Consider the following 54668-nt stretch of genomic DNA (forward strand, 5'->3'; position numbering starts at 1 on the left):
AGCTGATCCTCCCGGGCAAGCAGGGCGGCGGCTGGTTCATCACGCTGATCCTCGGAGTCGTCGGCGCGCTTCTCGGCGGCTGGCTCGGCGGGCTGATCTTCAACGTCAACCTCAACGAGTTCTTCTCGCTGTCGACCTGGCTGCTCGCCATCGGCGGATCGATCATCGTCCTGCTGATCTACGGCGCACTGTTCGGGCGTAAGCGCTCGAAGAGCTGAGCCATCGGGCGGGTGCGTACGATGGCTCCCCGTGACGAGCCCTGATCTGCGCACCCTCCCGAAAGCGGAACTGCACCTGCACATCGAGGGGACGCTCGAGCCCGAGCTCGCGTTCACCCTCGCCGAGCGGAACGGAGTGCCCCTCCCGTTCGCGGATGTCGCAGATCTGCAGCGCCGATTCGACTTCGAGGATCTGCAGTCGTTCCTCGACCTCTACTACGCGTGCATGGCGGTGCTGCACACGGAGCAGGATTTCACCGATCTCGCCGTCGCCTACTTCGAGCGCGCCGCTCGTGACGGCGTCCGTCACGTCGAGATGTTCTTCGACCCGCAGGTCCACACCGCCAACGGCGTGCCGGTCGACGTCGTCATCGACGGGCTGCGCGCCGGTTTCGCCGTTGCCGCCGACCGCTTCGGCATCACGGGTGGGCTCATCGTCTGCATCGTGCGGGACCACCCGGTCGCATCCGCCGAGGCCCTCCTCGACGAGATCTCCCCGCGCGCACACGAACTCCTCGGCATCGGCCTCGACTCGGCGGAGGTCGGCTACCCGCCGTCGCTGTTCGCCGGCGTGTTCCGCCGCGCCGCCGAGCTGGGGCTGCACCGCGTCGCCCATGCCGGCGAAGAGGCACCCGCGGCCTACGTCTGGGAGGCGCTGCGGCTGCTCGAGGTCGAGCGGGTGGACCACGGCATCCGCTCGATCGACGACCCCGACCTGCTTGCCCACCTCGCGGAGCACCGGGTGCCGCTCACCGTCTGCCCACTGTCGAACGTGCGACTCCGCGCCGTGCCCGAGCTCGCCGCCCACCCGCTGCGCGAGCTCGTCGACGCGGGCGTCGTCGTGACGATCAACTCCGACGACCCGTCGTACTTCGGCGGCTACATCGGCGACAACTACGCCGCCGTCGCCTCCCTCGGCTTCGACACGGCAGAGCTCGCGCAGTTCGCCGAGAACTCGATCGAGGCGTCCTTCGCGGATGCCGCGCGCAAGGCCGATCTCATCGCGCAGGTGCGGGAGTGGGCGGCATCCGCCTGAGTCACGCCGACGAGGTCAGCGCGCCCGCCGGATGCGGATGGGTCCCTTCGCGGTTGACGGGTCGACGACCTGGCCCCGCTGGGTGATCTCCACCTCGCCTGCAGCGACGAGCCGTCGCGCTGCGCGCCGGGCCGGCTCCATCAGGTCGCGCCACTCCTCGCCGCCGACTGCGCGAGCCGCTTCGGACGGGCAGATCGTCGCGGATGCAGCCCTCGCGTCGAGCAAGTCGCGGATCGACTGCGTGAGCTCCTCGTCGACGGGACGGATGCCGCGCTTCCGGCACGCGTCGGAGCAGTACCGCACGGCATCCCAGTTCTTCTCCCACTTCTTGCGCCACTGGATCTCGCGCCCGCACGAGGCGCACGTCTTCGGGGCAGGAGCGGAAGGCACGCGGCGACGCTACGCCCCGCGGCCGGCGGGGGCGAAGGGGTTGCGGAGGCGAGCCGCACGCCTCCGGCTGGCGTTGCGGGCACCCGAGGCGGAGCGGGGGCGCCGGCCGGGGGCCGCAGCGCGCGGGCCGTTCTCCGGAGGATCAGCGCCCCGGCACCCTTCGAGAGCCGTTCACCCGCACCCATCCGGAGAACGGTCCGCGACGGCGTGAGCATCGACGCGGGGCGGCCTGACTCAGCGCCCGCGGCGCGGATCCTGGCCGGCGCGGGTGTACGCCTCCCACAGGATGCGGGCGTGCCGCTCCTTCGCCCGCTCGACGCCCGCCTCGTCGCCGCGCGCAGCGCACCACCACTCGGCAGCGCGCTCGCGCATCGCGCTCCACACGACCCCGATGCCCGCGTGGGGCGGCGGCGGGACGACCGCCTTCTCGGCCGGCATCCGTCCCTTCGGGGGCAGGGAGTCGGTCGCGTGCCTCACGATCAGGTCGGCGGCCCCGACGGCGTGCGCGTTGATGATCGAGTGCGCGGCGCCGCGGATCTCCCACCGGCGCGCGTTCTTCGACGCGGCGACGAGGCGCGAGTGGAAACGGCGCGGCGACGTCGCGTCGAACTCGCCGCGGATGAGCAGCAGCGTCGCCTCCACGAGCGGCAGTCGCTCGATCAGCCGGTACTTCAGCATGTGGGGCAGCACTTGCACGAAGTAGACGAACCCGCAGAGGACGTACGCCGACAGCGCCGTCATCGCGAGGTGGAACGTCTCGCGCGTCGCGGACTGCGCGAAGCGCACGGCGACGATCGGGAGCGTGGACTCCTGGTCGTTGATGACCGGGCTCACCAGTACGCCGTGCCGCAGCTGCGGGCGCCGCACCAGCACCTCGGTCACGACCTGCGTCCCCATCGAGTGACCGACGATCACGGGGTCGGTCAGGCCGTAGTGGTCGAGGACCTCTTCGACCCGGTCCGCGAAGAACTCGGCCGTGGGCTGGTCGCCGGGGCGCGGCATCCCGGCGAAACCGGGCAGGTCGAGCGCGAAGACGTCGCCGTGCTCGGCGAGCGAGGGCGCGAGGAACTCGAAGTACGTCGCCGCGACGCCGACACCGGCCACGAGGACGAACGGCCGTCCGCCGTCGCCCGCCGTCGTCTCGATGCGCGTCACGCGCGTGCGCCGGGACCCGTGACCGACGTGCTCGACATCGACGTCGGGGGCGTCTTCGGTCGCGGGCATGCGACCAGGATGCCAGGGTCCACCCCGCGAGACGTCATCAGCCTCGCGGAGCGGACCGGGTCAGCGGTTCACGTACCCCATGTGCTGCGCGTTGTAGCGGTCGCCGGCGACGCCGACCCGCTGTGCAAGTCCGTCGAGGTCGGCGAGCTCGTCCGCCGAGAGGGCCACCCTTGTCGCGGCGGCGTTCTCCTGGATCCGGGAGGTGCGGCGCGTGCCCGGGATCGGGACGATCGACGGATGCTGCGCGAGCAGCCACGCGAGCGCGATCTGGCCGGGCGCGGCATCCTTCTTCTCGGCGAGGACCTTCACATGGTCGACGAGCGCCTGATTGGCGGCGAGGTTCTGTTCCTCGAACCGCGGCACCCGGCGGCGGATGTCGTTCTCGTCGAACGAGGTGTCCGTCGTCACCGTGCCGGTGAGAAAGCCCTTGCCGAGCGGGCTGAACGGGACGAAGCCGATGCCCAGCTCGCGGAGGGTCGGCAGGACCTCCGCTTCGGGGTCACGGGTCCACAGGGAGTATTCGCTCTGCACCGCCGTGACCGGGAACACGGCGTGCGCGGCGCGGATGGTCGACGCGGATGCCTCGGACAACCCGAAGTGGCGCACCTTGCCGGCGGCGACGAGCTCGGCGACGGTCCCGGCCACGTCCTCGATGGGGACGTCGGGGTCGACGCGGTGCTGGTAGAAGAGGTCGAGCGTGTCGACCCGGAGGCGCTGCAGCGACGCGTCGGCGACGCGGCGGATCTGCTCGGGACGGCTGTCGAGACCGACCGACTGACCGTCCCGGATGTCCCAGCCGAACTTCGTCGCGATGACGACCTGGCCGCGCAGGGGTTCGAGGGCCTCGCCGACCAACTCCTCGTTGACATACGGACCGTAGACCTCGGCGGTGTCGAAGAACGTGACGCCCGCGTCGACCGCCGAACGGAGGACGGCGATCATCTCGTCGCGATCGCCGGGGTTGGGTCCGTAGCTCTGCGACATCCCCATCGCCCCGAGTCCGATCGCCGAGACCTGCAAGCCCTGTCCGAGAGTCCTGGTGTGCATGTGTGATCCTCCTGTCGGCCTCGACGCTACGCCGCATCCGACGGGCGAGGGAGGTTCTGTCAGGGCACCCCAGCCGCGGCTAGCGCGATCCCGCGGCACGCACAACCCGTGGGGTTCCGGCGGCCGGCTTCCTACGCTGACCCCATGCTGCGTCACCTCGTGATCGTGCTGGGCGACCAGCTCGATCTTGACGCGAGCGCATTCGACGATTTCGACCCCGCGCTCGATGCGGTCTGGATGGCCGAGGTCGCCGAGGAGTCCGAGCACGTCTGGAGCAGCAAGCAGCGCACCGCGGTCTTCCTCGCCGCCATGCGCCACTTCGCCGAAGAGCTGACGGATGCCGGGCGTCCCCTCCACTACGCGAAGCTCGACGATCCCGGCACGGCCGACAGCCTCGCCGCGCAGCTGACCGCCGACCTCGGGCGGCTGAAACCGGAGGGGCTCATCGTCACGGAGCCTGGTGACTGGCGCGTACGGACCTCGCTGGAAGAGGTCGCGGCGGCCACCGGCATCCCGCTCGATGTCCGCGAGGACCGCCACTTCTTCAGCACGGTCGCGGAGTTCGGGGCCCACGCCGACGGACGGAAGTCGCTACGCATGGAGTACTTCTACCGCGAGATGCGGAAGAAGCACGACGTGCTCATGAACGACCGCGGTCAGCCGGTGGGCGGCTCGTGGAACTACGACGCCGACAACCGCAAGGCGTTCCCGAAGCAGGGCCCCGGGCTGGTGCCGCCGCGCGCTCGATTCGAGCCGGATGAGATCACCCGCGAGGTCATCGCCCTGGTCGAGAAGCGCTTCGGCGACCACCCTGGCTCGCTCGCTACCTTCGCGTGGCCGGTCACCCGCGCCCAGGCACGTGAGGCGCTCGACCTGTTCATCGAGGAGCGCCTGCCGAGCTTCGGCGAGACGCAGGATGCGATGTGGCCGGGCGAACCGTGGCTGTGGCACGCGCACCTGTCGTCGTCGATGAACCTCAAGATGCTGACCCCGCGAGAAGTCGTCGCGGCGGCCGAGGCCGCCTACCGGGAGAAGAAGGCGCCACTACCTGCCGTCGAAGGGTTCATCCGGCAGATCCTCGGGTGGCGCGAGTACGTGAGGGGCATCTACTGGACGCAGATGCCCGGATACCTCGAGCGGAATGCGTTCGAGGCGTTCGAGCCGTTGCCCGACTTCTACTGGACCGGCGACACCGCGATGGCCTGCCTGCAGGATGCGATCGGGACGACGCTCGAGAACGGGTACGCGCACCACATCCAGCGGCTCATGGTGACGGGCCTCTACGCGATGCTGCTCGGCGTCGATCCCCGGCAGGTGCACGCCTGGTACCTCGCAGTGTACGTCGACGCGGTCGAGTGGGCCGAGCTGCCGAACACCCTCGGGATGAGCCAGTACGCCGACGGTGGATTGATGGGCAGCAAGCCATATGCCGCGACAGGCAGGTACATCGACCGCATGAGCCCGTACTGCAAGACGTGTCCGTTCGATCCGGCGAAACGGATCGGTGAGGACGCCTGCCCCTTCACGACGCTGTACTGGGATTACCTCGTCCGACACGAGGAACCCCTCGCCGGAAACCATCGCATGTCGTTGCAGGTGAAGAACGTCTCACGCCTCGACGACGACGAGATCACCGCCATTCGCGAACGCGCCGACGCCATCCGGCGCGGCGACATCGCGGTACCGCACGCCTGAGCAAGGAGACACTATGACCTCGACCGACATCGCCCTCGTGACCGGCGCCCGTGGGGGTGTCGGCAGTGCTCTCGTCGCACGGCTGCGGGCGCGCGGCCTGCGCGTCGCCGCGGTGGGGCGGGATGCCGCATCCCTCACCGCCGTCGATGCGGACGCCCACATCGAGGCCGACGTGACGACACCCGAGGGCGCCGCCGCGGCGCTCGAGGGCTGCCGGTCGGAGCTCGGCGACGCGCCCGCGTGGCTCGCGCACGCGGTCGGCAGCACGCTGATCACCCCGCTGCACCGGACGAAGGCCGACGCCGCGCGCGACATCCTGCGCGTCAACCTCGAGAGCAGCATCTGGATCCTGCAGGCCTGGCTCGAGGCGACGGGCAAGCAGCCCGGCGCCGCCGTCTTCGCGAGCTCCGTCGTTGCGCGGATCGGCGTCGCCAACCACGAGGCGATCGCCGCCGCGAAGGGAGGCGTCGAGGCGCTCGTGCGCAGCGCCGCTGCCACGTATGCCGCGCGCGGCATCCGTGTGAACGCGGTCGCGCCGGGTATGACGGACACCCCGATGACGGCCGGGATGCTGAGCGTGCCGATGCAGCGCGAGGGCGCCGAGAAGCAGTACCCGCTCGGTGGTGTGCAGACCGCCGACGATGTCGCGGCCGTCATGGACTGGCTGCTGTCTACGGATGCCGGTCGCATCACCGGTCAGGTGATCCCGGTCGACGGCGGCTTCACGACGGTGCGCCCGCTCGTGAAATGACAGGCCGTCAGCTCGCTCGGGTGACGATGTAGACGTCGTCCTCGTTCCGCGTGACGGCGACGGTGGCCGTGTCGGTCTTCTCGTACACCGGCCACGGCCCCTCCGAGGAGCAGAGGTCGACGCGTTCGCGTCGGAACTCGGCCGCGTTGACACCGTTCGCCGTCACGGCGACGAGCGCCTGCGCGTCGTCGCGCTTCGACAGATCGGGGAGGTCCCCCGCCGAGACGCCGAGGCGGGTCGCGACGTCGGCCGGCAGCTCGTAGGGGCACACGATCGTGAACCGCTTCGCGGCCGCATCGTCGACCAGGTCGGCGACCGGCACGGACGAGCCTTCGCTCACTGCCTTCACGACGTGGTCTTCGACGTCACTGCTTCCCGACGCGCAGGCGGTCGTTAGCCCGGCGGCGACGAGGACGAGGGACAGGGCGGCGAGTGTGCGCTTCATGCCTCCTGTCTACGCAGTCGTCGCGCGCAGGGCGTCGGCCTGGAGAGGCATCCGTGTCAGCCGAGAGGATGATGCCGGATCAGGAGCTTTCGAGCATCCGCTTCGCTCGGGCGAGCGACGTCGACAGCGTCGAGCGAATCGAGTCGGCGATCATCGGCTCCGCGAGGCGCATGATCCCGGTCGGCTCGGCGTCGATGCGCACGGCGACGACGGTCGCGCCATTCGCGTCGGCGAACTGCAGGTCGGAGGTCGTGGCCATGATCCCGCTCGTGCTGGTCACCGCCATCCGCACGCCGGGGTCGTAGGCCGTGACGCGCCAGTCGAAGTCGACCTCGCGGCCGACCGCCCGCATCCGCGTGTGGAGAGTCGACCCGACGCCGACGGGCGGCGGTGAGGTGAGCTCCTCGGAGATGACGGATTCGTCCCAGCGGGCGCGGCCCTCGGTGAAGAAGTCGAACACCTCGGTCACCGGGCGGTCGATGGTGACGGACTCGGTGACGGTGAACATCCCCTCACCCTAGGTGCCGGATGCGACGCGCGGGCCGGCCGTATGGGTTCCGTTCGGACCTGTTCCGCGGGCATCGGCGAGCGCTTAGGACTGTGCTCATGACGTTGACCACGGTCCTCCCCTCGCTGCGACGCAGCATCCCCGATCCGATCGAACGGCGGGCATGGCCCGAGCACACGGTCGCGGAGGTGCGCGATGTGACCGTGGCGGGTGTGTCGCTGACGCGCCTGGCCGAGCTCGAAGGGACGCCGTGCGTGATGACCGGCGACCTCGCCCACCCGCACACGCAGGATGCCCGTCGCCGCGGCATCGGCATGGACGTCACCGTCCTCGTCTTCCGCGTGACGCTGCGCGTCGACTCGCAGGACGCGCGCCGTCTGGCGCTCGTCGACTGCACCACCCACGACCTCCCGATCCAGTGGGAGCACTGCCGCCTCATCGGTCGCGCGTCCACCGCGAAGCAGGCGATGTTCGACATCGTCCCCGGCGATGTCGGCGCGCCCACCTGGCCCTATATGCAGGCGATCCTGCCCGCCGACCTCGTCGAGGGCGACCTGCTCGCGGTGCCGTGCACCGGCGCGCTCGCGCTGCGCGACGTGAAGCCCCGTCGCGTCTCGCCGGATGCCGACATCCCGACGGTCGTGCGCTGATGAGCGCTCTGCACACGATCATCGCCGCCGCGCGGCAGCACTCGCGGACCACGCCCGCACGACCGCCTCTGCTCCCCGCAGGCACGCGATTCGAGGAACGCGACATCCGCATCGGCGGACGTTCGCTACGGGAGCTGGCTCAGACGAGGACGACTCCCTGCGTCCTGATCGCGCCGGCCGAACGCAGCGACCGTGAGCGTTTCGTCAGCGTCGTGGTGACCACGGTCACGGGCCGGGAGGAGCCGGGGCCGTCATGCCGCACGGTCCACCTGTCGGTCGACAGCGACCTCGACGACGTCGCCGACCAGGTCACGCTCGCCCTCCTCCTGGGCGGCGCGACGGATCGCAGTCTGGTGTCGAGCGTCGTCGTGGGGTCGGGCTCGTCGCACCGGAAGGTGTCCGCGCTGCTGCCGGCGATCACGTCGCCCGGCGACCGGATCGTGCTCTTCTGCGAAGGGACCGTCGCCCGCTCCCAGCTGGTCGCGCCCGCCGTCGACAGCGAATCCGACGAGGACTGGACGGGGCGATGCGGCAAGTAGACCCGGCCGGCATCCGCATCCGGCTGTTCCGCTCCGACCGCCCGCACTGGGGCCACGTGTGGCGCGGTGTCGCGCGTCACGGCATCGTGACCGACCGCATCGTCGTGTACTCGCCGCTGTCCTCGGACGCTGAGCGCACGTTCGCGCTGGCGGCATCCACCTTCTGGAAGGTCGCCGTCTGCGCCGGTTTCGTCCTCTGGATGGCCCTCGTCGGGATGGGCGCTCCGACGGTACCGACGCTGCTGCTGATGACCGCGGCGATCGTCGGACCGGGGGTGTTCCTGTCGTATCGGGGCCGAGCCGCGGCTCGCGACGCGCACTCCGTCCGGTGCACGTTCTTTGCCGGAGAGGTCTCGCCGTCGGCGTTGGATGTGGCCCACCGCATCCAACAGCAGGCCGACGAGCTCGACCATGCGGAGCAGGACCTCGTGCGAGGCCGGATCACCCGCGAGGAGTTCGACCTCGTGTGGCTGCACGCCTACGAGGCGACGGCGAGTCGGCGGCGCGAGTTGTGACTCTCACCAATCGGCGCCGAAATCAAGCGGTTGAGTGGAATCGTCGCGAGTCAGATCCTGGGGTTCCCACGAACTGAGGAGTGTGCCATGGGTCTCGACGACAAGATCAAGAACGCTGCGCAGGACATCGCCGGCAAGGCGAAGGAAGCCCTGGGCGAGCACCGCAATGACGAGGACCTTCGCCGCGAGGGCGAAGCCGACCAGCGCGAAGCGAACCTCAAGAAGGCCGGCGAGAACGTCAAGGACGCGTTCAAGTAAGCCAGTTGGACTGAATGTGAAGGGCCCCGCCGGTCAGCCGGTGGGGCCCTTCCTTCGTGTGCGGCACCCCGGACGGCGCGCTGTGGGCTGTGCACGGATGCAATGGATGCCGCTCGACGCGCCGCGCCGCGGCATCCACCACCGGCGTGTCGGCCTCGATCCCTTGCATCCGCCACCGCCGGCAGGCGAGCGGCGGGCACAGCCGAGTCAGTCGATAGGGTCGCATCATGCGCGAACCGACCCCGCGGCCACCCGACAACGGGCGGCGACCCGAGGTCCTGCGCATCCCGGCATTCCGGCTCTTCTGGACGGCGACGACCATCCGCGGGTTCGGGTCGGCCATCGCGAACGTCGCGTTCCAAGTGCTCATCGTCACGGTGGTCGCGGCGACGCCGGCGCAGATCGGCATCCTGAACGCGCTGGGCGTCGCGCCGTACCTCTTTCTCGGGTTCATCATCGGAGCGCTGATGGATCGTTGGAACCGGCAGCGCACGCTGGTGCTGACGAGCATCGGCCGCGCGGTCGTCTTCGCGCTGGTCCCGGTCCTGCTGCTGCTCGGCGACCTCGACTTCTGGTCGCTCGCGGCGATCATGCTCACGCTCGGAGTCCTGACCCTGTTCGCCCAGTCGGCAGAACAGCCGTTCGTGCCGCAGATCGTCCCCCGGGCATCCCTCGTCTCTGCGAACGCGAGGCTCAGTCAAAGCGAGACCGTGGCCGGAACGGCCGGTCCGGCGGCGGGTGGCGCACTCCTCACCCTCGTCGGTGCGCCCCTCATCTTCGTCTTCGAGGCCGTCATCCACGCGGTCTCCGCGGTTCTCCAGTCCCGCATCCGTGTCACCGAATCCGCGCCTGCTCCGCGCGCGGCAGGACGACACATCGGGCATGACATCGCCGAGGGCATGCGCTTCACGTACAGGCACAAGACGCTGCGTCCGCTCGCGCTCTCCGTGCACGTGTGGTTCCTCGGCAACAGCATCGTCGCGACCGTCTTCGCCGTCTTCGCCCTCCGAGAGCTGGGGATGCCGGCCTGGGCCTACGGCATCGCGGTCGCCTTCGGCGGGGTCGGCGGCTTCCTCGGCGCAATCCTCGCCCCCGCCGTCGGCGAGCGGATCGGCGCCGGGCGCGCGATCCTCATCGGCCGGAGCCTGACCGTCGTGCCGTGGCTGCTCCTGGCTGTCGCGCCGCTCAGCAACGCGACGAACATCGTCCTGCTGGTCGTGGTCGTCTCGATCGCGCAATTCCTCTTCGGCCTCGCCATGGGAATCGAGGACGCGAACGACATCTCGTATCGCCAGGCGATCGCGCCCGACGCGATCCAGGGCCGCATGAACGCGACCATCCGCACGACGAACCGCATCGTCTTCTTCTTCGGCGCCCTCGGCGCGGGGGTGCTCGCCACCTGGCTCGGTTACAGCGTGAGCCTCGGAATCGCCGCGGCCGTCTTCGCTGTCGCCGCGCTGGTGATCGCGTTCTCGCCGCTGCGCAATGCGCGGCACGGGGAGGGCGAGCCCTCCGCACGGTGACCTCCGTCGTCGCAGGCGTTCACGGATGCAATGGATCCGCGGCGACACGCCGGTGGTGGATGCCGCAGCGCGACGTGTCGCGCAGCATCCATTGCATCCGCTAACTGAGGCTGGCGATCACACGGCCGAAGGCTTCGGCATCGATATCGGTCTGAGACACGCAGCGAGTCGCGCACGCCCTCTGGCTCGAGGCGGGTCCGTCCGCTACGCGAGCGCGCGTTCGAAGAAGACAAGGCCGTCTCGACGTCCCACTTCGCGGAGGCCTGCCTTTTCGAGCACTCTGCGGGATGCGGCGTTGCTGAGCTCGGTGTCTGCTTTCGCTCGCGTCGCGCCCCATCGCTGAGCATGGTGGAGCGCGAGAGTGACCGCCGCCGACGCGAGCCCTTTCCCTCGCGCCGCGGGTATCAGGCCGTAGCCGAACTCGACGGCACCGGTCTCGTCGGGCGGGCCGAAGAACCCGAATCCTCCGACGGCGACCCGGTCATCCGGCCGTCGGATGGCGTACATCGTGAACGGCAAATCCTGGGGTTCGGATGCCGCCAGCGCGGCGAGCGGGTCGAGTTCGTCGGCGAACGGGTAATCGGGATGCCAGTCGTCACCCGACTGCTCCGCCCGATCGATGATCCGGCGGGCAATGGCGGGAGTGATCCGCGTGAGAAGGACGTGACTGTCGGCGAGCATCATCCCCATCATCGCCTGCCGCAACATGCTCACCCGTGCGCCGATGCAATGGATCCGAGGGGACACGCCGGTGGTGGATGCCGCAGCGCGGCGTGTCGCGTGGCATCCATTGCATCCGCTGACAGCGGCAACCTTCAGCCCCGGCTCGACCCCTGGAACCCGCGCAGCCGCAGGCTGTTCGTCACCACGAACACCGACGACAGCGCCGCGATCGCCGCGGCGCAGGTCACTCTCGGCCTCACCGATGGCCGAAATGTCGTCGACGACACGGCGGTCAAGACGCATCGGGTTCGTGGTCGGTTCGGAGAACATTTCGCCCAAACGCCCACCTCGGGAGAGGCTGATGAGCGATGCTTCAAGGCCGCGACGTCTACTGCACCATTAGGGTGACGCGACAAACCGCGTCCTGGCGATGACAGAAATTCCCACATGGGGACAATTTTCACTTGCGTGGGAACGCTCGCTGGTGTCATAGTTCGCTCACTGCGGACGGCTAGGTCCGCCAGTGCCAAGGGGAGCTTGAGGTGAAACATAGGCGGCGCGCAAAGCTGGTTTCAGCGGGTGCAGTCGTAGCGCTCGTACTTGCTTCGTTTATCCCGGCGTCAGCGGCGTCTGCGTACACAAAGACGGGCTGCAAGTGGTCCAGCTCTGCGTCCGATGGAACGGTGAAAATATCGGATCAGCATGGTCTCCCAGCGCTGTCTCTGCCGCGCTCAGCTGGGCCAATTACTCTGACGTAAACGGTATGACAACCACCAGCTCGGCCGTCATGTACGGATATGAGGACAACGCAGGGCCTAGTGGCTACGCCGGACGTACGACCTGGACCTGTCTGGGCGGAGCTTACCTCGGCGCGAACGTCACGATTAACCCGTACTACGCGAACTCCTACAACACCGCGAAACGCCGAGCCGTTTGGGTGCACGAGTTCGGGCACGCGCTCGGACTCGATCACGGCCCGTCGAATGCGCTTATGAACACCTGTGCGCCATGTGTGTACGAGAACTACGGCTACTACTTTCCTCGCCCCGACGACGTCGCGGGCATGAACTCGATTTATTAGGAGCCGAGCTGATGAAGACACGTAGAGGCCTCCTCGCGGCCCTGATCACTACGCTCGCAGTTGCAGGCGTGGCCGTGTGCTCATCAATTACGACCGGCTCATCCGGGTCAAGAGCCGAGCTTTTCGATTCCGTGCAGTCGCTGACTGCCGCCAGCTCCGCTGTCGCGATTGTTGATGTCGTGGACCAGTACTCGGTTGATGAATCAACCCCCATAACAGTATCGACCGTCCGACCTGTGGAAGTTTTGACGCCGGAAAGACTCGGTGAGGCCTCGAAAACAGCCATCGACGCTCTGCCAAAAGAGGTCGTTGTCCGTCAGGTGCCGGTATCGCTGGAGAAATCACCCGTCATGAGGGTAGGAGCCAGATACCTTGTGTTCCTCACCCTGTCTGGCAAGGATGACGCGGCGCAGAACGACTTCTACGTAACGGGAGGGTCTGCCGGAGTGTACGAGGCCCGCGATGATGGGTTCGTCCATGGCCCCTTTGAAGAGGGCGATGCGTTACCGGAAACCCTCTCGATGGAAGATCTTCGATAGGAGCTACTGCGTTTCAACGCAGCCCGTAATGCCGGGGTGGTTGCACCGCTTCACGTCGACCCGACGCGCAACCCGCGTCTTGGCTCGCCCTGGCGAACAGACCATGACTCCGCAGATGGCACAGAGCTGCAGCCCGCCCAGTGGCTGACGGTCGGAGAACCGACCCCGATCCCCGACGGATCAACCATTCTTCTCACCCGCGCGCGGATGCAAGGGATCCGGCGCGACACGCCGGTGGTGGATGCCGCAGCGCGGCGTGTCGCGCGGCATCCATTGCATCCGCTGACAGCGGCCCTGCTCAGCCCCGGCTCGACCCCTGGAACCCGCGCAGCCGCAGGCTGTTGGTCACCACGAACACCGACGACAGCGCCATCGCCGCCGCCGCGACGAGCGGGTTCAGCAGCGCGGCCATCGCGAGCGGGATCGCCGCGACGTTGTACGCGAACGCCCAGAACAGGTTGCCCCTGATGATCCCGAGGGTCCGCCGCGCGAGACGCACCGCATCGGCGACGACGACCAGGTCGCCCGAGACGACGGTGATGTCGGACGCCGCGATCGCCGCATCCGTTCCGCCACCCATCGCGATGCCGAGGTCGGCGGCCGCGAGCGCCGCGGCGTCGTTGACGCCGTCGCCCGCCATCGCGACGACCCGGCCCTCGCCCTGCAGGCGGCGGATCGTGTCGAGCTTGCCCGCCGGAGTCACACCCGCTTCGACGCGCTCGATGCCGACCTCGGCGGCGACGCGCGACGCCGACGAGGCGGTGTCGCCGGTGAGCAGGATCGGCTCGAGACCGAGTTCACGGAACCGGGCGATCGCCGCCGCGCTCGAGGGCTTGACCGTGTCGGCGACGACGATCGCGCCGAGATACTCGCCGTCGCGAGCAACGGCGACGACGGTGCCCTCGGGCAGGTCGGCGGGCACAGCGACGGCCCACTCCTCTGCCAGCCACGACGGCCGGCCCGCGACGACCGCGGCACCGTCCACGATCCCCTGCACACCGAATCCGGCGTGCGACTGGAACGACTCGACGCTCCCCGCTGTCGACGACGCGACGATGGCGCGAGCGACCGGGTGCTCCGATCCCGCCTCGACGGATGCCGCCACGGCGAGCAGTTCCTCGCGAGAGACACCCGCAGGCAGCACGTCGGTGACGCTCATGCGTCCCGTCGTGACGGTGCCCGTCTTGTCGAGGACGATCGTGTCGACGGTGCGGGTCTGCTCGAGCACCTGAGGTCCGCGGATCAGGATGCCGAGCTGCGACCCCCGTCCGGTGCCGACAAGCAAGGCGGTCGGGGTCGCGAGCCCCAGCGCGCACGGGCAGGCGATGATGAGCGTCGCGACCGCGGCGGTGAAGGCGAGTTCCCACGGAGCCCCGGCGATCGTCCAGCCGACGAGGGCGGCGAGCGCGAGCCCGATCACGACGGGAACGAAGACGGCCGAGACCCGGTCGGCGAGGCGCTGCACGTCGGCCTTGCCGGTCTGCGCCTCCTCCATGAGCCGCCGCATCCGGGCGAGTTCGGTGTCGGCACCGACCCGCGCGATCTGCACCTCGAGTCGACCGCCGACGTTGATCGTCGCGCCGACGACGCGCGAGCCCTCGGCGACCTCGACCGGCATCGACTCGCCGGTCAGCATGCTCGCGTCGACGCTGCTCATCCCCGCGGTGACGAGTCCGTCCGACGGGATCTTCTCGCCCGGGCGCACGACGACCGTGTCGCCGACGACGAGCTGCGAGACGGGCACGCGTGTCTCGACACCGTTCTGGAGCTTCGCGGCATCCGTCGCCCCGAGTTCGAGCAGCGCGCGCAGCGCCTCGGACGATGCCCGCTTCGCTCGGGCCTCGATGTAGCGGCCCGCCAGGATGAAGACCGTGACGAGCGCGGCAACCTCGAGGTAGATCTCGTGCCCGCCCGCTTGCGGCGCACCGACCAGCGTGAAGGTCATCGTCATGCCGGGCATGCCGGCGCCGCCGAAGAAGAGCGCGTAGAGCGACCAGCCGAGCGAGGCGATCACGCCGAGGCTGATGAGGGTGTCCATCGTCGCGGCGCCGTGGCGCAGGTTGACGGCGGCCGCCCGGTGGAACGGCCACGCACCCCAGACCGCGACGGGAGCGGCGAGCGTCAGCGCGAGCCACTGCCAGTTCTCGAACTGCAGCGCCGGGATCATCGATATCACGGCGACCGGCAGCGACAGCGCGGCGCTGATCAGCAGCCGCTGGCGGAGCGGCTTCGTCTCGTCATCCGGCTCGGCCGTCTCGGGCTCGGGGGCCGGCACCGTCGCGCCGTACCCCGCCGCCTCGACCGTCGCGATGAGCTGCGACGTCTCGACGCCGTCGGCACGGACGCGCGCCTTCTCGGTCGCGTAGTTGACGGATGCCTCGACTCCGGGCAATTTGTTGAGTTTCCGCTCGATCCGGGTGGCGCACGAGGCGCACGTCATCCCGGAGATGTCGAGCTCGACGTCGGCGGCGCTCACGCGGACACCCGGGTGTATCCGGCCTCCTCGATGGCGGCGGTCAGGGCGTCGTCGTCGAGGGGGGTCGCGCTGTGCACGGTGACGTGCGAGGTACCGCCGGCGACGAGGTCGACGGACACGGCCTCGACGCCGTCGATCTCGGAAAGCTCCTCGCGGACGCTCGCGACGCAGTGAGCGCAGGTCATGCCGGTGACGAGCAGTTCTTCGTTGATGGCGGATGCCGGGGCTGCGGGCGTCGCGGATGCGGAGACGTCGGTGAGTCCGAGCTGGATGCGGTCGGTCATGGTGTTCCTCCGGGAGTTTCGGGTTTCAGGAGCGGACGAGACGCGCGATCGCGTCGTTCGCCTCGCGGATCTTGTCGGCCGCGACCTGGCCGCCCTCGGCGCTCGCCTCGGCGACGCAGTGGCTGAGGTGGTCGCTCAGCAATGACAGCGCGACGGTCTCGAGCGCCTTCGTCGCGGCGGAGACCTGCGTGAGGATGTCGATGCAGTACTTGTCCTCATCGACCATGCGCGCGATGCCGCGCACCTGGCCCTCGACGCGGCGCAGCCGCTTCTGCAGGTCGTCCTTGTTCGCGTCGTAGCCGTTCATGCTGGATACCATACCCCCCTAGGGTATCCGGGTCAAGCGACCGCCGCGCAGCATCCCCTCTTCCCCTGTCGCAACACGCCGCGCGACCCCGCACTTCGCGACAGGCGAGCGGCGCCCCGCGGTCAGCCCTCGACGACCTCGTCGGACACGAGCGTCAGATGCTCCCGAGCGGATGCCTCGGCATCGGCGCCGCGTCCGTCGAAGATCGCCTGCGCCGTCGCGAGGTGCGCTTCGAGCGTGCCGACCCGCGGCATCCCGGGCGTGAGCCCTCGCACCGCACGGCCCCGCAGGATCTCGGCGATGGGCTCGCTCAGCTTCACGAAGAGGGGGTTCCCCGACGCCGTCAGCAGCAGCCGGTGGTAGGCGATGTCGGCCTCGAGGTACTCCGTCGAGTCACCCAGACCCTGCCCGCCGAGGTCGCTCAGCAGGGTCGCGAACCGCAGGAGCTCGTCGCGAACGGGTGCGCTGGCGCGCTCCGCGGCGAGGCGTGCGGCGACGGGCTCGACGGCGATGCGCAGCTCGGTGAGTTCGATCAGCACGTCGCGGCGGCTCGGACTGTCGAGCGACCACTCGATGATGTCCGCGTTGAGGATGTCCCACTCCGACCGGGGGCGGACGACCAGCCCGACGCGACGGCGCGACGTCAGCAGCCCGTGCGCCTCGAGCACTCGCACGACTTCGCGCACGACGGTCCGCGACGCCGAGAAGGTCTCCTCGAGACCGGCGAGGGTGAGGCCGGTGCCGGGCGGCAGCTCGCCGCCCACGATGCGGCGGCCGAGGGTCTCGACGATGTGGGCGTGGGACGCGGTGGTGACGGGCGTGGGCATCGGTGTCCTTCGTTGCGCTGATCACGTTACCCCGCGGATGCCGACGGTTCGGTCGCGGCATCCGAAAAGTAGTATCAATCGCTTGCGAAAAGTAGTACTTATGTGACACCGTGGGCTCGCCGCCGGGAAAGGCCCCGGCGCGGGGACGATTCACTGGAGAACACAACCCATGGATGAGTGGACTCAAACACTCGGAGCGGTACCGCTCCTTCTGATCGCAGCCGGAGCAGTCGCGCTGATCCTGCTGCTCATCATCAAGGTCCGCATGCACGCGTTCCTGGTGCTGGTGCTGGTCTCGCTGCTGACCGCGCTGGCCACCGGCATCCCTGTCGGAAGCGTCGCGAAGGTCCTCGTCGACAGTTTCAGTTCGACCGTGGGCACGGTCGCTCTCCTCGTCGGTTTCGGAGCGATGCTCGGTGCCCTCGTCGAAAGCTCGGGCGGTGCCCGCGTGCTCGCCGAGAAGATGGTCTCGATCTTCGGTGAGAAGCGCGCCGCGATCGCCCTCAGCGTCGCGTCGCTCCTCATGGGCTTCCCGATGTTCTTCGACGCCGGCCTCGTCGTCATGCTGCCGGTCATCTTCGCGGTGGCACGCCGCATCGGCGGCAAGCACATGCTGCTCTACGGCATCTCGGCCGCTGCCGCCTTCTCCGTCATGCACGTGTTCGTGCCGCCGCACCCCGGCCCCATCACCGCGAGCGAGACCTACGGGGCGAACCTCGGGATTGTGCTGCTCATCGGTCTCGTCGTCGCCGTCCCCACCTGGTACCTCAGCGGCTACCTGTGGGCGCGCTTCATCGATCGCCGGATCCCCCTCGCCATCCCGCGCCTGTTCGGCGAGGACGTCGAGCCGACGAACCCGCCCAAGGCCGGCACGGTCATCGGCGTCATCGCGATCCCGCTCGTCCTGATCCTCCTCAACACGGGCTCTGCCGCGCTCGTCTCGGCCGGCACGATCGACGGGTCGGCCGTCTGGGTGCAGGCGCTCGGCCTCATCGGAACCAGCCAGGTGGCTCTCCTGATCGCCGTGCTCGTCGCCCTCATCGTCCTCGGCACCCGTCGTGGCGTCGGCGGTAGCGCGCTGGAGAAGATCGTCGAGTCCTCGCTCGGGCCCATCTGCTCGGTCGTGCTCATCACCGGCGCCGGCGGCATGTTCGGCGGCGTCCTGCGCGCCTCGGGTATCGGCGACGCACTCTCCGACTCGCTCGCCTCGCTCGGCGTGCCGGTCATCTTCGCCGCGTACCTCATCGCGCTCCTCCTCCGCGTCGCGCAGGGCTCGGCCACGGTCGCCCTCGTCACCGCCGCCGGGCTCATCTCGCCAGCCGTCCTGTCGGGCGGGTTCAACCCGCTGCAGGTCGCCTGCATCGTCCTCGCCACTGCGGCGGGCTCGGTGTTCGCGGGCCATGTGAACGACTCCGGCTTCTGGCTCGTCGGCCGCCTCATGGGCATGGACGTCAAGACGACTCTCAAGACCTGGACGGTGCAGCAGGCGATCGAATCCGTCGTCGGCTTCGTCTTCGTGCTCATCATCTTCGGGGCGGTGTCGCTTGTCTGACGTCTTCGACCTCACCGGACGCCTGGCTCTCGTGACGGGGTCGTCGCGAGGACTCGGCCAGAGCCTCGCGGTCGGCCTCGCCGACGCGGGCGCCCGTGTCGTCATCCACGGCCGCGACGGTGAGGCGGTCGGACGCAGCGCTGACGCGATCGCCGAGCGCACCGGCATCCGTCCCGAGACGACCCTGTTCGACGTCACGGATGCCGCGGCTGTCGAAGCCTCGATCGGCGAGCTGACCGAGCGGGTCGGGACCCCCGACATCCTGGTCAACAACGCCGGCATCCAGCGACGCGCGCCGTTCGCGGAGTTCCCGGTCGCGGACTGGGATGCCGTCATCTCGAGCAACCTGTCGAGCGCGTTCTACGTGTCGCGCTTCGTGGCCCCCGGCATGATCGCCCGGGGCTCGGGCAAGATCATCAACATCGCCTCGGTGCAGTCGCTGCTCGGACGGCAGACCATCGCTCCCTACGCCGCGAGTAAGGGCGGCGTCGCCCAGCTCAGTCGCGGGATGGCAGCGGATCTGGCGCGCCACGGCATCCAGGTCAACACGCTGTCACCGGGATACTTCGCCACCGAGATGAACGCGGCGCTCGTCGCCGACGCGGACTTTTCGGACTGGGTCGCTCAGCGCACCCCGGCCGGCCGCTGGGGCGATGTCGAGGAGCTGCGCGGACCGCTCGTCTTCCTGGCGTCGGCGGCGAGCAACTTCGTGAACGGCCAGAACCTGTTCGTCGACGGCGGCATGACCGCGGTCGTCTGATCTGAGGAGTGACACACATGGATGCAGTCGTCATCGGCGGCAAGCTCGATCTCACCGTCGCGGACCATCCCGTCCCTGTCCCCGATGCGGGACAGGTGCGGGTCCGCGTCGGGTACGTCGGGATCTGCGGGTCGGATCTCCACTACTACTCCGAGGGTGCCAACGGCGCGTTCGTCGTCACGGAGCCGTTGATCCCGGGGCACGAGCTCTCGGGGTGGGTTGACCTCGACCCCGACGGTCGCTTCGCCCCCGGCACGCCGGTGACGGTGCACCCGGCCCGGTTCGGCCCCGAAGGATCGACCCCGGTCGCACCGCACCTGCGTCCCGGCGGCAGCTACCTCGGCAGCGCGGCCACGACCCCGCACACGCAGGGCGCCATGAGCGAGTACCTGGTGGTGGATGCCGGCATGATCCGCACCTTGCCCGCCGACCTCCCCGTGCGCCGGGCCGTCCTCGCCGAGCCGCTTGCCGTCGCCCTCCACGGCGCCAGCCGCGCCGGCTCGCTAGACGGCGCGCGCGTGCTCGTCTGCGGTGCCGGCCCGATCGGGCTGCTCGCCGTCGTCGCCGCTCAGGAAGCCGGGGCGGCGCGCGTCGAGATCACCGACCTGCTGGCCGCACCGCTCGAGCGTGCCCGCACGCTCGGCGCCGACGCCGTGTGGCGGGTGGGCGAGGACGAGATCCCGTCCGACGCGTACGACGTCGTCCTCGAGTGCTCGGGGGCGGCACCGGCCGTGTCGTCGGCGATCGCCGCCGTCCGCCGCCGGGGCACGGTGGTCCAGATCGGGATGCTGCCGAACCAGCCGGTCGGCATCAACATCGCCCCGCTCATCTCGAAGGAGGCGACGATCACCGGCGCCTTCCGTTTCCTCGACGAGATCGACGACGCGATCGACGTCCTCCGGCGGCGCCCCGAGATCGAGTCGGTCATCACCCACACCTTCGGCCCCGCCGACGCGATCGAGGCGTTCGAGACGGCCCGCCGCCCCGCCGACAGCAGCAAGGTCATCGTCGCGATGACGGATGCCGAGGTGGCATCGTGAGCGCGGCACCCCGCATCGTCGTCATGGGACCGAGCGGGTCGGGCAAAACCGCCGTCGGAGCCGCCCTCGCCGTCGACCTCGGTGTGGACTTCGTCGACGCCGACGACCTGCACCCCGCAGCCAACGTCGAGAAGATGGAGGCGGGCCACCCCCTCGACGACGACGATCGCGCGCCCTGGCTCGACATCGTCGGGCAGACCCTCGCCGACGCACCGGGGCTCGTCGTCGCATGCTCCGCGCTGGCGCGCCGGTACCGCGAGCGCATCCGTGCCGCCGCCCCCGACGTGCGGTTCGTCGAACTCGTCGTGTCGCCCGAGGAGCTGGACCGGCGGATGCGGTCGCGTCAGCACTTCATGCCGCCGGCGCTCCTCGCCTCGCAGCTCGCCACACTCGAGCACCTCGGCGACGATGAGCCGGGGATCGCGGTCGAGAACGTGGGACGCATCCTCGAGGTCGCGCGCCGCGCGCGCATCGCGCTGGACAACGTCTAGCCTGCGGACGCACGAGAATGGGCCGATGACGGGGGCGAGCGACTGGCAGCAGTACTACTCCGCCGCGGCTGGACGCCCGCCGCGGCGGCACCTGATCACGGCTCTCGATCACGTGAGCCGCGTGGGGACGGCGATCGACCTCGGCGCCGGGGACGGTGTGGATTCGCGATTCTTGCTCGATCAGGGTTGGCAAGTCGTGGCCGTCGATGCGACGCCCGGCCTGCGTGAGCGCATCGCGGCAGGCGGCGACGTAGTACCCCGGCTTGATGCGCGTGATACGTCGTTCGCGGACGTCCACGAGCTGCCGGATGCCGACCTCGTCCTCGCGAGCTACTCGCTGCCGTTCGCGCGCGAGACCGAGTTCGCCCACATCTGGGAGCTGATCATCGCGGCTCTCCGCCCGGGTGGCGTCTTTGCAGGTCAACTGTTCGGACACCGCGACGACTGGGCTGCACGCGACGACGTGCTCACACACTCGGCCGGCCAGGTGGCCGATCTGCTCGCGGACTGGGACGTCGTCGAACTCATCGAACGCGAGAAGGACGGCCCATCGGGTCGAGGTCCGAAGCACTGGCACGTCTTCGACATCATCGCCCGTCGTCGCTGAGCGCAAGGAGCGGCGGAACGCAACCCTGCGTCGCGACGGCGGCGCAGCCGCCAGGATGGCCCCGTGACCACCACCGTTCTCGTCGCCGGCGCTACCGGCGATCTCGGCAGCCGCATCTCCCGCGAACTGCTCCAGCATGACGTCCGTCTCCGAGTCCTCACCCGCCCCGGCAGTTCGGCCGCCAGCGATCGCTTCGGCGACGACCCGCACGTCGAGATTATTGCCGCGCGCTACTCGGACCGTGACGCTCTCGTGGGCGCGGCATCCGGTGCGGACGTCGTCGTCTCGGCACTCAGCGGCATCCGCCCGGTCATCGTCGACGCGCAGCGTGCGCTCCTCGCCGCGGCCGTCACGGCCGGGGTGCCACGCTTTCTCCCATCGGATTACTCGGCCGACTACCGGCGGCTCACGCCGGGGACCAACCGCAACCTCGAACTGCGGCGCGAGTTCGCCGGCGACCTCGACGCGGCCCCGATCCAGGCGACCTCGGTCCTGAACGGAATGTTCACCGAGCTGCTCGCCGGCCAGGCGCCGATGATCCTCCGCGACCGTAAGCGCGTGCTGTTCTGGTCGTCGGCGGATCAGATCCTCGACTTCACGACGAAGGACGACACCGCGAGGGTCGTCGCCCTGGTCGCGCTCGACGCCGACGCCCCGCGGGTCGTCGAAGTCGCCGGTGACCGACTGTCCGCGCGCCAGGTGGCGGACCTCGCCACCGAGCTCGCCGGCGACACGTTCAAGCTGCAGTGGGCGGGCACGACCGGAACGCTGTCGGCCATGGCCGCGGTGGGTCGACGCCTGTCGCGGGATGCCGAGGAGACCTTCCCCGCCTGGCAGGGCATGCAGTACTTCGTGAGCATGTTCAGCGGCGAGGGCGAGCTGCGCCACGTCGACAACGATCGCTACGGCCCGCACTCGTGGACCACGGCCCGCGACATCCTCGCCCTCTGGCTCGCCCATGCGGGGGCGCCCACGGCCTGAGCGCCCGGGTCGCGGCCTGAGATCCCGGGGGACCTTCCCCTGTCACAACACGCCGCACAGCCCTGCACTTCGCGACAGGCGAGCGTCGCCGCGGCGCGGCATCCCACCCTCCCCTGTCACAACACGCCGCGCGCCCCTGCACATTGCGACAGGCGAGCGGCCCGGGTGCCGCATCCGCACCACCCCACCCCTTCCCCTGTCACACCACGCCGCGGAGCCCTGCACATCGCGACAGGCGAGCGGATGCCGCGCCCCCACACCCGGCTCCCCTGTCGCAACACGCCGCACGCCCCTGAACTTCGCGACAGGCGAGCGGCACCGGACCCCGGGCGCAAGGGCGGCCGAGGGCTCCTTCACGCCGCATACAATCGCGGGACACGGTCGTCCGCGCCGTCGCCACCCGAGGAGTCCCGCCATCGACCATCAGCCCGCCCCGGCTTCCCGCGCCTCAGCGCGGACGACGATCGGCCGCCTGGTCCACATCTCGCGCCCGGTCCTGTGGATCAACACGATCGGCACGGGTGTGCTCGGGATGTGGCTCACCGGCGCACTGCTTGATCCGGCGGCTATCCCGCTCCTCATCTGGCTGACGCTGCCGTTCAACCTGCTGATCTACGGCGTGAACGACATCTTCGATCAGGACACCGACGCGCTGAACCCGCGGAAGGGCTCGATCGAGGGAGCGCGCATCGAGCCGCGCGAGGTGCGGCTGATCGTCTGGGCCGTCGCGATCACGAACGTCCCGTTCCTCCTCTGGTTCGTCATCGCGTATCCGCCCGCGGCGGTCGGGCTGATCCTCCTCTACACGCTGGTGTTCGTCTTCTACTCGGCCCCGCCGCTCCGCTTCAAGCAGCGTCCCTTCCTCGACTCGCTCAGCAACGCCGCCTACGGGCTGCCGCTGCTGATCGTCCCGGTCGCGCTCGACGCGCCGCCGCTGTGGCCCGCCGTGATCGGCCTCCTCGCCTGGAGTGTCGCGAAGCACGCCTACGACGCCGTGCAGGACATCGACGAGGACCGCGAGGCCGGCATCCGGACGACCGCCGTCCTCCTCGGACCGCGCGGCACCGCGGTGTGGAGCGGATGCTGGTGGCTCGTGTCCACGGCCTTGTTCGCCCTCGTCAGCGTCCCGGTCGCGGCGCTGAACCTCGCGATCGCCGGCGTGCTCGTCGTGTGGATGCTGCTGCGCCCCACCCCCGCAACCGGCCGTCGCCTGTACCCGGTGTCGATCGCGTTCCCCTACGTCGCCGGGTCGCTGGCGAGCGGACTGCAGCTGGCCAAGATGTTCTTCGAGGTCTACGGATGAGTCGCATCGTCGTCATCGGAGCCGGGCTCGGAGGGCTGGCGGCATCCGCTCTGCTGGCCCGCGCCGGACACGACGTGACCCTCCTCGAACGGGCCGCCACCGTCGGCGGCAAGAGCCGACGGCTCGAAGTCGACGGCGAGCGCATCGACTCGGGTCCGTCGCTCGTGACGTTCCCCGGGGTGTGGGAGGAGCTGTGCGCGCGCCTCGGCGCGGACGCCGGCGAGATCGAGCTGGAGCGGCTCCCCGAGGTCGGCCGCTACTACTACGACGGCGAGGAAGTCACCCTTCCCGTACCGCCGGAGCACCCCTGGTATCCGGCGTGGAAGCGGTTCAGCGACGAGCACGCGCCTCTCGCCGACGACGTGACGGCGCTCCTCGTCGCCGATCCGCTCGACCGGCGGTCGCTGCCGGCCCTGCGCCGACTGCTCGCGGTCTACGGTCCGCGGCTCAGCACCCGCGCCTACCTCGACAGTCTCACCTGGATGCCCGACGGCCTCCGCGAGATCATCGCGATCCACACGCTGAACGCCGGCGTCCCGCCCGAGCGGACGCCCGCGCTCTACGCGAGCATGCCGGCCGTCATGGCGGCATCCGGCGTGTGGGTCCCCCGCGGCGGCGTGTACGAGATCCCGCTGGCGTTGGAACGCATGGCGGATGCCGCGGGTGTCGACATCCGCACCGGCGAGACCGTCACGCGCATCGAGCGCGGGCGCGTCACAACGGCGAGCGGGTCGTTCGCGGCCGACTTCATCGTGAGCGCGCTCGACGCGGACCGGGTCGATGCTCTCCTCGGCAGGCGGCGGCGCGCACCGGGCGCACTGTCGTGCTCAGCGGTCGCGATTTACGGTGCGCTCCGCGAGCCGCTGCCCGAGCGGATCGCGGCGCACAGCGTCATCCTCCCGACCAAGCCGGACGCGCTGCACCGCAGCCTCGCGGCGGGCGACGAGCCCGCCGACACCATGGCGTTCGTCAACCTGTACCGCGCCGGGCAGGTCTACCCGAACGACCGGAGCACGCTCGCCGTCCTGCTGACCGCGCCGGCCGACGGGTCGGGCTACAGCCTCGAGCACCCGTTCGTGCGGCGCGAGATCGAGCGGATCTCGCGCACGATGGGCCTCGACGAGCTGCTCACCGATTCGATGACGGATGCCGCGGTCCTCGACCCGCAGTACTTCGGCACCTTCGGCGAGCGCCACGGCGCTCTCTATGGAGCCGCGCGTCCGCTCTGGATGAGCGGCCCGTTCCACCAGCCCGCGCACCACGATCTGCGGACGCCCTGGCTCTGGCGCGTCGGCGCATCCGTGCACCCCGGCGGCGGCATCCCCGCCGTCCTCGGCGGCGCGATGATGGTGGTCGAGAAACTGCTGAAGCGCCACCCCGCCTGAGCCCGGGCGCGGCTCGCGTGCCGTTCCAGGGACGCGACGTGTCGCTGAGCCGCGCGGCAGGCGACGCAACGGGTCCCCGGAGTCGTGCAAACGATTACCAGAACGCGCTGGCAGTGGCGCAACGGGAACCTGAAGCTCACAACTGATCAGCCGACCGTGTCCGCCCCTACGGTTCCGACGTCAGCGATGTCAGACGCGCCTTTCCCGTCCGAGCTTCCTCTATGGAAACGCGGGAGTGCGATCGCCATGGTCGTACCCGCTCCCAGAGTGCTGGAGATGTCGATCCTCCCGCCGTGCGCGGTCACGATCGCCTTGGTGATGGTGAGGCCGAGTCCCACGCCGGGCACTGCGTGCTTCGTGGCGGTGGTGGCGCGGAAGAACCGCTCCGACAGCCGATGCAGTTCGTGGCTGGCGATGCCGTACCCGGTGTCCGTCACCGAAATGCGCACTTCGTCGCCGTCGGCAGCGAGCTCGAGGGCTACCGATCCGCCGCGGGGGGTGAACTTGATTGCGTTGGACAGGAGGTTGTCGACAGCCTGCCCGAGCCTGGTCGAGTCCGCGTCCACCAGAACCGTGCTGTCGGAGATGACGGTGCGCAGTTCCACGCCCGCCGCGTCGGCGGCAGGGTAGGCGCTCTCCGCCGCCGCCTCGAGTAGCTGCCCGACCATGACCGGATCCGTCTCAATGGTGAATCGTCCGGAGCCTACCTGGGCGGTGAACAGAAGGTCGCCGACCAGTTTCAGCAGCCGACGGGCATTGCGGTCCACCACCTCGATGTAGCGGGACTGCTGGGTGCTGAGCGGCTGGTCGTCATCATCGCTGAGCAGCTCGACGTAGCCGAGGATCGAACTCAGCGGGGTGCGCAGTTCATGGGAGATGAGCCCGGCGAACTCGTCCTTCAAGCGCTCGATCTCTCGCGCATCTGTCTCGTCCGTGGCCACGAAAATGAACCCGCTGGTGTCGCCGTCTTCGTTGAACCTCTGGGCGATCGAGACCTGTGCAGGGAACTCGCTGCCGTCGCGGCGAAGGTAGGTCCAGTCCCGGACATCGCGGAACCCGCCGCGGGCGGTGCGAACAAGGCCCTCGAAGTCCGTGCCCGACCCTCCGGCATCGCCCGTGGTCAACAACCGCAACTCCTCCCGAATCTCTGAGGCGAGATGCAGATCGGTGATCTGCATCTGTCCAATCACCTCGGCCGAGGAGTACCCGAGAAGCGACTCGGCACCGGGGTTCCAGACCGTGATGCGTCCGGAGACGTCAGTCCCGATGATCGCGTGCCCGGAGATCGCGTTCCAGACCTCGTCGAGCAGCTGGTTCGCCTTCCGAGTCTTCCGCTCGCGGGTGCGCGCCTCGCTGTTGAGGACCTCGAGCGAGGCGACAAGGCGTTCGCCTTTGGCAGTGGTCTCCTCGAGCCGTTCGATCCGTCGATCCACGAGCCGGGCGATGTGGTTGATCAACACGGCCGCGATGGTGAAAGCCACGGGGGTGTACATCAGCCGCACAATATCGGCAGCGTTCTCAACGGACGAGACGCCCATCACGAACGGCAACGAGATCGTGACGGCCACACCGGCGGAAGCAATCAGGACGTTGCGCACCCCCGGTTCGGACGCGATCCAGACCAGCGGAATCACCAACAGCGCCCCGAACGGCGACGCCTGTCCACCCGTGCCGGTACGGAGCAGTGCCACCGCGGCGAAGGTGGCGATGGGGATGGCGAGTTCCCACCCCGCCGCGATCCGCAGCCTGGGTAGCACCGCGGCGAACACCGTGGCCAGCACGACGATCGCGTCGGCCGCGGCGACAAGTGTCCAATCTGTCCTCACACCTACGGGCGAGAGCACCACCGCGTTCGCCAGGAGGAATGCCAGCAGCGCCGGCCCCTGCTTGAGGAGAGGCGACCAGGTTCCGAAGACACCGACACGCCGCTGCACGGACCGGTCTCGCGGCGGGTTCGAAGCGCCCGCTGGTCCGCCGTCCTCGCTCATAAGTTCACGCCAGCGATGTCGCGGATGAGCTCGACGAGCTCGCGGACCTTGAACGGCTTCGTAATCAAGCTGTCTACCCCAGCCGAATGCAAGGCCTCGGCCACGCCGGCGTGAACGTTGGCAGTGATCATCAGCACGCGCTGCTCACGAAGGTCGTCGTCGGAACGCAGCCGTGTGACGAGCTCAACTCCCGTCATGCCGGGCATCGTGATGTCCAGCACGGCAAGGTCGATCTGCTCCGCCTTCAGAGCCTCCCACGCCGAGATCCCGTCGCCGACGGCGGCGACGACTTCGTGCCCGGCCTTCTCAATGGCGATCGTGATCAGGTTGCGCAGATCCACGTCATCGTCGGCGATGAGAACTCTCATCTCGTCGCCTCCCCGCCGCTTCGCCGGGGAGCGTTCGCGCCCTGGCCCTGGCCCTGGCCCTGGCCCTGGCCCTGGCCCTGGGGGAACAGTGCTCCGAGTACCCGCGCGACGTCGCGCGCCGTGAACGGCTTCGGTAGCACTCCATCGACGAGGGGGAATTCCTCGAGGCCCAGCACCGAGGTGACCACGAGCACGCAGTCGGGCACGTCGGATTTCATCATGTTGACGAGCTGCCACCCGTCGATCCCCGGCAGCAGCAGGTCGATGATCGCGACGGCCGGCGTCAACTCGCGGTAGGAGCCGATCGCGGCCTCAGCCGTGGAGACCAGCTCGACCTCGTACCCGAGTCTCTCCAGATGCAGACGGAGCAGATCGCCTTGGTCGTCGGAGTCATCGACCACCAGAGCGGTCCGGCGAACACCCGTCGGTGTCTCGACTGCCATTTCGCAGCCTTTCCGGCTCCGCGTGTCGAACCCAGGTGGATCCGAGCTATGAGCGCTGCTCGCAGTATGTCACGCGGGCGACGAACCGCCCGCCCGCCCGCGTCAGCCGAGCGCGATCGGCTCGGGCTGGCGCTCGGCGTCAACCCGGTCTTCCCCGTGGCGTTCGTGGTCGGCGTGCTCACTGCGCTTTTGTTCCGCTGGTCCGGGTCCATCTGGCCGGGCGTCGCCCTCCACGGCATGAACAACGCGTCCGCCCTGATCGTCCCCCTCGTCCTCGGGGTGACCCAGGCCTGATCCGCGGCGACGCCTGTCGCTCGGGTTCCGGGGACGCGAATCGCCGCACGTCCTCGACGGAAGCGACACGACGCGTCCCCGGAGCACCAGACGCATCCATTCCAGGGACGCAAAGTGTCGCTCACCCGCGCGGCAGGCGACACAACGGGTCCCCGGAGCGCCAGCCGCGCACCGATCCGATCCGACTCGGTACCGGTCCAGGGACGCGAGGTGTCGCTCCGCGCGCTACTCCCGGCCGTCCTCGGAGATCGCCAGCTGCTGGAGCCGTTTCGTGATGGCCGTGTGACCGGCAACCCACGCGAGCACCACCCCGACGGACCCGGAGTTCGCAGCGATCATGCCAGCGCCCGATCCGTTCGCAGCCGACAGGATCGCCCACGACACCAGGGCCATCAGCGCGGCGAACGATCCGATGGCCAGCCACCACATGCCCGCCCGCAACCGCGCGACCTGGTTCTGCCCCGCATCCGTGTGCTCGAGATCGTCGCCCATGCCGCCACGGTACCCACGGGCCTGACCCGGGCGACTCCCCCGTGAGACGGAACTCGTGGGCTCAGCGCTGCAGGACGATGTCTCGAACGTCGTGGCCGATGGACCCGGGCGCATCGACGATGCGAAGCCCCGCCTGAGCCGCCAGGGCACTGAGAGCGGTCACGTCGATCCAGTGCAGCAGCCAGTCCCGCTGCACGTGTTCGTACACCCCGCCTGCTTCCCGTTCGTAGAGAAGCGTCGTGGTGTGGGTGCGCGCGACGTCATCGCGGACCACCGCGACGACTCGATACCCGATCCATCCGTCCGATGTTTCCTGCCGGTTCCCCCGCCCGATCATCGAAGGTGCGACCGGCTCGGGGACGAACACAGGCACGATCGCGGTGCCTCCGTCCGTCAACGCGCCACGGATACTGCCGAGGGCGTCGCGCATCGCCTTATCGGTGGGGAGCAGGTTGAACGTGGGGCCAGCGAGGAAGACCGTCTCGTACCGACGAGGCACGGTCATTCCTTCCATCGTGTCCACCCAGGCTTTCACCGCGAGGCCGCGGCCGTCGGCGCGTTCCCGCAGGCGGGCGATCATGTCCGGGGAGGAGTCCATCCCGTCGACATCGAGACCCATTGCCCGCAAGTCCAGCAGCGGGTCACCGTCTCCGCATCCGAGCTCGAGCGCGGGTTGCCCGTGCTGCAGGATCAGGTCGCGGTACCGAAAAGGATCGAAGCTGGTCGACTTGAGCGGCCCATACAGGTCGGCTACCAGCCCGGTATAGAACGCGTCAGCGCCCGATCCGTTCACCTCGACACCTACTTCCGTCGGTCACACCATCCGCGAGGTCCGGGTCCAACGATAGCCACGGGCGAAGCAACGTGCGCGTCAGAGCGTGAGCAGGATGGCGATGGCCAGGATGAGCCCGATCATGAGCGAGACCGTCCACGCGGTGGCGCGCGGCCCGCAGAGCGCGACCGCGTGCGCTCACGTCAGCTCGCCGGCGAGCTGTGGGGCGCGGCGCGCGCGACCGGCAGGAAAGAGGCGGCTATTGCCGTCACCAGGCTGACGCCGGCAGCTATCAGAAGGGCTGGGGTGACACCGATCCCTTGCGCGAGCAGACCGGCCGCTCCGGCTCCGAACGGCTGACCGCCCCATGCGATCATACGGGCCGTTGTATTGACGCGGCCCTGAAGGTGTGAGGGGGTCAGCGTTTGTCGCGTGATGATGCCGTTCAGCGAGACGGCGGTCGTTCCGACCTGCCAGAGGCAGAGCGCGATGCAGCCCGCGAGGAACGACGTCGACAACGCCCAGCCGCAGGTTGCTGCGGCGGCAAGCAGCAGGGCACCGATTGTGATCATGCCCGCGCCGACTCGCTTCTGCAGGGGGCCCACCAGCCAGGAAGCGGCAAGAGCTCCCACCGCTCCGGCGCCGAAGAGCACACCGATCGAGGGGGAATCCGAATCGAGCCCCAGAGTGCGGACGGCAGCGACGATCAGAAGCCCGGAGACCGCGCCGGCGGCGAGGCTGTTGCCGACGCCGAGGACGGTAAGGTCGCGGATGACCGGGACCGATCGGATGTATCGCAGGCCCTCGACGATGTCGGCGCGGATGTGGCGCCGCGGGCGGTTCGGGGCGGGCGTCATGTCGAGCACCTCAATGCGGGCGAGCAGCACCGCACCGAGGGCGTAGGTGAGGGCATCGATGAGGAGGACGACGGGTCCGCCCGCGATCGCCGAGACGAGGCCTCCGAGGGGCGGACCGGCGATACCGACGAGCGTGCTGATCGTCATCATCCGTGCGGTCGCCGATGCGATGCCGTCGCGCCCGACGATCGCGGGAATCGCCCCGAAACTTGCCGCGTCGAAGAACACGAAGGACACCGAGGTCGCAACGGCCACGATCATGAGGTGGACCGGGGTGACGTCAGCGACTAACGCGGCAATCGGAATGCTCACTGCCGCAAGCGCGCTGGCCGCGCTTGACGCCAGGAGGGTCGAGCGCGGCGACCATCGGTCCGCCAACGCCCCGACGGGGAGACCGAGCACCAGGTAGGGCACGGCCTCCAGCGCCGTCAGCAACCCGGCGAGGGCAGCGCTCCCGGTGAGCTGGAAGAGCATGAGCGGGAGCGCGACGGCGGTGAGAGCATTGCCGGTCCACACGATTCCGCGTGACCACAGGTACGTCGCGAGCATCAGTGCGGCAGCGGGGTCGGGCGAGGAACGGGCTGAATAGGGCGGCGGCCCCCCACGAAGGGGTGCGCGTGCGGGGCATTGGACACGCGGCCGGGCACGAGCATCCTCACGACCCGCAGTCCGGACGGGCGGACGTCGTCAGTGGTCACATCGACGGTGATCACGCGTTCGCCGAGCGCGGCGAACCGCTCGATCAGGCCGCGGAGACCGGGACCGGGCGGCAGAGCATCGAGGGCCGTCCGGCCCACGATGCTGGCATCCAGTTCTTCCAGAAAGGTCGACTGGATGCCGGGGTCGAGGTGCAGCTGCAGGTGGCACCCGTAATCCCGGACGTCCGAGAGATCGGCCGCGTACGATCGCGCGTAGCGACGGTCCGATCGGTGCGGCGCCAAGGGGCTTCGCGGATCGGCGGCGATGCGCGCGTATGGCCCGTTTTCATCGTCGAGGTCCGCAACGAAGAGCTGGAGCTGCAGGGCCTCTCCGAGGGCCTTCAGCGTGGCCGCGGTCGGGTTCTCCGCGGTCCCCATGCCGAGGGTCAGGTAGCCGGTCGTGGTGTCGCGGATCAACGCCCCGACGATCGGCACCCCCGTGTCGGTCGGGAACAGCAGCCACCTCGGCTCGATCCGGCGGCGAGGGCCTGCGGCGAACGCGTCCACCCACGCGGGAACTGTGAGGGACACGACTCCGCCCCCGCCGGTCCACGCCCGCGACATCGCGTCGCGCTCCACGATCTCGCGGAGACCCCCGAACTGCGCGGCATCGAGGGAGCGCTCGGCGGCCAGACCCGCCTGCATTACCGGATGCAGGGATGGCGCCGCCTGGAGGTTGTACGACACCCACACCGCACTCGCGGGAACCAGGACGTCGGCGTCCGTCGCCGCGTCCCGGCCGACGGCCCAGTCTGTCGTCGTGTCGGAGTCGAAGGGTGAGCGTTCCGGGAGAGCGAGGTCCTCGGGCGAGACGTGATCGACGCCGCGCAGATCGTTCGCGGTGGACCGTACGAGTCGTCCGCTGACGAGGTTGCCGCAGTACCGCTCGACGGCTTCGCCGATAGCAGCACCGCGCATCGCCTCCCGGTCACCGAACGCGTAGCCTGCCCCACTGGCATCCGATCGCCACGGTGAGAACGTCGCACTGTCGGACAGGACCGCGTGCAGGAGAGCGAACGGCTCGGGGAAGTGTGCCGGAACGGTCCGCGGTTCGAGGGCGCGGATCACTCCGGTGCGGGAATCGACGAGCGGCGCGAGCGCCGGCGACAGATCGGTCAGCATGCCGGCTCCTTCAGGCGAGAGGAAGGGGGTAGGGGTACAGATCGGAGATCGAGGCGGGGCGGCGATCCCACTCGAGCGCGTGCGGCACGTCGACGTAGCGGCGCGAACCGCGGAGCGGGAAGGCCGGGGGTCCGTTGCCGACGAGACCTGCGGCGATGACGCGGACGACGACGAGCCCGCACGCGCGGACATCGTCGGTCGTGACGTCGACCGAGATCGTTCGCACGCCCTGAGCCGCCAGCGCGGCCACGCGGTCGGACGGCGGCGCGCCCTCTTCGAGAGCCCGCCGTCGCGAGGGTCGCAGTCGGGGAAGGATCGCAGCGGCCATCCGCTGGTCCAGGTAGAGCTGAGCGATCGGGGGCAGGTCGGTGAGGGTGCGGAAGTCGTCAGGGACGTCGTCGCGGTAGCGTCGGTCGGCACGGTGGGGCAGGAACACGTGAGCCTCGATCGCATCGGCATCCACGGCCCGCCAGACATCGCTCTCGGGATCGAGAAGCTGGCGAGTGATCCGACGCAGCCCGAGGGCCTCCATGACCGCCTTGCGGGCGGCGGCCACAGGATCGGGGCGGCACGCGGAACCGAACGCCAGCAGGCCGTCCTGCGCGGGATCGCCGTCCTCGATCACGGCGGCCACGACGGCGCCCGGGAGATCGGTCGGGATGTCCAGGAGACGGATGCCGAGGTCGTGCGCGCCGAGCATTCCGAGGATGGCGCCCCCGTCGTCGAGTGCGCACGTGGAAGCGCCCGATGCCCACCACACGGCCGTGGCATCCCGTTCGATCAGTTCGTCGATCGCACCGTCCTCGGCTCGGGCGCGGTCTGGCCCCGCGGCGATCCCGGAGTACATCAGCGAGTGCACAGGCCGTTCCCCGGACGCCCGCGAGGCGTGGGTGTCGAGGTAGACGAGGGATGCCGGAACCCAGACATCCGCTCCGGTGTGGAGATCCCGGCCGACGGCCCACCGGACGGGAAGCTCGCGCTCGAACACGGCGAAGGGGAAGCCGGGCATGGCGTACTGCTCCGGGCTGTAGAGGGCGAGGCTTCGCGGGTCCAGGGCGTCCTCGCCGCGGCGGTCGAGGTCCACCCAGCGATGGATGGCGAGGTCGTCGGGCACGGCGTTGCCGCAGTACCGTTCCACGGCTTCGCCGATCGCCGCGCCCCGTGCGGCCTCCAGGTCGCCGAGGGATGCTCCGAAGCCGAAGCCGTCCGCACGCCAGGAGGCGAAACGCTCGGTATGCGCGACACTCGCCCCGTGCGATCGCCAGAACGTCGGATCGTCGCGCTGCGGTGCCTGCGCCTGGGTGGAGGTGAGGATCCCGGTGCGGGAGTCCACTAAACGGTCGATGTCGATCACGTCGCTCTCCTTCGCTCCACGACGGGCAGCGTGAGCCGGCACCGCTCAACCGTGAGGGTGAGGGATGCCGGGAGGTCCGCGCTTCCGGCCCGGTAGCGATCGGCATCGCCGGTGCCGCGCGCGAGCCGCGGATGGTCGGCGGCGGTGAGTTCGAGGAGGAGGGACTCGCCCTCTCGCCGCTCGAACGAGAGCGGTCCGAGGCGGACGGAGATGTCCTCCGGTCCCCGTCCACTCACGGCCTCGCCGACCGCGACCTCGACGACGGGCCCGTCGGGCGAGATCAGCAGAAGGCGGACGATCCAGTCCGCCGTCCGCGCGTCGGCGCTCCCGCGGACGTTCACGTGCGCCCAGCCGACGAAGCGTCGCGCGTCCGTGTCGATCGGCCAGCGCAGCGCATCGGACCGTTCGAGGAGGTCCCGCCGGTCCACGGCCTCCGCGCGGCTCGGGAACGGGCGGCGGGGGTCGCTGCGCACGACACCGGGTGGGAGCGCGTGCACGTTCGCGGTGGATCTCGGCGGCCACTCGTCCGCGCGCTCCCACTCGTCGGCGCCGATGACGAAGGTCTCCGCCCGCCGCGCGGGCAGTCGCTCCGCCAAGGCGTCGTGGAGCCAATCGACGAGTTCGACCGCCCACTCCACGCGCGAGCTTTCGCCGTGGTCGAGAGCCCCCACCCGCGTGTCGGCGGAGAAGACGAGGTCATGCAGCCACGGGCCGACCAAGAGGCGTTTGGGCGTCTCGGCGTCACCGACGACGTTCCAGTGCTCGAGGGTCTCGCCGATCAGCAGATCGTGCCAGCCGCCGATGTGGAAGCTCGGGGCGCGAACCGCGGCCAGCTCCGCGGGGGTGATCTCCTCGCCCACGACGGCATCCGGCCCATCGTCGATGACGGCCGTCCAGCCGGGAAGGTCGACTCCGAGCCGATCGGCGATCCCGATGACGGGCAGGTGATCGAGGGCTGTCGGGTCCTCTCGGAAGAGGAGAGCCGCGAGACCCTCGCGGCTCGTGCGGGCGTCCGCGCGTTCTGCCCACCAGGCCGCGTGCTCGCCGAGCCGAAGGATTCCGGATGACGAGAACTTGGTGCGCGCGAGCGACATCGACGGTCCGAGGCTGACGATCGCCGCGATCCGCTCGGGTCGCTCGACCGCCATCGCCCACGCCGTGTAACCGGAGTACGACCCGCCCATGACGATGATCCGGCCGTCACTCCACGGCTGCATGGCGACCCAGTCCACGAGCAGCGCGCCGTCGGCGCGCTCGTTGCGATAGGGGGCCCAGACGCCGTCGGAGTCGTAGCGACCGCGAACGTCTGCGACGACATAGGCGAAGCCGCGACGAGCCCAGCCGCGGCCTTCGTCGAGGTGCCGGAATCGACCGTATGGTGTGCGGTGCACGATGGTCGGCACGCGCTCGTCCCTTGGTGGGCGGTGCACGTCGAAAGCGAGGGCGGTGCCGTCGGGGGCGGTCATCCGCAGGTTTGCGCGGATCATCGGGCGCGGATCTTGGGCAGCGGCAGCACGGGATGGCGGTGGATGGAGCAATCCGGTCGAATCTCGATCTCCGTCGTCGCATGGGGAGCGCTGTCCCCGGACGCCCAGGCGAAGAGGTCCGCCGCGAGAGCTGCCGCGGCGAGGGCCGCTAACGCCGGCGGGGCGATCAACGGACCGTCCGGTAGCGAGTCCAGGTGACTCCAGAGCGCATCGAGTTCGTCGACGAGCGGGTCCGCGGCCCGTCGCCGGCCGCGGTAGTCGGTATAGGATGCCGAGGCCTCATCCGCGGTGAAGGGACCGACGAACACCGATCCTCCGTCACCGTGGCATCGGTGCAGGGGCCGGCCTCGTCGAGCGAGTTCTGCCCACGACGCATCGCGGAACCAGGGCTCGATCGAGACGATCGCATCGGCGTCGGCCGCGTCCTCGACCACGCGGATCACCGACGGCGGTGCCGCGAGAACCGCGTGGAGGGCGTCGGCGACGGTCCCCTCCCCGAGGACGATCACGCGCTTCTGCGCTCCTCGGTCCTCCGCTGCCGAGGGGCGCGGTTCGCACAGCGCCCCACGTTCGCGGAGATGGCGCTGGAGCGCAACGGCGTCCGACCCCAGGGATTCCAGGTCGGCACCGGTGTCCAGGGCGTGCGCGATCTCGGTGAGTCGATCGCTCGCGCCGAGGATGCGGTGGAACCGGCCGCCGGGTTCGGCGAGCCGCCATGATCCGTCGGTCGTGGCATAGAGGTGGAATCCGGGTCTGAGCGAGCGCATGAAGACGAGCCTTCGGAGATCAAGTCGGCGAACGGGGCTGAGCGGTGGCCGCCGCACCGAGGAGCGACGGCCACCGGGGCCTCAGTCCGCGTCGAACGCGAACGGGTTGTGCACGAGTGCGTTCGTTCCCGGTCCCTGCGGGGCGCTGAGCACGCCGTCCGCCGCGATCGCCTCGAACGCGAACGGGTTGTGCACGAGCGCATTCGTACCCGGCCCCTGGGGTGCGCTCAGCACGCCGGCGGTGGTGATGGGTTCGAGAGTGATGCTCTGCATGACATCGTCCTTTCCTTATTGAGAACGGTTCTCAACATGATGGGACGTTAGCGGGTTGTCGACGGCGAGGCAACAGCGCACCATTTTTGTGAATCCCGCTTATTGAGTATGGTTCTCAATAAGAAACACCCGAATCCCCCTGAGAGGCGGCCCATGCGAGATCGACTCCCGCCGTTCGCGACCATCCGGCGTGCGCGCACACTGGTCCTCGCCCTCTCTGCGGTTCTCGCGACATGCACCCTCGCATCGATGGCCATCGGGTCCGTCGGACTCACAGTGCCGGAGGTCGTCGGCGTGCTGTTCGCGCGCATCGGCGGCGGACAGTCCGCCGCCCTCACCGCTGACCAGATCGTGTGGAACGTCCGGTTGCCGCGCACCGTCCTCGCGATCGTCACTGGCATGGGGCTCGCCGTCGCCGGTGCCGCGATCCAGGCGGTCGTCCGCAACCCGCTCGGCGATCCCTCGCTCATTGGAGTGACTCCCGGCGCCTCCCTCGGCGCGGTCGCGGTGATCGTGCTCGGCAGCGGTGCGGCAGCGGGCGTCCCCCTCACCGTCGCCGCATTCATCGGCGCCCTCGTCACGTTCGTCGTCGTCTTCCTCCTCGGCCGCTCGGGCGGTCGGATGCCACCGACACGGTTGATCCTCGCGGGTGTCGCCGTCGGCTACCTCGTCTCATCGATGACGTACTTCCTCCAGACGATCGCCACCCCGAATCAGGTGCAGCGGGTGCTGTTCTGGAGCCTGGGAAGCGTGGGAGGTGCCGACTGGGGGACGTTACCGATTCCTGTCGCGATCGTCGCGATCGGCACCGTCGTGATCCTGCAGTCCGCGCCTGCGTTGAACGCTCTCATCGGCGGCGATGACCTCGCCGCGTCGCTCGGTGTGGACGTCGCGCGTCTGCAGCTCACCCTCCTCGTGGTGGTGGCCGCGATGACGGGCGCGCTCGTCGCGGTCGCCGGAGGCATCGCATTCGTCGGTCTGGTGATCCCCCACATCGCGCGGCTTCTCGTCGGCGCTGATCACCGGCGAATGCTGCCGCTGACAGTGGTTCTCGGCCCGATCTTCCTGATTCTGGCGGACTTCTCCGCGAGAACCCTCCGCGCCCCGGCTGAGCTGCCGATCGGAGTCGTCACCGCCGCCGTCGGCGCCCCCTTCTTCCTCTGGCTGCTGACCGCGTCGCCGCGCTCGGGCGCGCGGCGGAAGCGCCGCGCCGCGTCAGCGGTGGTCGGATGATGCGGGTCGAGATCGACGGGGTATCGGTCGAGCGGGACGACCGCACCCTCGTCGACGACGTCCGCTTCGTCGCTCCCGAGGGGTCGACGGTCGGCCTCATCGGCCCCAACGGTTCCGGCAAGTCCACGCTCCTGCGCACCGTCTACCGCGCGCTCCGCCCAAGCGCCGGCGCCGTCCGGGTCGGCGAGGCGGACGTGTGGAAGCTGACCGCGCGCGCGGCCGCTCACCGCACGGCGGTCGTGCTGCAAGAGGACCACCGCGAGTTCGAGTTCTCGGCGCGGGAGACGGTCGAGCTGGGGAGGATCCCCCACCGGCATCCCGGACGCCGCGCCGCGAGCGCCGATCGGGATGCCGTCGAGACCGCGATCGACCGGTGCGGGATCGCGCCCTTCGCGCATCGACCCGTGGGCTCGCTCTCGGGAGGGGAGAGGCAGCGGGTCGCGGTGGCCAGGGCGCTCGCCCAGGACACCCCGGTGCTCATCCTGGACGAGCCGACGAACCACCTCGACATCCTCGCGCAGATCGAACTCCTCGACCTCGTCACCGCCCTGCCCTCGACGACGATTGTCGCTCTGCACGACCTCGGCCTCGCGGCGGCGTACTGCGATGTCGTCGTGGTCCTGGACGGCGGTCGGGTGGTGGATGTCGGGGCGCCCGCGCAGGTGATGACGGCCGCCCTCATCGCAGAGGTGTACGGCGTCGTCGCCGAGATCGGCGTGAACCCGCTCACGAATCGCCTCGCCATCCACCTCGGGGAGGCCCTTCCTCGCTCCCCCGGCCACGCCGCGACCCCGTCTGCGGCTCGAAAGGAACCCACACCATGACACACTCCGTCCCGCGCATCCCACTGGCCGTCTCGCTTCTCGGAGTCGTGCTGCTCGCCACCGCCGGGTGCGCCGGCGCGGCGCCGGCGGATGCCGCTTCCGCCGGCGCCTCCGGGGCGCACTACCCCGTCACGGTCTCCAGCTGCGGCGCCGACTACACCTATCAGCGCGCCCCGGAGCGGGTGCTGCTCGGGGCTCCCGGCATCATCGACACCCTCGATGCCCTCGGGGTCGGCGACCGCGCGATCGGCTACACGCTGTCCGACCTCGACACCGGAGAGGCCGCAGCCCACCCGAAGCTCACGCACAACTCAGCCGACTGGACCCCGAGCAAGGAGTACCTGGCCGGGGCGGCCCCCGACCTCTTCATCGCCAACGACGAACAGCAGTTCACCGGCAACGGCGCGGCGACCGTCGACGATCTGCGCGGCCTCGGCGCGGGGCTGTACGTTCTCGGCAGCTACTGCGTCGGAAAGACGGCTACCCCGACCATCAACGCCGTCTACGACGACATCACGGCCCTCGGAACCCTCTTCGGCGTCTCCGAGAAGGCGGACGAACTCACGTCGCAGCTGCGCGGCCGGGTGGCAGACGCCGCCGCACTCCGCGGAAACCGGAAGCTCAGCGCCGCCTCCGTCTCGATCGTCGACGGCACGGTGTACGCCCTCACGGGAGCGGGCTACCAAGCCGTCCTCGACACGCTGGGCATCACCAACGTCTTCGCGGATGCCGGAGCGAACTACACGCAGATCAGCCGCGAAGACGTCATCACGGCGAACCCGGACATCATCTTCGTCGACTACTCCGGGCCGGCTCAGGAAGCCGACTCGCTCAAAGCGGCCAAGACGCTGTTCGCCGGATCGCGCGCGGTCGCCGATGGGCGCGTCTTCGGCCAGAACGAAAACTCCTTCCAGGCCGGAGGCGTGCGTATCGTCGATGTCATCGAACGCAGCGCAAAGGATGCCTTCACCCAGTGACGACGCTGCGGCGGCCTCCGCGATCCGCGCTGCCGGCGACGAAGTCCGACCTGTCGCCGATCCGCATCCGCACGCGCTGCTCGTCTGGGCCCACTCATACCGTGACGCCTTCGCGCGCCACCCGGCGACCATCGCCGTTTTCGCGACCACGGCTCTGGACGGCGCCGGCCGCACGACGGAGATGTACGAGCGAGTCGTCGACGCGTTCCTGCGCGCCGGCTGGCCCGAGGACGATGTCATGACCACGCTCGTCGCGCTCGAGGACTTCATTCTGGGCGCTGCCCTGGACGCGGTCGCACCCGCCGACATGTTCCAGCTCCGGAGCCCGGACGATGCCCCGACCCTCAGTCGCGTCACCGCTGCCAGCCGCCGATCGGTACCCGGCAGGGGCCCGCGCAGGCGGGTGCGCCTTGCGCGCCTCTCCAGCTGAGCCGAGCGCGCGGCTTCCAGGGACGCAAAGTGTCGCTCACCCGCACGGCCGGCGACACAACGGGTCCCCGCAGCACCCGCGGCATCCGTTCCAGGGACCCGAATCATCGCCGGGACGCACCGGCAGCGACACAACGGGTCCCCGGAGCGCCACCCCGCGTCGTCGACCGCTGGCTCAGTCGTGCGGGTCAGGAACCCGTCCGCGCGTACTCCTCGATCGCGACGCCCGACGAGAACTCCCGCACGACCGTCCGCGTGAAGGCGCGGGACTCGAAGGCCACCCCACCGAACAGGGGGATGCCGGAGCCGAACACGACGGGATGCCGCTTCAGCACGAGACGGTCGATCGCCGGCAGCAGCGCGCCGGCGAGTTCGCCGCCGCCGCAGAGCCAGATGTCCGCGCCCTCCTCCTGCCGGAGAGCCCGGACGGTGGCGAGCGGGTCGTTCGTCAGCTCGACAGCAGGATCGACCTCGCGCGCCCGCCGACTGGCGACGACCTGGCGGAGGTGCGGGTACGGGCTTGTGATCCCGGCATCCAGTGCGGGCAACAGGGTGTTCCACCCCATGATCACCGTGTCGAACGTCGTGTTCGTCGACTGGATGCCGACGGCGCGCTGCACATGGCCGGGCAGCGCGTCGGCGTACTCGCCGAAGATGACGGAGTTGTGATCGCCTTCGATGAGGAAGGGGTCGTACCCACCGTCGGGCTCAGCGATGAAGCCGTCGATGCTAACGGCGACGTAGTAGACGAGGTGTCGCATGGGGTCTCCTTCATCGGTGCCGTCCATCAGAGCCACAACAGGATAGCGATGCCCAGGCCGAGGCCGAGGCCGAGCGAGACGGTCCACGCGGTGGCGGCGGCGAGGGTCCAGGCTTCGCGTTCCTGCAGTACACGTCGGCGCGGATCGTCCGGCGACAGCATCTTCGCCGCGCGGTGCGTGAAGAACACGACGGGCGCGGCGAGGATGGCGACCAGGACGAGGCTCAGGAACTGGATCAAAAGACCGCTCTCGCGCCGGCCGATCGCGAGAGCTTCCCACGCCATGGCCAACGTGCTCGCCGTCTCGCGCGGCCCGCACAGGGCCACGAGCGCCACAGCGCCGACAGTGACGACGAGCGCACGGAGGGCTCGCTCGCCTCGCGACGCTGTCGCCTTCCCCGGACCAGTGCCGGTCGCATTCGAGAACGCTCGGCGTGCGCCCCGGAGAGAGAGTGGCCAGAGGACAACGCCGACGAGCGCGGCGATGATCCATGCGAAGACCTGCTCCGGCGACATCGGCACCCCGAGGTTCTCCGTGAGGAGGATGCCGCCGATCCACGTGCCGATCCCGACCGGAACGCCGACGCCCACCGCGAGGACCACGATGACGATCTGTACCGTCGGCGACGGGGTGCGGTCGCCTCGCGAGCTCATACCCCCACTCTAGGAAGTCGAGTGGACCTCGCGGATACCGCCGGCGTCAGCCGAGCGCGATCGGCTCGGGCTGACGCTCGGCGTCGGCAGACTCCTGCAGCGCCGACTTCTGACGCAGCGGCGGGGTGCGGAAGAACAGCGTCAGAACGAAGGCGATCAGTGCGACGCCCATGGCCACCCAGTACACGCTCACCGTCGACTGGTTGAACGACACCAGGAGCGGCTTCGTCAGGCGCGGATCGGCGCCGTTGAGGAACGACGTGTCGTCCATCGTGCGGTCGTCGAAGGACGAGCCGGACGAGTTCGACATCCCGTCGATGATCTGCGGAACGGCCTGATCGACGAACGCGCGGCGAGCAGCGGCATCCGTGAAGTCCAGGGTGACCGTGCCGTCGGCCGCAACCTTCGCGACGGGCACCTGCTCGGTGATCTTCGCCCCTGCCTGCGCGATCGCCTGCTGTTCGGCTTCGGCGGTGGCCTGCCCCTGAGCGGCGGCCGGGATCGCACCGGATGCCACCTGCTGGGCGACCGCGTCGGCGGCAGCGGCCTTCGCCTCGTCGACGCCCTTCTGCGCGCCGTCGAGCGCGCCGTCGGAGAGCTGCCCGACGAACGGGTCGTAGACCTTCGACATGATGCCGGCATTGGCGGGCGCGCTCGCGACCGTCGGGTCGAGGGCGGCATCCAGCGCGTCGCCGAGGGCTCCCTGGTCCTTGAAGTTGGTCTGCAGGTTCAGCGGGACGAGCGTGAACAGCAGCGACAGCAGCACGGCCGTGCCGAGCGTTCCACCGATCTGCCGGAAGAACGTCGACCCTGAGGTGGCGACGCCGATGTCCCGCGGGCCGACGGAGTTCTGCGAGGCGATCGTGAGGGTCTGCATGAGCTGACCGAGCCCGAGACCGATGAGGAGCATCGCGGCGGCGATATGCCAGTACGAGGAGTCGTACCGGACGAAGGTCAGCGTGAGGAAACCGAGCACCATGAAGGCGGTGCCGATGGTCGGGAAGATCCGGTAGTGGCCCGTGCGCGCGATGATCTGACCGCTGACGATCGACGAGATCATGAGTCCCAGGATCATCGGCAGCAGCTGGATGCCGCTCTCGGTGGGCGTCGAGCCGAGCACGAGCTGCAGGTAGAGCGGCAGAGTGAGCATCGCGCCGAACATCGCGAAGCCGACGAAGACGCCGATGATCGTCGCCATCGAGAACGTCGACGACCGGAAGAGCTTGAGCGGGATGAGCGCGTCGTCCTTCATGCCGCGCTCGATCAGGATGAAGGCGACGATGCCGACGACCCCGATGACGTAGCAGGCGATGGCGATGGGTGAGGTCCAGCCCCACTCGCGGCCCTGCTCCGCGATGAGCAGCAGGGGAACGAGCGCGATGATGACCGCCGCCGCACCGAACCAGTCGATGCGCACCCCGCCGTGCGGGTGCCGCGGGATGTGCAGGAACCGCAGGACGACCGCCAGCGCGACGAGGCCGATCGGCACGTTGATGAGGAAGACCCAGCGCCACCCGGCGATGAAGAGGATCTCGCCCGACCCCGCGAACAGACCGCCGACGAGCGGGCCGATCACCGAGGAGATGCCGAAGACGGCAAGGAAGTAGCCCTGGTACTTGGCGCGTTCGCGCGGGGCGAGGATGTCGCCCATGATCGCCAGCGGCATCGACATGAGACCGCCGGCGCCGAGGCCCTGGATGGCCCGGAAGGCCGAGAGCTCGATCATCGAGGTCGAGAAGCTCGCGGCGACCGAGCCGACGATGAAGATCGCGATGGCGATGATGAAGAGGGGCCGGCGGCCGAAGATGTCGGAGAGCTTGCCGTAGATGGGCGTCGAGATCGTCGACACGATCAGGTACGCGGTCGTCACCCACGCCTGCTCGCTGAGACCGTTGAGGTCGTCGCCGATCGTGCGGATCGCCGTACCGACGACGGTCTGATCGAGCGCGGACAGGAACATGCCCGCCATGAGCCCGAAGATGACGAACAGGATCTGGCGGTGGGTCATCACCGGGGTGCTTCGGGTGGTCGGGCTCGACACGGCAGCAGTTGTCACGGTTCCTCGAAGGGGTGAAGGCCGGTAGGGATGCCGCGCGGCGGGTCTCGCGCGACGGGGATGCCGACAGTGGCCGGCAGAACAAGTTGTGCTTGGTCAACCATAAGGGAGGTGAACCGCTGGGTATTCCCATTTCGTACCTATCACCTGGTGAGTGGGGCGGATGCGCCTGCAGCGCGCTTCACTCACGGCTCGTGATCGGCTGTCACTCCGGACTCGGGCGCGTGTGAGGCGAATGCCTCACGCATTGCGCGGGAAAAATCTTCACCGGATGGTCCGGAGGGCATCTCAGGCAGAGACACTCCGGGGTTGGCGAATGCGCGAAGAAGGTGTCCGAGTAGACGGCGCCATGCATCTGGAGCGACCCGAGCGGTGGCGCCGACAACTCCCGCGTTGGCCATCAGCGCGAGGACGAGATCTTCGGACCGGAAGTCGTCTCGGAGCCGACCCGACGCCTTTGCACGGTCTATGAGGGTCACGAAGCCCTCGTAAGAGCGCGTCCGAAGCGTCTCGAGTTCGGCAGCGCCGGGCAGCGTCATGGTGAGCACGTCGGCGAAGCCGCGGTCCGTGGCCTGCATCTCGAGTACGGTCTCGACGTATCCCGTGAAACCTCTCCACGGGTCGGGATCCGCGACCGCCGCGGCCGTCGCGGCGACGAACCGACGCATGTGATCGACGAAGACCGCGGCGATCAGTGCTTCTCTGCTCGGGAACCGCCGTGCGAGCGTCGCCTTCCCCACTCCGGCCTCGCGCGCGACCGCTGCCATCGATATGCCCAGTCCCTCGACGGCGTACAGGCAGCGAGCGGCCTCGAGGATCCGCGACCGATTCTGTTCCGCATCGGAGCGAAGCTGGTTCCGTGACGGGTCATCATGCTCGGGAGTCATCTACCGAGGATACTAAGTGGAACGTGCGATCCAAATAATGCTAGTCTCGAGTATATGGACCGCGCGTTCCACTTAATGGGGCGCCCGAACGAGAGGACCGCACCCCATGAGCACTATCGCCGTTATCGGAGCAGGACCGGGCCTGGGGATGGCCATCGCCCGTGAGTTCGGGCGTCACGACTTCGACGTTGCACTGGTGTCCCGCAACCCCGCCAAGCTCGACGGCTACGTGCGGACGCTGACCGACGAGGGCATCGTTGCCGAGGCATTCCCCGCGGACGTCCTCGATCACGCGTCACTGCGCGCCGCCCTGCAGGCTGCCGACCGCCGATTCGGAGGCATCGACGTCCTCGAATATTCACCGGTCGACGCCGCCGACGGCACTCCCGGTCCGCCATCGACCGTCACTCCCGCAGCTGTCGAGGCAGCGGTGCGTTCCCAGCTTCTCGGTGCGATGGCCGCAGCCCACGCGGTGCTGCCGGGCATGCAGGAACGAGGATCGGGCACCCTCCTCTTCACGACGGGCGCCGGCTCGGTCACGCCCACGCCCCACTTCGCAGCCGCAAACGCGGGCGGCGCCGCGCTCCGCAACTGGGCGCTCAACCTTCACGGAGAGCTCGAGGGCAGCGGCGTGTATGTGGCTCACGTGCCCATCGCCGTCATGATCGACGCGGTCATCCCCGGGTACCCCTCCGCCTCGTCGACCGACATCGCCGCCCAGTACTGGCGCCTGCACACCGAACGTGACGCCGCGGAGTACATGTTCACCGCGTGACCCGGCGGTGAAGCATCCTGTCCCCGCGACGGTGGATCGGGCAGGTCGAAAGCACGACGGCCACCGGCGTTCGCCGCCCCGGGAAACGGGGCCGGTCGGTCGAGCGCGGGTGGATGTCTCGGAAGCGGCACCCGAGTTCCGACGGGACTTGTCCCAGCGGTCAAGTCCCAGCCGAGGACCAGCGTGAGTCGAGGGCGTAATCCTCCATCCGCTTCTCCAACGCGGCGCGCACCTGTCCGGGGGCGTCCTCTCCGACGAGGAGGCGCAGACGACGATCGCTCGGGTCCGCAACGTGCGAGATGCCGCGCGACGGGTCATGTGCGGCGGGATGCCGACAGTGGCCGGCAGAACAAGTTGTGTTTGGTCAACCATAAGCCTGTCGACCCCCTTGCGCATTCCCTTTTTCTTCGGACTCCGCTTTCCGGGTTCCTGCGTCAGCGGGTCGACTCACTCAGCGCGCCGAGTGAGGCGCGCAGTTCCTCCTTGGCTTTCGCGTACCGGCTGCGGGCGGTGGACGAGGGGATGCCGAGAAGCTCGGCCGCTTCGACAAGGGTGAAGCCGTCCCAGTGCAGCAGCCTGACGAGCTCGGCCCTGTCCGGGTCGAGCCGCGCGATCGCGTCGCGCACGTCGGCACCGTCATCGGCCGCGCGGGACGTCGCCTCCACCGCCGTTGACTGGCGGATCCGGTCGGCGAGCGCCCACCGTCGCCGCTCGCCCCGCGCGTGGTTCAGCAGGGTCCCACGGGCGATCCCGAACAGCCACATGCGTGCCCGTTCCGGATCGCTCGGCAGGTCTCCCACCCGGCGCCAGGCCGCCACCATCGTCTCGCCAAGCAGGTCGGGAGCGTCGTCGAACCCGACACGTCGCTGAAGATAGGCGAGAAGGGAGGGGGATGCCGCGGTCAGCGCCGCATCGAGCGCGCTAGTCACTTCCACTGCTCGCCGTCGCAGTGCACCTGGCCACCGCCGCTGCTGATGCTCGCGTTGTCGAACCCGCGGTCGCGGAGGCCGGCGGACATCGCATCCCAGAGGGCCTCATCGACGGCCACCCAGTGATTAGTGTCGGCCGCGCGCGGGTCCGACCCGTTGGATGGGTCGCGCTTGAGGACATCCAGGTGCCCGGCGATGTACGGCTCCACCTCCGCGGCGACATCCTCGGTCGCGAACCAGTCGTCGATGGCCCGGTCGAGCTCGAACTGGCGGAGCGGGTTCGCGGCGACGATGTTCCCCACCCTCAGCTCGCACTCGCCCCAGGTCGGCGAGAGGTACGTGTGACTGCGGTTCGGGTTCATACCGGCGCTCCAATCCCACGATGAGGACGCCGCTGCGAAGCTTGCTCCGCCGGCGAGAGTGAGCGTGAGAGCGCCGGCGACGATGCCGACGCGACGATGCCGACGCGGATGCGCCTCGGTACGGGCCGCCGCCATCATGGCCCGGAGGTCGCTCGCGTCAGCCGCCCGGGTTGCGGGAGCGGAGCGCTCGAGGGTGGAGTCGAGTGGATCAGGGGTCATGATGCCTCCAGGCGTGATGTGTTCCTACCCCCTACCTGTCCGGCATCCTCCCGTTCGTCCATGCGCTCGTCGTGATCTCCGCGCACGTGTGGCTAACACCGCCCCCTGATCCAGTCCGAGGCGGCGTCCACAACCGTGTCCGACGCCGACCCCCTGGGCGCGTCCGGGGCGATCGGGCCGTCGTAGACGGCGCCCGTCCGGTCGACGTAGGTCGAGGTCGAGAGCGCAAGGGCGGCGCCGTCGTCCAGCTCGAAGACCTCGTTCCCGGTGGTGAACCCGGCCGTGTAGTCACCGATGCGAAGGGTGTCCTGCTGGGTGGCGAAAGCCATGACAATGCTCTCTGCGGCGCTGGCGGTACCGGGTCCGGTGACGATGGCGACGGGCTGGGAGAGGGACAGATCGACCGTCGGCGCGTCGACCTCGTAGTCCGCCGGGACGATGAGGTTCCCGTTGTCGACGCCGACCCAGTCGATGTCACCGTCGCGATCCTGAAAGCCGAGGACGCGGCCGTCGTCGAGAAGCGGGGCGACGGATACGAGCATCGGGTACGCGTTCCCTCCCGTGTTCTCCCGGAGGTCGATGACCCACCCGCAGGTCGTATCGGTCGCCGCTGAGCGGAGGGCGTCGATCCCGGCATCCTGGTAGAGATCGTCGGATTCTCGCGTCCCTCCGGCGAAGGACGGCAGCGTGAGCGTGCTGACGCCGGCATCTGTGGAGACGGTCGGGAGCGGGAAGGGCGTGCCAGGGTCCGACATCTGCGTATATGCGACCCACTTCTCCGGGGTGAAGAAGACCGTGTGACGTCCTCCCGCGATCTCGGCGAGTTCCGTGATGCCGCGATACGTGTCCGAGACCGTCGACAGGCGGTAGAGCTCCGGCCGGATTTGCTCGACGGCCGCCTTCCACTCCGGGGTGCCGGCGTAGAGGCCACTCTCCAGGACGGTGACGGCCTCGTCCACATACTGTGCGACGGGATTGGCAGGCGAGACCTGCGCCGCACAGCCGACAAGGAGCAGCGCGGCGATACCACCGGTGAGCGCGGCTCGACCACCTGTGATGCCCCCGCGTCGCGCCATGCCCCCACGATAGGGGCGAGATCTCTTCGGGGTAAGCGAGCCTCAGTCGTGTAGGAACCGCCCGACGATGTCCTGCCACTCACGGCCTAGAGCCGTTCGCAGAGGCGAAATGTCCACGACCGGGTCTGAATCGTGTGCCTTGAAATGTCCACTGAGCATCAAGGTCTGGGTGGTACTACGAGCGAGCGCGTGGCCAATGGGAGAACGACCGCGCGGCACGGGGAGCCATGTCCGAGCAGAAGAAGTTCGAACTGGAGTACCCGAAGTCTCAGCGGATCACCAAGACAGACTGGGCCAAGTACGCATACTGCTGGGGAAAGAAGCCGCATCTGGTGAGCAAGGGCGCCCAGAGCGTCTTCGCCGACTACGCGGTCGCCGTCGACAAGCAGTGGGAGACAGACGACGCGCGGTTCGGCGACGGGTACTTCCGCAACAACATTGGCAAAGCGCTCATGTACGAGCAGCTACGGTCGGCGGTACTCAAACAGGTCTGGTACACAGCATCACCGGGATACCTCGCGAACATCGTCGCCTACGCGATCGCGAGGTTCTCTTCGCAGATCGAGACCCAGTTTGGCGGTGCCAAGTTCGACTTCGGCCGCGTCTGGGAGACTCAATCGATCGACGAGACTACGCTGGTGGCACTGCTGGATTTCGCCCACGCGGCCCAGCTCCATCTGACGGATGACAATCGACCGCAGGCCAACGTGACCCAGTGGGCGAAGCAGCAGGCATGTTGGGATCAATTCTCAAAGGCACGCCTCCAGCTTGAGGTAACCCTCCAGTCCTCCCTCGTCAGCGCGGAAGACGCTCGCTCAGCGACTCGTGATGAGCGGAAGCTGCGCGTGATGGACACCGGTTTCGAGAACATCCGTAGGGTCGTGTCCGTGTCTCAAGACACTTGGGCGGCGGTTTATCGAGCCGGGCAACTCTCGCCTCTCGAGAGCAACCTTGTGCAACTGTTCGGTCTTCGGAGCGGCAACGTCCCGAGCGAGAAGCAGGCGAGTGTGCTCCTTCGACTCCTGGACCGCATGGCAGACGTCGGAGCGATCGCGCGCGAATCATTCTGAAGCGCCACTCTGCCGGACTCGACTGGCGCTCTACGTCAACTCTGGTCCCAGGCTTCGACGAGATACCAAGTCGCGTCCGAGAGAGTTGCAATCGCGCCCACGCCGGCCGTTGCGAAGTTGGCTTTGATCTCCTTGCCGCTGGCGTGAAACAGGTACGGATAGCCGCCGTCGTGGAGCATCCGTGCCCGCCCGTCGTCGGCAACGTTCAGCAGCTTGTCGACCCAGGTCCGATAGGGGACGTGCGCCACGCGACGAGAGGTGAGCGTGTCGAGGTAGCTCATCCGCTCCTTGTACGGGAACTGAGCGATGCGACGAACGTCTTCCTCGCTCACGCCAGGGCGAATCTCGTGCACGTTGCGTCGTAGCCCAGCATCCGTCCGCCCTCTCGCTCCTCAGCACAAACGTATCGAGGTTCGGAAGGCTGCGGTTTGTTGGCGCGAAATGTCCAGATGGACACACCATGGACATTTCATGCGCGAAATGGACAACTTCAAAAAAACCTACAAGTCGCTCAGTCCATCCCGACGGCCATGTCGGTGAAGCGCGAGAAGTGACCCTGGAACGCGACGACGACCGTGTCGGTCGGGCCGTTACGGTGCTTGGCGACGATCAGGTCGGCCTCGCCGGCGCGGGGGCTGTCCTTCTCGTATGCGGCTTCACGGTGCAGGAGGATGACGATGTCGGCATCCTGCTCGATCGAGCCCGACTCACGCAGGTCGCTGATGGCGGGCTTCTTGTCGGCACGCTGCTCGGCACCACGGTTCAGCTGCGACAGCGCGATGACGGGAACCTGCAGCTCCTTCGCCAGCAGCTTCAGCGCACGCGAGAACTCCGAGACCTCCTGCTGACGCGACTCGACGCGCTTACCGCTCGTCATGAGCTGGAGGTAGTCGATGACGACCATCTCGAGCCCGACGCGTTGCTTGAGCTTGCGGCACTTCGCGCGGATCTCGACGAGCGTCATGTTCGGGCTGTCGTCGATGTAGAGGGGGGCGTCGTTGATGCGGCCACGCGTGGAGGCGATCGTGGTCCAGTCGCGACTGTCGAGCATGCCCTTTCGCATGCTCTGCAGCGGAACCGAGCCCTCGGCGCTCATGAGACGCATCGCGATCTCGCTGCGGCCCATTTCGAGGGAGAAGAAGACAGTGGGCCGGTTGTTCTTGATTGCGGCCGCGCGGGCGAAGTCGAGCGCGAGCGTCGACTTACCCATGGCGGGTCGCGCGGCGACGACGACCATCTGTCCGCCGTGCAGTCCGTTGGTGAGCTGGTCGAGCTGCGCGAACCCCGTCGGGATGCCGGTCATCTGACCGTCGCGCCCGCGGGCGGCCTCGATCTCCTCGACGGCAGCATCCACCGCCACCTGCAGGGGGACGTAATCCTCGGACTGCTCGGCACCGGTGACGGAGTAGATCTCGGCCTGCGCGCTGTTGACGAGGTCGAGCGCCTCTCCCTGGCCGTTGTACCCCATCTGCACGATGCGGGTGCCTGCCTCGACGAGGCGCCGGAGGAGCGCTCGCTCGCGGACGATCGACGCGTAGTAGGCGGCGTTCGCCGCAGTCGGGACGATCGACGTCAGGGAGTGCAGGTAGTCAGCGCCGCCGGCACGCTGCAGGTCACCGGTCTTGATCAGCTCATCCGTGACGGCGACGACGTCGGTGGGCTCGCCGTGCGAGTACAGCGAAAGGACCGCTTCGAAGATGAGCTCGTGCTTGGGCACGTAGAAGTCGGTTCCCCGGAGTGCCTCGATGACGTCCGCGACCGCATCGCCCGACAGAAGCATGCCGCCGAGCGTGCTCTGCTCGGCGAGCATGTCGTGGGGCGGGGTGCGCTCAGGTCCGCGGGATCCGCCGATTCGTGCGTCTGACACGTCCGCAATCGACATCCAAGCCCCTCTTCCGGGCCTGCTGGAAGACCCTCGCACACGTTATGGAGGGCTTCCGACACACGCAAACCGGCCTGTGGATAACTATGTGGAGAATCTGCGAGAAACGCCGTGGACCCTGTGCACAGACCCTGTGGACAACGCGTGGAATCTCTCATCCTGCCTAGATAGTAAGGACCTCTGATCAGGTCTTTCGTTTCCCACAGCCTGTGGATGGATAACCGGCCTCAAGTGACACTTGAAGGTTCAGGGTTATCCCCACCCACGGGCAAAAGCCGTGATTTGTCAAATGAGAAAGTCGGCCTGTGTCCAGCGCTCCTCGCAGGGGCCTCGGCAGAGGATTTGCCCTCTTGTCAAATTCATAGGATCGGCGTAACTTGTGGGGTCCAGGCACCCCGCAGAACGCGGCCATCACGGCGTGCGTTCCGATGAGAACATCGTGGAGGTGACCTGTGCGTACAACGCAACGAGCGTGTGCTCGGCTCGGTCTCCTCGCCGCGGTCGGCGTCGCGTTCGCCGTGCTCTGGGTGGCGTTCGCAGCCGTCCTGGACGCGTCGCACGCCCGCGCAGCTGATCGCACTGACGATGGACTCTTGGGCGGGGTGACGAAGATCGTCGAGGATGCCACGCAGCCGGTCACCGACGCCGTCGTCGCGCCCGTGTCCGAGAAGCTGGTGAAGCCGGTGGCGAACACTGTGGCGAAGCCCGTGACGGAAGAGGTCGCCGAGAAGGTCGTCAAGCCCGTCGCCGACAAGGTGGTGAAGCCCGTCGCCGACAAGGTCGTCAAGCCCGTCGCCGACAAGGTCGTCGCACCCATCGCAGACAAGGTCGTCAAGCCCGTCGTCGCACCCATCGCAGACAAGGTCGTCAAGCCCGTCGTTGCGCCGGTCGTGGACAAGGTCATCAAGCCCGTCAGCGGCGCGGCTGTGAAGCCCGTGATCGACGGTGTCGTCACGCCGGTGATCGACGAGGCGGTGACGCCCATCACGGACTCCGTGCTCCCGCCCGTCACCGCGATCGTGGAACCGGTCACCGACGGCATTGTGAAGCCGATCATCAAGCCCGTGATCACCCCGGTGGTGGATGCCGTTACCCCGGTTATCGAGCCCGTCGTAGACGTCATCTCGCCCGTCGTCGAGCCCGTCATCTCGCCCGTCGTCGAGCCCGTGATCTCGCCCGTCGTCGACGCCGTGGTTCCGCCGGCGGTCGACGTGATCTCTCCCGTGACAGACCCCGCCGTTCCGGTCGTCGTCTCTCCCACCGGGCCGGGTGTGCAGGCGCCCTCCGCCCCGGGCGCTGCGACCTCCGGCGGCGACGCATCCGCTGACTTGACGTCCCCGGCATCCGAATCCATCGCACCCCCGGTTCAGGGCGCCCCCGCCATGCAGCAGGCGTTCTTCAAGGCCGTGTCGGCTGGCTCCGTGGCCGACATCCCTGCCGTGAGCGTCGATTCGGCACCTTTCGCGCCCGACACCGCCCCACTCGCGCCGACGGCGCCGCTGGCGGCCTCCACTTCTGTGACCTCTCCATCATCCGGAGGGGCTGCCGGGTTCTTCGCCCTGCTTCCATTCGGCTTCCCCGTCGCGCACCGTGCCTGGGCACGGCGGGGGCGGCCGAACGATGAGCACGCGCTCCCTGCACCCTTCTTCGACACCGACGTTTCTCCCGACTGACGGGGATCGAGCCGCGCCCCTTCGCGGCACGCATCCGCACGTCCCGCGTGACGGCGCTCCTGCGCCATCCCCAGTCATGTTTTGAGGAGAAAGAAATGAACACCATGTTGTCGCGCGCCCTTCTGGGCACGCTGGTCGCCGGAGGCATCACGCTCTTCGGCGCGGCGGCCGCGCAGGCCGCAGAATCGAACACCTCAGGAGAAGACGGTCTGCTTTCGGGCACCCAGGCGCTTCTGAACGTCGACATCCCCATCACCGTCGGCGACACCGCGATCTCTCTGGTCGGTGACTCATCAACGGAGTCGAGTGGCACGAAGGAGTCGTCCGCTCCATCGGGCGGCGCATCCTCCGCATCCACCGATGGCTCGAAGGGTGCGGCATCCGGCTCGCAGGCGATCATCGACGTCTCCGTTCCCGTCACCGTGACGGACACGGCGGTCTCGGTGATCGGCGACAGCACCACCGAGAGCACGGATGCCGCGGCCCCCGCCGCACCGTCCGCGCCCACACCGTCGGCTTCGACGGACGGTTCTGACGGAGTCGCCTCCGGCACGCAGGTCGTCGCACCGGTAAAAGCTCCCGTCACGATCACCGACACCGCAGTCTCCGTCATCGGCGACAGCACCACCGAGAGCACGGATGCCGCGGCCCCCGCCGCACCGTCGACGCCCACACCGTCGGCTTCGACGGACGGCTCGGACGGAGTCGCCTCCGGCACCCAGGTCGTCGCACCGGTAAAGGCTCCCGTCACGATCACCGACACCGCAGTCTCCGTCATCGGCGACAGCACCACCGAGGGCACGGATGCCGCGGCCCCCGCCGCACCGTCGACGCCCACACCGTCGGCTTCGACGGACGGCTCGGACGGAGTCGCCTCCGGCACCCAGGTCGTCGCACCGGTCACCGTTCCCGCGACGGTCGAGGACGTAGCAATCTCCGTCATCGGCGACAGCACGAGTGAGAGCACGGATGCCGCAACGCCGGCCGCACCGCCTACCGGCGCTATCGGAACCCCGTCCACCGACGGTTCCGACGGCATCGGCTCGGGCACTCAGGTCGTCAGCCCGATCACCCTCCCGGTGACCGTCGACGACACCGCCCTCTCCGTCATCGGCGACAGCACGTCGACCGGCGGCGGATCCGCAGGTGCGCCCGGCTCCGGTGTCACGACGCCCGGAGCACCGGAGACCTCGGGCGAGAACGCCATCGGCGGCGGCACGCAGATCCTGCTGCCGATCGACATCCCGCTCACGGTCGGCGACACGGCCATCTCGATCATCGGCGACAGCACGGTGACCGAGCCTGGCACGGACCCCACCGACCCGGTGGACCCCGTTGACCCGGTTGACCCGGTGGACCCGGTGGACCCTGTTGACCCGGTCGACCCCGTTGACCCGGTGGACCCCGTTGACCCGGTGGACCCCGTTGACCCGGTGGACCCGGTGGACCCCGTCGACCCGGGCACCGATCCCGTCGACCCGGGCGTGGACCCCGTCGACCCGACCGACCCCGGCACGGACCCGAGCGACCCCGGCACGGACCCGACGGAGCCGGGCACCAGCCCGGTAGACCCGACGGACCCGGGCACGATCCCCGGCGACACCCCCGGCACGGGCACCGACGACCAGATCCCCGGCGCCGGCACCGCTCCGATGGCTCCTGCGGCCACCGCGAGCGAGACCGACGGGTCGCTGGCTCAGACTGGCGGCGTCCCGGTGACGTGGATGCCCCTGGCTGCCCTGGCGCTGATCGCCGCGGGAGCGGTGCTGACCCTGCGTCGTCGCACCGTTTGACCCCTGGTGAGGGGGCGGATGCCGCGGGTTTCGACCTGCGGCATCCGCCTCACCCGTGCGCCGATGCAAGGGATTCGGCGCGACACCCCGGCCGCAGGCGCATCAGCGCGGCGTGTCGGCAACAATCCCTTGCATCCGCGAACACTCGCACCCGCGCACACTCGCATCCGCGCATGCCCCGCAAACGACGGATGCCGCGGTCCCACCCTCCGAGGAGGGGGAACCGCGGCATCCGAACCGCGCGCCAGGACTACTTGGCGGCGACCACCTGCAGGGTGATCACGGCGGTGAGGTCGTCACGCAGGCGAACGGTCGCCTCGTGCTCGCCCACGGCCTTGATCGGCGAGGTGATGTGGATCTTGCGCTTGTCGAGGTCGCCGAAACCGGCGGCCTTGACGGCGTCGGCCACGTCGGCGGTCTTGACCGAACCGAACAGACGGCCTTCAGCGCCGGCCTTGACGGTCAGCTTGACCGTGTTCGACTCGAGCGTGTTCTTGAGCGCCACAGCCTCTTCGTGGTCGTGGATCGCGCGGGACTCGCGGGCGGCGCGAATGGACGCCACCTGCTTCTCGCCACCGCGGCTCCAGGCCACTGCGAAGCCCTGGGGGATGAGGTAGTTACGGGCGTACCCGTTCTTGACCTCGATGACGTCACCGGCGCTACCGAGCCCGGTGACCTCGTTCGTGAGAATCAGCTTTGCCATGTCGGTGCTCCTTACCGGCCAGCGCCGGCGTAGGGCAGGAGCGCCATTTCGCGGGCGTTCTTGATCGCCTTCGCGATCAGACGCTGCTCCTGCACCGAGACTCCGGTGATACGACGGGCGCGGATCTTCCCACGCTCCGAGATGAACTTGCGAAGCGTTGCGACGTCCTTGTAGTCAATGACGCCGACGCGGATCGCCTTCGCGGGAGCGGCGTTCTTCGCGCCCTTCCGCGGCTTACGGCGATCGCCGGTTGCCTTTCCAGCCATGTGTCTTCCTTAAGAGAGGTGGATGCCGCAGCCCGCGGCATCCGGAATTCGAATCAGAACGGGGTGTCGTCGCCGTAGCTCGTCCCGGGC

General features: G+C 69.0%; 61 protein-coding genes and 1 pseudogene (2 of these 62 running past the window's edge). 29 read left to right on the top strand and 33 right to left on the bottom strand.

What is annotated here, in order from left to right:
* Both ABQ271_RS14570 and ABQ271_RS14575 read left to right on the top strand, forming a co-directional pair.
* Nucleotides 1–218, top strand: partial view of a GlsB/YeaQ/YmgE family stress response membrane protein gene (locus ABQ271_RS14570; RefSeq protein WP_349309441.1) — the 3' portion only. It extends 52 nt beyond the left edge of the window; only the last 218 of its 270 coding nucleotides appear in the window; its start codon lies beyond the left edge, outside the window; its stop codon occupies nt 216–218.
* Between the two features lie 31 nt (nt 219–249).
* Complete coding sequence (locus tag ABQ271_RS14575) at nt 250–1254, top strand: adenosine deaminase (protein WP_349309442.1); 1005 nt, start codon at nt 250–252, stop codon at nt 1252–1254.
* 15 nt (nt 1255–1269) lie between these two features.
* On the opposite strand, the gene ABQ271_RS14580 is transcribed toward ABQ271_RS14575, so the two are convergent.
* The 3 genes from ABQ271_RS14580 to ABQ271_RS14590 form a co-directional block, all read right to left on the bottom strand.
* Nucleotides 1270–1644, bottom strand: coding sequence for a DUF2256 and DUF3253 domain-containing protein (locus tag ABQ271_RS14580; protein WP_349309443.1), 375 nt, complete (start codon nt 1642–1644; stop codon nt 1270–1272).
* 234 nt (nt 1645–1878) lie between these two features.
* Complete coding sequence (locus ABQ271_RS14585) at nt 1879–2868, bottom strand: alpha/beta fold hydrolase (protein ID WP_349309444.1); 990 nt, start codon at nt 2866–2868, stop codon at nt 1879–1881.
* Between the two features lie 60 nt (nt 2869–2928).
* Nucleotides 2929–3915 carry an aldo/keto reductase gene (locus ABQ271_RS14590; RefSeq protein WP_349309445.1) on the bottom strand — a complete coding sequence of 329 codons (987 nt, stop codon included), beginning with the start codon at nt 3913–3915 and terminating at the stop codon, nt 2929–2931.
* Nucleotides 3916–4059: 144 nt separating this feature from the next.
* Here ABQ271_RS14590 and ABQ271_RS14595 point away from each other — a divergent pair, with 144 nt between their 5' ends.
* Nucleotides 4060–5610 (top strand): cryptochrome/photolyase family protein, encoded by a 1551-nt coding sequence (locus tag ABQ271_RS14595; protein WP_349309446.1) that lies wholly within the window; start codon nt 4060–4062, stop codon nt 5608–5610.
* A 13-nt stretch (nt 5611–5623) separates the two neighbouring features.
* Complete coding sequence (locus tag ABQ271_RS14600; RefSeq protein WP_349309447.1) at nt 5624–6361, top strand: SDR family oxidoreductase; 738 nt, start codon at nt 5624–5626, stop codon at nt 6359–6361.
* Nucleotides 6362–6368: 7 nt separating this feature from the next.
* Here the strand turns inward: ABQ271_RS14600 and ABQ271_RS14605 are convergent, their stop codons facing one another.
* Both ABQ271_RS14605 and ABQ271_RS14610 read right to left on the bottom strand, forming a co-directional pair.
* Nucleotides 6369–6806: a hypothetical protein gene (locus ABQ271_RS14605; RefSeq protein WP_349309448.1), complete on the bottom strand. Its 438-nt coding sequence runs from the start codon at nt 6804–6806 to the stop codon at nt 6369–6371.
* A gap of 79 nt (nt 6807–6885) precedes the next feature.
* Nucleotides 6886–7314 (bottom strand): SRPBCC family protein, encoded by a 429-nt coding sequence (locus tag ABQ271_RS14610; protein ID WP_349309449.1) that lies wholly within the window; start codon nt 7312–7314, stop codon nt 6886–6888.
* Nucleotides 7315–7412: 98 nt separating this feature from the next.
* On the opposite strand from ABQ271_RS14610, the gene ABQ271_RS14615 reads away from it, so the two are divergent.
* The 5 genes from ABQ271_RS14615 (at nt 7413) to ABQ271_RS14635 (ending at nt 10799) form a co-directional block, all read left to right on the top strand.
* Nucleotides 7413–7964 carry a hypothetical protein gene (locus ABQ271_RS14615; RefSeq protein ID WP_349309450.1) on the top strand — a complete coding sequence of 184 codons (552 nt, stop codon included), beginning with the start codon at nt 7413–7415 and terminating at the stop codon, nt 7962–7964.
* On the top strand, nt 7964–8503 hold the full coding sequence (locus tag ABQ271_RS14620) for a hypothetical protein (protein WP_349309451.1): 540 nt from the start codon (nt 7964–7966) through the stop codon (nt 8501–8503). Before ABQ271_RS14615 ends, ABQ271_RS14620 begins: the two co-directional genes overlap by 1 nt.
* On the top strand, nt 8491–9018 hold the full coding sequence (locus ABQ271_RS14625; RefSeq protein WP_349309452.1) for a DUF6611 family protein: 528 nt from the start codon (nt 8491–8493) through the stop codon (nt 9016–9018). Before ABQ271_RS14620 ends, ABQ271_RS14625 begins: the two co-directional genes overlap by 13 nt.
* A gap of 87 nt (nt 9019–9105) precedes the next feature.
* Nucleotides 9106–9276, top strand: a complete 171-nt coding sequence (locus ABQ271_RS14630) for a CsbD family protein (RefSeq protein WP_018187735.1) — start codon at nt 9106–9108, stop codon at nt 9274–9276.
* Between the two features lie 227 nt (nt 9277–9503).
* Nucleotides 9504–10799: an MFS transporter gene (locus ABQ271_RS14635; RefSeq protein WP_349309453.1), complete on the top strand. Its 1296-nt coding sequence runs from the start codon at nt 9504–9506 to the stop codon at nt 10797–10799.
* A 204-nt stretch (nt 10800–11003) separates the two neighbouring features.
* Here the strand turns inward: ABQ271_RS14635 and ABQ271_RS14640 are convergent, their stop codons facing one another.
* A complete protein-coding gene (locus tag ABQ271_RS14640) occupies nt 11004–11507 on the bottom strand; it encodes a GNAT family N-acetyltransferase (RefSeq protein WP_235186109.1) in 504 nt (167 codons plus the stop codon).
* Nucleotides 11508–11579: 72 nt separating this feature from the next.
* Between ABQ271_RS14640 and ABQ271_RS14645 the strand changes: the two genes are divergently transcribed.
* The 3 genes from ABQ271_RS14645 (at nt 11580) to ABQ271_RS14655 (ending at nt 13082) form a co-directional block, all read left to right on the top strand.
* A complete protein-coding gene (locus ABQ271_RS14645) occupies nt 11580–11870 on the top strand; it encodes a hypothetical protein (RefSeq protein ID WP_349309454.1) in 291 nt (96 codons plus the stop codon).
* A 355-nt stretch (nt 11871–12225) separates the two neighbouring features.
* Nucleotides 12226–12543: a matrixin family metalloprotease gene (locus tag ABQ271_RS14650; RefSeq protein WP_136362830.1), complete on the top strand. Its 318-nt coding sequence runs from the start codon at nt 12226–12228 to the stop codon at nt 12541–12543.
* A gap of 11 nt (nt 12544–12554) precedes the next feature.
* Complete coding sequence (locus tag ABQ271_RS14655) at nt 12555–13082, top strand: hypothetical protein (RefSeq protein ID WP_349309455.1); 528 nt, start codon at nt 12555–12557, stop codon at nt 13080–13082.
* Between the two features lie 298 nt (nt 13083–13380).
* On the opposite strand, the gene ABQ271_RS14660 is transcribed toward ABQ271_RS14655, so the two are convergent.
* From ABQ271_RS14660 to ABQ271_RS14675, 4 genes are all read right to left on the bottom strand, one after another.
* Nucleotides 13381–15558, bottom strand: coding sequence for a heavy metal translocating P-type ATPase (locus ABQ271_RS14660; RefSeq protein WP_349309456.1), 2178 nt, complete (start codon nt 15556–15558; stop codon nt 13381–13383).
* On the bottom strand, nt 15555–15842 hold the full coding sequence (locus ABQ271_RS14665) for a heavy-metal-associated domain-containing protein (RefSeq protein WP_136362829.1): 288 nt from the start codon (nt 15840–15842) through the stop codon (nt 15555–15557). The genes ABQ271_RS14660 and ABQ271_RS14665 overlap by 4 nt, the downstream gene beginning before the upstream one ends.
* Before the next feature lie 25 nt (nt 15843–15867).
* Nucleotides 15868–16149: a metal-sensitive transcriptional regulator gene (locus tag ABQ271_RS14670; RefSeq protein WP_018187744.1), complete on the bottom strand. Its 282-nt coding sequence runs from the start codon at nt 16147–16149 to the stop codon at nt 15868–15870.
* Nucleotides 16150–16271: 122 nt separating this feature from the next.
* Nucleotides 16272–16976: an FCD domain-containing protein gene (locus tag ABQ271_RS14675; RefSeq protein ID WP_349309457.1), complete on the bottom strand. Its 705-nt coding sequence runs from the start codon at nt 16974–16976 to the stop codon at nt 16272–16274.
* A gap of 169 nt (nt 16977–17145) precedes the next feature.
* Between ABQ271_RS14675 and ABQ271_RS14680 the strand changes: the two genes are divergently transcribed.
* The 8 genes from ABQ271_RS14680 (at nt 17146) to ABQ271_RS14715 (ending at nt 25095) form a co-directional block, all read left to right on the top strand.
* On the top strand, nt 17146–18528 hold the full coding sequence (locus ABQ271_RS14680) for a GntP family permease (RefSeq protein WP_036311329.1): 1383 nt from the start codon (nt 17146–17148) through the stop codon (nt 18526–18528).
* Entirely contained in the window at nt 18521–19288 is a 768-nt protein-coding gene (locus tag ABQ271_RS14685) for an SDR family oxidoreductase (protein ID WP_349309458.1), read from the top strand. Before ABQ271_RS14680 ends, ABQ271_RS14685 begins: the two co-directional genes overlap by 8 nt.
* Nucleotides 19289–19305: 17 nt before the next feature.
* The gene (locus ABQ271_RS14690) at nt 19306–20328 is read left to right on the top strand and encodes a zinc-binding dehydrogenase (protein ID WP_349309459.1); all 1023 of its coding nucleotides are present in this window, start codon (nt 19306–19308) and stop codon (nt 20326–20328) included.
* Nucleotides 20325–20819, top strand: a complete 495-nt coding sequence (locus tag ABQ271_RS14695; RefSeq protein WP_349309460.1) for a gluconokinase — start codon at nt 20325–20327, stop codon at nt 20817–20819. Before ABQ271_RS14690 ends, ABQ271_RS14695 begins: the two co-directional genes overlap by 4 nt.
* A gap of 25 nt (nt 20820–20844) precedes the next feature.
* Nucleotides 20845–21426, top strand: coding sequence for a class I SAM-dependent methyltransferase (locus tag ABQ271_RS14700; RefSeq protein WP_349309461.1), 582 nt, complete (start codon nt 20845–20847; stop codon nt 21424–21426).
* A gap of 63 nt (nt 21427–21489) precedes the next feature.
* Nucleotides 21490–22407, top strand: coding sequence for an NmrA family NAD(P)-binding protein (locus tag ABQ271_RS14705; protein WP_349309462.1), 918 nt, complete (start codon nt 21490–21492; stop codon nt 22405–22407).
* Nucleotides 22385–23710, top strand: coding sequence for a UbiA family prenyltransferase (locus ABQ271_RS14710; protein WP_349309463.1), 1326 nt, complete (start codon nt 22385–22387; stop codon nt 23708–23710). Before ABQ271_RS14705 ends, ABQ271_RS14710 begins: the two co-directional genes overlap by 23 nt.
* The gene (locus ABQ271_RS14715) at nt 23707–25095 is read left to right on the top strand and encodes an NAD(P)/FAD-dependent oxidoreductase (RefSeq protein ID WP_349309464.1); all 1389 of its coding nucleotides are present in this window, start codon (nt 23707–23709) and stop codon (nt 25093–25095) included. Before ABQ271_RS14710 ends, ABQ271_RS14715 begins: the two co-directional genes overlap by 4 nt.
* A gap of 146 nt (nt 25096–25241) precedes the next feature.
* Here the strand turns inward: ABQ271_RS14715 and ABQ271_RS14720 are convergent, their stop codons facing one another.
* Genes ABQ271_RS14720 through ABQ271_RS14730 form a run of 3 tightly spaced genes read right to left on the bottom strand, consistent with a single transcriptional unit; the run spans nt 25242 to nt 27894 of the window.
* Nucleotides 25242–27029 carry an ATP-binding protein gene (locus tag ABQ271_RS14720; protein ID WP_349309465.1) on the bottom strand — a complete coding sequence of 596 codons (1788 nt, stop codon included), beginning with the start codon at nt 27027–27029 and terminating at the stop codon, nt 25242–25244.
* 50 nt (nt 27030–27079) lie between these two features.
* Nucleotides 27080–27451, bottom strand: a complete 372-nt coding sequence (locus ABQ271_RS14725) for a response regulator (RefSeq protein ID WP_349309466.1) — start codon at nt 27449–27451, stop codon at nt 27080–27082.
* On the bottom strand, nt 27448–27894 hold the full coding sequence (locus tag ABQ271_RS14730) for a response regulator (protein WP_349309467.1): 447 nt from the start codon (nt 27892–27894) through the stop codon (nt 27448–27450). Before ABQ271_RS14730 ends, ABQ271_RS14725 begins: the two co-directional genes overlap by 4 nt.
* 48 nt (nt 27895–27942) lie before the next feature.
* Here ABQ271_RS14730 and ABQ271_RS14735 point away from each other — a divergent pair, with 48 nt between their 5' ends.
* Nucleotides 27943–28188 (top strand): CPBP family intramembrane glutamic endopeptidase, encoded by a 246-nt coding sequence (locus ABQ271_RS14735; protein ID WP_349309468.1) that lies wholly within the window; start codon nt 27943–27945, stop codon nt 28186–28188.
* Between the two features lie 225 nt (nt 28189–28413).
* On the opposite strand, the gene ABQ271_RS14740 is transcribed toward ABQ271_RS14735, so the two are convergent.
* From ABQ271_RS14740 to ABQ271_RS14775, 8 genes are all read right to left on the bottom strand, one after another.
* Nucleotides 28414–28680, bottom strand: a complete 267-nt coding sequence (locus tag ABQ271_RS14740; RefSeq protein ID WP_349309469.1) for a hypothetical protein — start codon at nt 28678–28680, stop codon at nt 28414–28416.
* A 61-nt stretch (nt 28681–28741) separates the two neighbouring features.
* On the bottom strand, nt 28742–29473 hold the full coding sequence (locus ABQ271_RS14745; protein ID WP_349309470.1) for a class I SAM-dependent methyltransferase: 732 nt from the start codon (nt 29471–29473) through the stop codon (nt 28742–28744).
* Nucleotides 29474–29655: 182 nt separating this feature from the next.
* Nucleotides 29656–30858: an MFS transporter gene (locus ABQ271_RS14750; RefSeq protein WP_349309471.1), complete on the bottom strand. Its 1203-nt coding sequence runs from the start codon at nt 30856–30858 to the stop codon at nt 29656–29658.
* Nucleotides 30858–32129 (bottom strand): YcaO-like family protein, encoded by a 1272-nt coding sequence (locus tag ABQ271_RS14755; RefSeq protein ID WP_349309472.1) that lies wholly within the window; start codon nt 32127–32129, stop codon nt 30858–30860. Before ABQ271_RS14755 ends, ABQ271_RS14750 begins: the two co-directional genes overlap by 1 nt.
* 10 nt (nt 32130–32139) lie before the next feature.
* The gene (locus tag ABQ271_RS14760; protein WP_349309473.1) at nt 32140–33483 is read right to left on the bottom strand and encodes a YcaO-like family protein; all 1344 of its coding nucleotides are present in this window, start codon (nt 33481–33483) and stop codon (nt 32140–32142) included.
* Nucleotides 33480–34970, bottom strand: coding sequence for a CocE/NonD family hydrolase (locus ABQ271_RS14765; protein WP_349309474.1), 1491 nt, complete (start codon nt 34968–34970; stop codon nt 33480–33482). Before ABQ271_RS14765 ends, ABQ271_RS14760 begins: the two co-directional genes overlap by 4 nt.
* A complete protein-coding gene (locus tag ABQ271_RS14770) occupies nt 34967–35737 on the bottom strand; it encodes a hypothetical protein (RefSeq protein ID WP_349309475.1) in 771 nt (256 codons plus the stop codon). Before ABQ271_RS14770 ends, ABQ271_RS14765 begins: the two co-directional genes overlap by 4 nt.
* Nucleotides 35738–35818: 81 nt before the next feature.
* Nucleotides 35819–36010, bottom strand: coding sequence for a streptamidine-related RiPP repeat protein (locus ABQ271_RS14775; RefSeq protein WP_349309476.1), 192 nt, complete (start codon nt 36008–36010; stop codon nt 35819–35821).
* Nucleotides 36011–36163: 153 nt separating this feature from the next.
* Here ABQ271_RS14775 and ABQ271_RS14780 point away from each other — a divergent pair, with 153 nt between their 5' ends.
* The 4 genes from ABQ271_RS14780 to ABQ271_RS14795 are packed head-to-tail and all read left to right on the top strand — an operon-like array spanning nt 36164 to nt 39474.
* Complete coding sequence (locus tag ABQ271_RS14780; RefSeq protein ID WP_349309477.1) at nt 36164–37243, top strand: iron ABC transporter permease; 1080 nt, start codon at nt 36164–36166, stop codon at nt 37241–37243.
* A complete protein-coding gene (locus tag ABQ271_RS14785; RefSeq protein WP_349309478.1) occupies nt 37240–38067 on the top strand; it encodes an ABC transporter ATP-binding protein in 828 nt (275 codons plus the stop codon). Before ABQ271_RS14780 ends, ABQ271_RS14785 begins: the two co-directional genes overlap by 4 nt.
* On the top strand, nt 38064–39044 hold the full coding sequence (locus ABQ271_RS14790; protein WP_349309479.1) for an ABC transporter substrate-binding protein: 981 nt from the start codon (nt 38064–38066) through the stop codon (nt 39042–39044). The genes ABQ271_RS14785 and ABQ271_RS14790 overlap by 4 nt, the downstream gene beginning before the upstream one ends.
* Entirely contained in the window at nt 39028–39474 is a 447-nt protein-coding gene (locus ABQ271_RS14795; protein ID WP_349309480.1) for a TetR/AcrR family transcriptional regulator C-terminal domain-containing protein, read from the top strand. The genes ABQ271_RS14790 and ABQ271_RS14795 overlap by 17 nt, the downstream gene beginning before the upstream one ends.
* Nucleotides 39475–39661: 187 nt before the next feature.
* On the opposite strand, the gene ABQ271_RS14800 is transcribed toward ABQ271_RS14795, so the two are convergent.
* The 4 genes from ABQ271_RS14800 to ABQ271_RS14815 form a co-directional block, all read right to left on the bottom strand.
* On the bottom strand, nt 39662–40234 hold the full coding sequence (locus tag ABQ271_RS14800; protein WP_349309481.1) for a dihydrofolate reductase family protein: 573 nt from the start codon (nt 40232–40234) through the stop codon (nt 39662–39664).
* A 26-nt stretch (nt 40235–40260) separates the two neighbouring features.
* A complete protein-coding gene (locus tag ABQ271_RS14805) occupies nt 40261–40887 on the bottom strand; it encodes a hypothetical protein (protein ID WP_349309482.1) in 627 nt (208 codons plus the stop codon).
* A gap of 46 nt (nt 40888–40933) precedes the next feature.
* Complete coding sequence (locus tag ABQ271_RS14810) at nt 40934–42895, bottom strand: MDR family MFS transporter (protein ID WP_349310917.1); 1962 nt, start codon at nt 42893–42895, stop codon at nt 40934–40936.
* A 233-nt stretch (nt 42896–43128) separates the two neighbouring features.
* A complete protein-coding gene (locus ABQ271_RS14815; protein ID WP_349309483.1) occupies nt 43129–43830 on the bottom strand; it encodes a TetR/AcrR family transcriptional regulator in 702 nt (233 codons plus the stop codon).
* 106 nt (nt 43831–43936) lie between these two features.
* On the opposite strand from ABQ271_RS14815, the gene ABQ271_RS14820 reads away from it, so the two are divergent.
* Nucleotides 43937–44605, top strand: coding sequence for an SDR family NAD(P)-dependent oxidoreductase (locus ABQ271_RS14820; protein ID WP_349309484.1), 669 nt, complete (start codon nt 43937–43939; stop codon nt 44603–44605).
* A gap of 434 nt (nt 44606–45039) precedes the next feature.
* On the opposite strand, the gene ABQ271_RS14825 is transcribed toward ABQ271_RS14820, so the two are convergent.
* The 3 genes from ABQ271_RS14825 to ABQ271_RS14835 form a co-directional block, all read right to left on the bottom strand.
* Nucleotides 45040–45534 carry an RNA polymerase sigma factor gene (locus tag ABQ271_RS14825; RefSeq protein ID WP_349309485.1) on the bottom strand — a complete coding sequence of 165 codons (495 nt, stop codon included), beginning with the start codon at nt 45532–45534 and terminating at the stop codon, nt 45040–45042.
* Entirely contained in the window at nt 45531–46115 is a 585-nt protein-coding gene (locus ABQ271_RS14830) for a hypothetical protein (RefSeq protein ID WP_349309486.1), read from the bottom strand. The genes ABQ271_RS14825 and ABQ271_RS14830 overlap by 4 nt, the downstream gene beginning before the upstream one ends.
* 92 nt (nt 46116–46207) lie before the next feature.
* On the bottom strand, nt 46208–47191 hold the full coding sequence (locus ABQ271_RS14835; protein ID WP_349309487.1) for a S41 family peptidase: 984 nt from the start codon (nt 47189–47191) through the stop codon (nt 46208–46210).
* 173 nt (nt 47192–47364) lie between these two features.
* On the opposite strand from ABQ271_RS14835, the pseudogene ABQ271_RS14840 reads away from it, so the two are divergent.
* Nucleotides 47365–48261: pseudogene (locus ABQ271_RS14840) on the top strand (AIPR family protein); the annotation flags it as partial.
* 35 nt (nt 48262–48296) lie between these two features.
* Here the strand turns inward: ABQ271_RS14840 and ABQ271_RS14845 are convergent.
* A complete protein-coding gene (locus tag ABQ271_RS14845) occupies nt 48297–48593 on the bottom strand; it encodes a hypothetical protein (protein ID WP_349309488.1) in 297 nt (98 codons plus the stop codon).
* A 179-nt stretch (nt 48594–48772) separates the two neighbouring features.
* Nucleotides 48773–50143 (bottom strand): replicative DNA helicase, encoded by a 1371-nt coding sequence (gene dnaB, locus ABQ271_RS14850; protein ID WP_349309489.1) that lies wholly within the window; start codon nt 50141–50143, stop codon nt 48773–48775.
* Between the two features lie 452 nt (nt 50144–50595).
* Between dnaB and ABQ271_RS14855 the strand changes: the two genes are divergently transcribed.
* Nucleotides 50596–51816 carry a hypothetical protein gene (locus ABQ271_RS14855; RefSeq protein WP_349309490.1) on the top strand — a complete coding sequence of 407 codons (1221 nt, stop codon included), beginning with the start codon at nt 50596–50598 and terminating at the stop codon, nt 51814–51816.
* Between the two features lie 95 nt (nt 51817–51911).
* Nucleotides 51912–53609 (top strand): LPXTG cell wall anchor domain-containing protein, encoded by a 1698-nt coding sequence (locus ABQ271_RS14860; protein WP_349309491.1) that lies wholly within the window; start codon nt 51912–51914, stop codon nt 53607–53609.
* 250 nt (nt 53610–53859) lie between these two features.
* Here ABQ271_RS14860 and rplI read toward each other — a convergent pair whose 3' ends face one another.
* The 3 genes in view from rplI to ABQ271_RS14875 are tightly spaced (at most 53 nt apart) and all read right to left on the bottom strand, a layout consistent with a single transcriptional unit that may run on beyond the window.
* Nucleotides 53860–54312 carry a 50S ribosomal protein L9 gene (rplI, locus tag ABQ271_RS14865; RefSeq protein WP_349309492.1) on the bottom strand — a complete coding sequence of 151 codons (453 nt, stop codon included), beginning with the start codon at nt 54310–54312 and terminating at the stop codon, nt 53860–53862.
* An 11-nt stretch (nt 54313–54323) separates the two neighbouring features.
* Complete coding sequence (rpsR, locus tag ABQ271_RS14870; protein ID WP_005054609.1) at nt 54324–54578, bottom strand: 30S ribosomal protein S18; 255 nt, start codon at nt 54576–54578, stop codon at nt 54324–54326.
* Between the two features lie 53 nt (nt 54579–54631).
* Nucleotides 54632–54668 carry the final stretch of a single-stranded DNA-binding protein gene (locus ABQ271_RS14875; protein ID WP_036311299.1) on the bottom strand. Its footprint extends 494 nt past the window's final position, so 37 of the gene's 531 nt are visible here — the last part of the coding sequence; its start codon lies beyond the right edge, outside the window; the stop codon is at nt 54632–54634.

The organism is Microbacterium sp. MM2322 (assembly GCF_964186585.1).
In the GTDB taxonomy this organism is placed as follows: Bacteria; Actinomycetota; Actinomycetes; order Actinomycetales; family Microbacteriaceae; genus Microbacterium.

Coding starts and splice junctions, on each gene's coding strand:
- ABQ271_RS14585 (WP_349309444.1), bottom strand. CDS start 2,868: ATGCCCGCGACCGAAGACGCCCCCGACGTCGATGTCGAGCACGTCGGT.
- ABQ271_RS14590 (WP_349309445.1), bottom strand. CDS start 3,915: ATGCACACCAGGACTCTCGGACAGGGCTTGCAGGTCTCGGCGATCGGA.
- ABQ271_RS14595 (WP_349309446.1), top strand. CDS start 4,060: ATGCTGCGTCACCTCGTGATCGTGCTGGGCGACCAGCTCGATCTTGAC.
- ABQ271_RS14600 (WP_349309447.1), top strand. CDS start 5,624: ATGACCTCGACCGACATCGCCCTCGTGACCGGCGCCCGTGGGGGTGTC.
- ABQ271_RS14605 (WP_349309448.1), bottom strand. CDS start 6,806: ATGAAGCGCACACTCGCCGCCCTGTCCCTCGTCCTCGTCGCCGCCGGG.
- ABQ271_RS14610 (WP_349309449.1), bottom strand. CDS start 7,314: ATGTTCACCGTCACCGAGTCCGTCACCATCGACCGCCCGGTGACCGAG.
- ABQ271_RS14615 (WP_349309450.1), top strand. CDS start 7,413: ATGACGTTGACCACGGTCCTCCCCTCGCTGCGACGCAGCATCCCCGAT.
- ABQ271_RS14620 (WP_349309451.1), top strand. CDS start 7,964: ATGAGCGCTCTGCACACGATCATCGCCGCCGCGCGGCAGCACTCGCGG.
- ABQ271_RS14625 (WP_349309452.1), top strand. CDS start 8,491: ATGCGGCAAGTAGACCCGGCCGGCATCCGCATCCGGCTGTTCCGCTCC.
- ABQ271_RS14630 (WP_018187735.1), top strand. CDS start 9,106: ATGGGTCTCGACGACAAGATCAAGAACGCTGCGCAGGACATCGCCGGC.
- ABQ271_RS14635 (WP_349309453.1), top strand. CDS start 9,504: ATGCGCGAACCGACCCCGCGGCCACCCGACAACGGGCGGCGACCCGAG.
- ABQ271_RS14640 (WP_235186109.1), bottom strand. CDS start 11,507: ATGTTGCGGCAGGCGATGATGGGGATGATGCTCGCCGACAGTCACGTC.
- ABQ271_RS14650 (WP_136362830.1), top strand. CDS start 12,226: ATGACAACCACCAGCTCGGCCGTCATGTACGGATATGAGGACAACGCA.
- ABQ271_RS14655 (WP_349309455.1), top strand. CDS start 12,555: ATGAAGACACGTAGAGGCCTCCTCGCGGCCCTGATCACTACGCTCGCA.
- ABQ271_RS14665 (WP_136362829.1), bottom strand. CDS start 15,842: ATGACCGACCGCATCCAGCTCGGACTCACCGACGTCTCCGCATCCGCG.
- ABQ271_RS14670 (WP_018187744.1), bottom strand. CDS start 16,149: ATGAACGGCTACGACGCGAACAAGGACGACCTGCAGAAGCGGCTGCGC.
- ABQ271_RS14675 (WP_349309457.1), bottom strand. CDS start 16,976: ATGCCCACGCCCGTCACCACCGCGTCCCACGCCCACATCGTCGAGACC.
- ABQ271_RS14680 (WP_036311329.1), top strand. CDS start 17,146: ATGGATGAGTGGACTCAAACACTCGGAGCGGTACCGCTCCTTCTGATC.
- ABQ271_RS14690 (WP_349309459.1), top strand. CDS start 19,306: ATGGATGCAGTCGTCATCGGCGGCAAGCTCGATCTCACCGTCGCGGAC.
- ABQ271_RS14700 (WP_349309461.1), top strand. CDS start 20,845: ATGACGGGGGCGAGCGACTGGCAGCAGTACTACTCCGCCGCGGCTGGA.
- ABQ271_RS14710 (WP_349309463.1), top strand. CDS start 22,385: ATGCGGGGGCGCCCACGGCCTGAGCGCCCGGGTCGCGGCCTGAGATCC.
- ABQ271_RS14715 (WP_349309464.1), top strand. CDS start 23,707: ATGAGTCGCATCGTCGTCATCGGAGCCGGGCTCGGAGGGCTGGCGGCA.
- ABQ271_RS14725 (WP_349309466.1), bottom strand. CDS start 27,451: ATGAGAGTTCTCATCGCCGACGATGACGTGGATCTGCGCAACCTGATC.
- ABQ271_RS14730 (WP_349309467.1), bottom strand. CDS start 27,894: ATGGCAGTCGAGACACCGACGGGTGTTCGCCGGACCGCTCTGGTGGTC.
- ABQ271_RS14735 (WP_349309468.1), top strand. CDS start 27,943: ATGAGCGCTGCTCGCAGTATGTCACGCGGGCGACGAACCGCCCGCCCG.
- ABQ271_RS14740 (WP_349309469.1), bottom strand. CDS start 28,680: ATGGGCGACGATCTCGAGCACACGGATGCGGGGCAGAACCAGGTCGCG.
- ABQ271_RS14750 (WP_349309471.1), bottom strand. CDS start 30,858: ATGCTCGCGACGTACCTGTGGTCACGCGGAATCGTGTGGACCGGCAAT.
- ABQ271_RS14755 (WP_349309472.1), bottom strand. CDS start 32,129: ATGCTGACCGATCTGTCGCCGGCGCTCGCGCCGCTCGTCGATTCCCGC.
- ABQ271_RS14765 (WP_349309474.1), bottom strand. CDS start 34,970: ATGATCCGCGCAAACCTGCGGATGACCGCCCCCGACGGCACCGCCCTC.
- ABQ271_RS14770 (WP_349309475.1), bottom strand. CDS start 35,737: ATGCGCTCGCTCAGACCCGGATTCCACCTCTATGCCACGACCGACGGA.
- ABQ271_RS14775 (WP_349309476.1), bottom strand. CDS start 36,010: ATGCAGAGCATCACTCTCGAACCCATCACCACCGCCGGCGTGCTGAGC.
- ABQ271_RS14780 (WP_349309477.1), top strand. CDS start 36,164: ATGCGAGATCGACTCCCGCCGTTCGCGACCATCCGGCGTGCGCGCACA.
- ABQ271_RS14785 (WP_349309478.1), top strand. CDS start 37,240: ATGATGCGGGTCGAGATCGACGGGGTATCGGTCGAGCGGGACGACCGC.
- ABQ271_RS14790 (WP_349309479.1), top strand. CDS start 38,064: ATGACACACTCCGTCCCGCGCATCCCACTGGCCGTCTCGCTTCTCGGA.
- ABQ271_RS14795 (WP_349309480.1), top strand. CDS start 39,028: ATGCCTTCACCCAGTGACGACGCTGCGGCGGCCTCCGCGATCCGCGCT.
- ABQ271_RS14800 (WP_349309481.1), bottom strand. CDS start 40,234: ATGCGACACCTCGTCTACTACGTCGCCGTTAGCATCGACGGCTTCATC.
- ABQ271_RS14805 (WP_349309482.1), bottom strand. CDS start 40,887: ATGAGCTCGCGAGGCGACCGCACCCCGTCGCCGACGGTACAGATCGTC.
- ABQ271_RS14810 (WP_349310917.1), bottom strand. CDS start 42,895: ATGACCCACCGCCAGATCCTGTTCGTCATCTTCGGGCTCATGGCGGGC.
- ABQ271_RS14815 (WP_349309483.1), bottom strand. CDS start 43,830: ATGACTCCCGAGCATGATGACCCGTCACGGAACCAGCTTCGCTCCGAT.
- ABQ271_RS14820 (WP_349309484.1), top strand. CDS start 43,937: ATGAGCACTATCGCCGTTATCGGAGCAGGACCGGGCCTGGGGATGGCC.
- ABQ271_RS14830 (WP_349309486.1), bottom strand. CDS start 46,115: ATGACCCCTGATCCACTCGACTCCACCCTCGAGCGCTCCGCTCCCGCA.
- ABQ271_RS14835 (WP_349309487.1), bottom strand. CDS start 47,191: ATGGCGCGACGCGGGGGCATCACAGGTGGTCGAGCCGCGCTCACCGGT.
- dnaB (WP_349309489.1), bottom strand. CDS start 50,143: ATGTCGATTGCGGACGTGTCAGACGCACGAATCGGCGGATCCCGCGGA.
- ABQ271_RS14860 (WP_349309491.1), top strand. CDS start 51,912: ATGAACACCATGTTGTCGCGCGCCCTTCTGGGCACGCTGGTCGCCGGA.
- rplI (WP_349309492.1), bottom strand. CDS start 54,312: ATGGCAAAGCTGATTCTCACGAACGAGGTCACCGGGCTCGGTAGCGCC.
- rpsR (WP_005054609.1), bottom strand. CDS start 54,578: ATGGCTGGAAAGGCAACCGGCGATCGCCGTAAGCCGCGGAAGGGCGCG.